The organism is Huaxiibacter chinensis, from assembly GCF_022171985.1.
GTDB classification, from domain to species: domain Bacteria; phylum Pseudomonadota; class Gammaproteobacteria; order Enterobacterales; family Enterobacteriaceae; genus Enterobacter; species Enterobacter chinensis_A.
The window spans coordinates 519044-576714 of sequence record NZ_JAJVHF010000002.1 but is presented as its reverse complement, the minus strand read 5'-3'; the positions used below and the strand labels follow the sequence as shown (position 1 = coordinate 576714).

The window sequence follows — 57671 nt, the reverse complement described above, 5'->3', positions numbered from 1 at the left end:
GAAGTTACGCTTCTGCGTGACAAAATTGAGAACCGTCAGACCCTTTCTCTGGGTGGTTGTGAGATCTACACCGGCCAGCTGAACGGCACTGAGGTCGCTCTGCTGAAATCTGGCATCGGTAAAGTCGCTGCCGCGCTGGGCGCCACGCTGCTGCTTGAGCGCTGCAAGCCCGACGTGATCGTTAACACCGGTTCAGCGGGCGGTCTGGCGTCGACGCTGAAAGTGGGCGATATCGTCGTCTCCGACGAAGCACGCTATCACGATGCAGACGTCACCGCCTTTGGCTACGAGTATGGTCAGCTTCCGGGCTGCCCGGCAGGCTTTAAAGCTGACGACAAGCTGATTGCCGCTGCAGAAAGCTGCATTGCTGAACTGAATCTGAATGCGGTACGCGGCCTGATTGTCAGCGGTGACGCCTTCATTAACGGCTCCGTCGGCCTGGCAAAAATCCGTCATAACTTCCCGAACGCGGTGGCCGTGGAGATGGAAGCGACGGCCATTGCGCACGTTTGCCATAACTTCAGCGTGCCTTTTGTGGTGGTTCGCGCGATCTCTGACGTTGCCGATCAGCAATCACACCTCAGCTTTGATGAGTTCCTGGCCGTTGCGGCTAAGCAGTCCACCATCATGGTCGAAACCCTGGTGCAGAAACTGGCGCGTGGGTAAACACAGCATAAGGGCGCTTGCCGCCCTGTTTCTGCTTGCACCGGCGTGGCTTTTCGCCGCGCCGCGTGTCATTACACTCTCCCCTGCGAATACAGAGCTGGCCTTCGCCGCCGGGATTACGCCCGTGGCGGTCAGCAGCTATTCTGACTACCCGCCCGAAGCCAAACGGATTGAGCAGGTCTCCACCTGGCAGGGTATGAATCTGGAGCGCATCGTTGCGCTCAAACCCGATTTGGTCCTCGCCTGGCGCGGCGGTAACGCCGAACGACAGGTAAACCAGCTTGCCTCGCTCGGCATAAAAGTGATGTGGATCGATGCGCTCAGCATCGAGCAGGTTGCTGATGCGCTTAACGCGCTCGCCCCCTACAGCCCTGATCCAAAAAAAGCCGCGCAGGCGGCGCAGGCGCTACGTAACGAGTACGCAGCCCTGAAGGCAAAATATGACACCCCGACGAAAAAGCGTGTTTTCCTGCAGTTTGGCAGCCAGCCCCTGTTCACTACAGGGAAAAGCTCTATTCAGAATCAGGTGCTGGAACTGTGCGGTGGGGAAAATATCTTTGCCGCAAGCCGCGTTCCGTGGCCGCAGGTAAGCCGTGAACAGGTGCTGGCCCGCCATCCGCACGCGATTGTGTTTGCCGGCGCGACGGGCGAGATTCCTAAAATCGAACAATTCTGGCATCCCCAGCTCAAAATTCCGGTTATCGCCCTGCACAACGACTGGTTTGAACGCGCAAGCCCGCGTATTATCCTCGCCGCAAAACAACTCTGCTCTGCGCTCGCTGAGAGTCACTAATTATTCGGGGATGACACAATGCTCGTTTACTGGCTGGATATTCTTGGCACCGCCGTGTTTGCTATCTCGGGCGTGCTGCTGGCGGGCAAATTACGCATGGACCCGTTTGGCGTGCTGGTACTCGGCGTAGTGACGGCGGTGGGCGGCGGCACGATCCGCGACATGGCCCTCGATCATGGCCCCGTATTCTGGGTAAGAGATCCCACCGATCTGGTCGTGGCGATGGTCACCTGTCTGCTGACGATCGCGTTAGTTCGCCAGCCACGCCGTTTACCAAAATGGATCTTGCCGGTGCTGGATGCGGTGGGTCTGGCTGTCTTTGTCGGGATTGGCGTCAACAAAGCGTTTCTGGCGGGCACGGGTCCCCTGGTGGCCATCTGCATGGGCGTTTTAACCGGCGTGGGCGGCGGGATCATTCGCGATATCCTGGCACGTGAAGTCCCGATGATCCTGCGAACCGAAATCTACGCCACGGCCTGTATCATTGGCGGTATTGTTCACGCAACGGTGTTTTATACCTTCGGCGTGGAGCTGGAAACCGCCGCCATGGTGGGTATGGTCGTGACCTTGCTGATTCGCCTGGCGGCGATACGCTGGCATCTTAAGCTGCCGACGTTTGCGCTGGATGACAACCCCCGCGCATAAAAGCAAAACGGTAACCCTGGGGTTACCGTTTTGAGTCTCTGCACCCTCACCGTGTGGATGAAGGCGTCAGGCCGCTTCAGTATCAGATGCTGAAGGATGAACCACACCCGCAGGTGCTTTTCGCGTTCGGGTTCGTTACCACGAAACGGGAACCTTCCAGACCTTCGGTGTAATCCACCGCACCGCCGACCAGATATTGCAGGCTCATCGGGTCAACGACCAGCGCCACACCCTGCTTCTCGATAGTCATATCACCGTCGTTGATCTTGTCGTCGAAGGTAAAGCCATACTGGAAGCCACTGCAACCGCCGCCAGTAATATAGACACGCAGTTTCAGCTCCGCATTGTCTTCGTCGGCAATCAGGTCTTTCACTTTGTTGGCTGCTGCTTCGGTAAACTGCAACGGCAGCGCGACGTCATCACTCATTTTTTGCTCCCATGAATACTGCTATTGGGTAAAAATCACCCAATTCTTTTTTTCATTATCTAATACCCTGGTGATTCATTCAAGTATTCTGCTTCGCCAGGGTACGAGCAAGAATGGTGGAGTATAGCGGTTTTCCACCCAGGAACTGTGCTAATAGTGTCGCGCCGAGGCAGGTAATGATCATTGGCAAAATGAGCTGGTAATTGTCCGTCATTTCCAGAACCAGCACGATCCCCGTTAACGGCGCGCGCAGGGAAGCCGCCAGCAGCGCCCCCATTCCGGCGATCGCAAAGGTTCCCGCCTCAAGATGATAGGCCGGAAAGCCCGCCGCGGCAGCCATACCGAATGCGGTACCCAGCAGCGTGCCCAGCGCCAGCATCGGGGCAAATATGCCGCCAGGCGCGCCGGAGGAGAAACACAGCACGGTGGTGATCACACGCGAAATAAACATAAACAGCAGCAGGCCAATGCTGAAATTTCCCGCCGCCGCGATAGGGATCAGCGCAAATCCGCCGCCTGCGGCATTGGGTTCAATGAACCCCAGTACGCCGCACATTCCGCCGAGCACGCCGCCAACCAGCACCCAACGGGTGGTGTTCCCCCCGTGTATACGCTGAAACATATCCTGCATGCGCAGTATCAGCGCATTAAACAACGGGCCAACCACGCCAAAAATCATCCCCAGGATCAAATACAGCCACAGCGTATTCACCGGCGCATTGGTGAGCTTACCGACTTCGATCACCGCCCCTTCGCCGTTACACAGGCGGAAGACAATGCTCGACATGATCACCCCGGTAAACACCGCTTTAATCGAAATCAGGTTGTAGCGAAACTGGGCGCGCATCTCTTCAATGATAAATAAGATCCCCGCCAGCGGCGCATTGAACGCCGCCGATAAACCCGCTGCCGCCCCGGTCGCCAGCAGCGTATGACGAGCCTCCGCGCTGCGCATACGCAGAAGATCGCACACCATGCGCCCCACGTTACCGCCAAGCTGCACCGTTGGCCCTTCGCGTCCCAGCACCATTCCGGCCCCCAGCGTGCCCATTCCCCCGAAAAACTTCACCGGGATCACGCGCCACCAGCGCACAGGACGTAACTCTTCCAGCGCCCCTTCGATTTCGGGGATGCCGGAACCGCCCGCCTCTGGCGCAAATTTACGCACCAGAAAATAGCCCACCATGGCGAATATCGCCGACAGGCCAAACGCCATCACCCACACCAGCCATCCCCGATCGGCCACCGAGGCCACCGTACCAATACGCCAGTTCAGAATGGCGTTGACGGCCTTTTCGAAAGCGACGCCCGCAAGTCCCGCAAGCGTGCCCACCACCGCAGCGGCAAGCAGGATCGCCAGCGGCGTTTTATCCCGATTGAGTAATTGTCGAATGCTGATACGCTGCCGGGCGCGGGCAAGCTGCTGTTCCTGAAATGAAGAATTCTCTGCTTTCATCGCCTTTTCTTATTTAGTCATACAAATAGCGCGAGCATTTTAAAACGCCAGATTCTGCGCGTCGCCTGAAAAATGCTTAACAATAGTCATGTTTCATTCTGGCAAAAATTTTATAACCTACGGGGAATCCCTTAGAATAGCTGGCTTAACCCTTTTCTACGAACCAGGAACGACGTTATGAGTAAGTCTGAAAACCTCTACAGCGCTGCACGCGAGCTGATCCCAGGGGGTGTTAACTCGCCTGTTCGCGCCTTTACCGGCGTTGGCGGAACGCCGCTGTTTATTGAACGTGCGGACGGCGCGTATCTGTACGATGTCGATGGCAAAGCCTATATCGATTATGTCGGCTCCTGGGGACCGATGGTGCTGGGCCATAACCATCCTGCGATCCGCAATGCCGTGATCGAAGCCGCGCACCGTGGTTTGAGTTTCGGTGCGCCTACCGAGATGGAAGTTAAAATGGCGGAGCTGGTCACCGAACTGGTGCCGACCATGGACATGGTGCGTATGGTGAACTCCGGGACGGAAGCGACCATGAGCGCTATCCGTCTGGCGCGTGGTTTCACCGGACGCGATAAAATCATCAAATTCGAAGGCTGTTATCACGGCCATGCGGATTGCCTGCTGGTGAAAGCGGGCTCTGGCGCGCTCACGCTGGGCCAACCCAACTCACCGGGCGTGCCGGCCGATTTCGCCAAACATACCCTGACCTGTACCTATAACGATCTCGACACCGTGCGTGCCGCGTTCGAGCAGTATCCGCAGGAAATTGCCTGCATCATCGTTGAGCCGGTCGCAGGCAACATGAACTGCATTCTGCCTCAGCCTGATTTCCTGCCGGGCCTGCGCGCGTTGTGCGACGAGTTTGGCGCGCTGTTGATTATCGACGAAGTGATGACCGGCTTCCGCGTCGCGCTGGCGGGTGCCCAGTCTTACTACGACGTGGTGCCCGATCTGACCTGCCTGGGCAAAATCATCGGCGGCGGTATGCCGGTGGGCGCGTTCGGCGGTCGTAAAGACGTGATGGATGCACTGGCGCCAACCGGGCCGGTTTACCAGGCGGGGACGCTGTCCGGTAACCCTATCGCTATGGCAGCGGGCTTTGCCTGTCTGAATGAAGTGGCGCAACCGGGCATCCATGAGACGCTGACCGACCTGACTACTCAGCTGGCAGACGGTTTACTGACAGCCGCGCAAGAGAACGGCATTCCACTGGTGGTAAACCACGTCGGCGGTATGTTCGGGATTTTCTTCACCGACGCGAAGACGGTGACCTGTTATCAGGATGTGGTGAAGTGCGACGTGGAACGCTTTAAGCATTTCTTCCATCTGATGCTGGAAGAAGGGATCTACCTTGCGCCGTCGGCGTTTGAAGCGGGCTTTATGTCCGTGGCGCATAGCGAGGATGATATTAATAAGACGGTTGATGCGGCGCGCAGGGTATTTGCGAAGCTGTAAGTCGGTGCGGTCTGATGCCCTCACCCCGGCCCTCTCCCACGGGGAGAGGGAGAAAAACATCAAACCGTACCGGCTAGTACCCTCTCCCCGTGGGTAAGGGCATCAAACCGCAGCAGCCAGTTCCCTCTCCCCGTGGGAGAGGGTTAGGGTGAGGGCATCAAGCCGCACCCCTCCTACCGACTCTGCTTTCTCAGCAAATATATAAAGTACGGCGCCCCGATAAAGGTCGACAGCAGCCCGGCGGGTATCTGGTACGGGAAGAGCACCATTCGCCCCAGCCAGTCTGCCAACACCAGTATCACGCCCCCCGTCAGCGCCGACATCACGATGTGCGGCATCGTGCGACGAAAACCCATCATACGGGCAATATGGGGGGCCATTAAGCCGACAAAACTCAGCGGGCCAATGGTCATTGTCGCCGTGGCGGTAAGACAGGCAGCCAGCAGCAGTAACCCGATGCGGGACGGCGTCAGAGCCACCCCCACCGCGCGGGCGGTTTCGCCACCGAGCGGCAGTATGGTCATCCAGCGTCGGCAGAGCGGCACAATCGCCAGCAGCAAGACCATCGCGATCCCGGTATGGATCACCTGCTCCCCCGTCGCTTTATAGGTTGAGCCCGAAATCCACGTCAGGATCTGCGCCATGCGCGGATCGCCGCTGGCCTGTAACATCATCAGCAACATAGTGAATGCTGTGCTGAGCGCCATCCCCGCCAGCAGCATACGCTGAGGGGAAAAGCCCCCGCGTCCGGCCGCAATCATGATAATCAGCAGGGTGGCCGCAGCGCCCGCGCTTCCCGCAGGCATCAACCAGCCAAACGCATCTCCCGGCACAAAGAAGAGCATCAGCACCACGCCAAATGCGGCGCCTGAGCTTATCCCCAACACTTCCGGGCTGGCCATCGGGTTTCCCGTGAGGCGCTGAATAATACATCCCGCGACCGCCAGCATGACACCGGCGATCAGCGCCGAGAAGATACGCGGCCAGCGCCATTGCAGCAGCTCATCCAGCAGGGAGCCCGTGGCCCAGTGCCACCCCTGGGCATCGCGTCCCAGCGAGAGCGCCACCAGCGAGACAGCGATCAATACCCCGACGCCCACCAGCGCATAGCCCAAAAGATGTTGACGCTCGGCATAGACCTTATCTCCTGCATCCATCGCCGGGGCGCTCATGCTACGCAGACGCGGCAGCAACCACAGCAGCAGAGGCGCGCCAATCAGCGCGGTCACGGACCCTGTCGAAACCTCCATCCACACGCGGGCAAGCCACAAAATAATCTGGTCGGAAAGCCAAAGGATAAGCGCCCCGATTAACGGCGACAGCATCAGACGCGCCAGCAGACGACGCGCGCCCAGCATCTTCGCGAGCAGCGGCGCAAAAAGGCCGATAAAGCCAATGATCCCGACGGCGTTAACCAACAGCGCACTGAGCACAATCGCCAGGGTCAGCGATGCCAGACGGGCCAGGGAAAGCGCCAGACCAAGATTGCGCGCCACGCCATCGTCCAGCCCCATTAAGGTTAGAGGACGCAGCAACAGCAGCGTCAGTAACACGCCGCCCATCAGCTGCGGCCACAGCCGCTGCACAATGCTCCAGTCGGTTTGCGTCAGCGTGCCCGTACTCCATAAAAACATACTTTGCAGCTGGTCGTGGTGGAACAGCACCAGCAGCTGGTTGATCGCCCCGCAGTAGAGGCTCACCACCAGGCCTGCCAGGATAAGCGTCACCGGCGAGAGACGTTTTCCCCAGGCGACGCCAAACACCAGCGCCCCCACGATGCAGGCCCCGGCAAGGGCCGCAAACTGGCTGGTTAACGCACCGGGCAGCGCCCACAGGGTGGTAATGGTGATCCCCAGCTGCGCCCCCGTCGCCACGCCCAGCGTGGTCGGTTCGGCAAGGGGATTTCGTAACACTTGCTGGAAAAGTACGCCAACCAGACCCAGCCCGGCTCCCACCAGCAGCGATATCGCCAGGCGAGGCAGAAGGCTGTAATGAAACAGCATCTGCTGAATATTATTGATATCAGGTGACGTCAGCGCTGCGCCCCACTGCGTGCGGGGGAGCGCTATCGACAAATTCGAGACGGTCAGAAGCAGCGCGGCGATGAACGCGATCGCTAACAACAGGGCCGGGAAAAGCGCGATACGGGATCTCATGCTTTGCCTCCCAGCGCATCGTCCAGCACGCGGGCGAAGTGCATCGCCGACAGCGTTGCCCCATAGAACCATACGGCGGGCACGCGCTGGAATCGCTGCTCCCGCACAAAGGGCATTGCCTGCCAGAGCGGGGTCGCCATCAGGGCGCGCATTTCGCGATCGTTACCATGGTCAAAACAGAGCACATCCACATCTTTAAACGGCGCAAGCCTGTCGATACCGATAGCCGTACTGCCCCAGAAGGTCATCTCCCCCTCCCAGGCATTGGCGATCCCGAAACGATCGAGCACCTCCTGGAACAGACAGTTCTTGCCGAAGACCAGCACGTGCCGGGCATCCAGCAGCGTCACCATCAGCAGTGGCCGCCCTCCACGGGAGGCAAAACGCGGTTTGAGGGAGTCGATTAACGCATCAAAGCGATCGAGATGCGTTTTGGCCGCCTGCTCCTTGTTCAGAAGCTGCGCCATCTCGTTAAGCGAGTTTCGCGCCATCGTCAGGGGCTTTTTACCGTCGCTAAAGGTAAACCCGCGGCCCGGCGCAATTTTCGACATGATATCCGACGAAGGACCGTAGCCCGCAGACCAGACCAAAAAGGACGGTTTCATCTGGGTCAGTAATTCGAGGTTTGGCTCGGTGCGCAGCCCGATATCAATCACCGATTCAGGCAGACGCGGCTCCCGCACCCAGAGATTATAATTCGGGATATCCGCCACGCCGTAAGGGGTGACGCCAAGCGCCAGCAGAAACTCAACGGGCAGCCATTCGAGGGCCACAATGCGATGCGGATCGATCGCCGCCGCCTGAGCGGTATTCATTTTTGCCAGAAGTGGGGACAGCGCCATCGCCATTAACAGGCGACGACGGCTTAGCGAAATGGAATCATGCATTAATAGACAAAGCTCACCGGTGCAGCCCCCGCCGGATGCGGCAGGATACCCATAGGAATACCGTAAATATGCTCCAGCGTTTCGCCGCGCATCAGTTCGGCCGGCGTGCCCTGAGCAATCATCTCGCCGCCCCGCAGGGCAACCAGGTAATCGCAGTAGCGGGCCGCCATGTTGATATCATGCAGCACGGCAATGACCGTCAGACCGCGTTGCTGGCTCAAGCGGTGGATTAAGGCCAGAACATCCACCTGGTGGGCAATATCCAGCGCGGAGGTTGGCTCATCGAGCAGCAGACATTCACTGTCCTGCGCGACCAGCATCGCAATCCACGCCCGTTGCCGTTCGCCGCCGGACAGGCTGTCTACCAGACGGTGCGCCAGGGGCTTCAGGCCCACCAGCGCAATCGCCTCTTCCACTTTCTCTCTGTCGGCCACGCCAAAACGCCCGAGGGCGCCATGCCAGGGATAACGCCCAATCGCCACTAATTCACGCACCGTCATCCCTTCTGCCTGCGGCAATTGCTGTGGCAGATAAGCCACCTTGCGCGCAAAGGCTTTACTGTTCCAGCTCTCCAGCGGCTGCCCGGCCAGCAGGATGTCACCGTCTGAGGGCGGCTGATGACGTCCCAACATTTTCAGTAAGGTGGATTTACCCGAGCCATTATGGCCAATCAGACCGGTCACTTTACCAACAGGAAACGTCAAAGAGAGCGGATGCAGCAGCGTGCGTCCGGGGACACGAAAGGAGGTGTTATCAAGCGTGAAAGTGGTTTCAGACTGCGTTTTGTTATCCTGCATAAGGCCAACTTAATAAAAAGGGCACGGAAAACCGTGCCCAAAGAGAGATTAGAAGCGGAAGGTCGCAGTCGCGACAACCTGACGTTCAGCACCCCAGAAGCACCCGTAGGTATTGAAGCAGCTGGCAACATATTCACGATCGAACAGGTTGTTAACGTGCAGCGCGACGTTGGAACCCGCCAGGCCCACGCGTGCCAGATCGTAGCGAACCAGTGCATCGACCAGGGTGTAGCTGCCGACGGTGAAGGTATTCGCCGGGTCGCCTTTGCTGGAGCCCGTGTAACGGACGCCGGTCCCCAGGGTCAGGCCTGACAGCGGACCATCAAAGAGGGTGTAATCGCCCCACACGGACGCCATATGTTTTGGCACCTGCGCCGGGGTGTTGCCTTTGTAGTTGGTGTCTGTGGTGTATTCCGCATCGGTGTAGGTGTATGAACCGACCACGTTAACGCTGGCAGACAACGCAGCTTTCGCTTCAAGCTCAACGCCACGGGCACGAATTTCGCCCCCCTCAACCGAGAAGAATGATCCCGCAGGATCGGCCATCAGGTTGTTTGTTTTGGTCAGCTGGTAGAGCGCACCGGTAATGACAATCGGACGATCGTTCGGCACGTATTTCACGCCCGCTTCGTACTGCTTGCCTTTTGACGGGGAAAAGAGTTCACCCTTCGCGTCGGTGAGGGAAGCCGGTTCGAACGATTCGCTGTAGCTGAAGTAAGGGGTGACGCCATTGTCGAACAGATAGTTTACGCCGCCACGCCAGGTAAACTGTTTGTCATCGCGTTTGGACGTGGTATTGGTGACGCGGTTAAAGGAGTCCTGGTCAGCCCAGTCATAACGCCCACCGAGGGTCACCAGCACTTTATCCCACTGCGCCTGGTCCTGAATATACAGGCCGGTTTGTTTCTGGCGATTCAGGATCTGGTACGGACCGGAGGTGTTCGGATCTTTTGAACCGAAATCAAAATCGCTGTCCACCGGATTATAGAGATCCAGCAGCGGCACCGAGTCGTCGTAACCAAACCAGGAGTTGATGTCATTACGCATGCGCATAAAGTCAACGCCGGTCAGCAGGGTATGATCCACTGAACCGGTGGCAAACTTACTTTGCAGCTGGGTATCCACGGTGAAGTTTTGCAGTTTTTCGTTATCGACAACGTATTTACGTGCCAGATAATGACCTTTGTCCGCTGGCGCTAACGCCGCGCATTGCTTGTTTCCGGCATTGGCAGGATCGGTACAGACACCGTAACCGTAGACGTGGTTTTGCGAGGTTTTATTCTCGGCGAAACGCAGGTTCTGACGCACGGTAAAGGTATCGTTGAATTCGTGGTCGAAGCTATATCCCACCATCTTCTGGTTACGGGAATAGGTGTTGTTCTTCGCACCTTCGTTGAAATCGGTCGGCAGACGATTGCCATTTGGCAGCGGATCAACCGTCCCCTCTTTTGGCAGCCAGCCGTAGTAGCCAGTTTCTGGCTCGTTCTGGAAATAAGAGAGGAAGGTGAAGGTCGTCTTCTCATCCGGACGCCAGGAGAACGATGGCGCGATAGCATAACGCTGCTCACCTTTATTCTCCTGCTGCGCATTGTTGGAACGCGCCACCCCGGTCAGACGGTAAGAGTAGACGCCGTCATCATCGATCGCATCGCTGAAGTCAAAGCCGGTCTGGAACAGGCTATCGGTGCCCATCTTAAACTGAACTTCTTTCAGCGGCTCCGTTGTCGGACGCTTACTGACCATGTTCAGCAAGCCGCCAGGACTGCTTTTTCCGTACAGAACGGAAACCGGACCACGCATGATTTCAGCGCGTTCCAGCATGTAAGGGTCGATCACCGCGTCGTTATAGAAGTTGCCCTGCATCTTCATACCGTCGAGGTAGTTGTTCTGGGTCTGGCCATCGGCGGCAAAACCACGAATGATCAGATAGTCATAGGTGTTTGACGCTCCACGCGTTCCCACCGCGACGCCCGGGGTATAACTCAGGGCCTCTTTCACCGAGCGCGGCTGGTGCAGCGCCATCTCTTCAGCAGTCACGACGGAAATGGACTGCGGAACCTTTTGAATAGGGGTATCCGTTTTGGTCCCGGTCGCAGATTGCCTTGCTGCAATTGTCGCAGCCGGGCCCCAGGCACTTTCCTGTGCAGCAGGTGCAGCGGTAACGGTGATGGTTTCTTCTTTTTTAGGGGTGTCGGCTGCGTGTGCATAAGCGGACATGCCGGCAACCGCTGTGGCGACAACCACTGCGATTTTACGCAGCGTTGTTGGCATTGGCTGAGCAGTTTTGGAAAGCGCCATTGGTCTATCTCTGATGAAAGAGTGAATGATAACGTAAACGAGAATTATTATTATGACCGCAGAATAATATGCGAAACGCTGGCGGCATAGCAAGCAATATGCGGCCCTACGAGAATTGAGGGTTTAAGAAATAACCAGATGAAAAGAGAGGGTTAATAAGGTTAGATATTTGATCACTATTACGCTTGCGGGTTAACGATAAAACACATCGAAAGTCGCCACCGCATCGACCTTGCCAGCTTTTAATTCACCCGTTTTGATATAGCGCGCCTTCAGCGGGATCTCTATCAGCTGTTTGTCCGCCGTCGTGGTGAATGCCGTATAGGGTTGATCAAAGGTCAGGACCCGGTCGCTGGCATCAAGGATCTGAATCCCTACCCCGCTCGCGGCGGTATCTCCGCCCGCAATCCCGAGAATAGTGCCGTTAGTCACGCCGGTTGAACCACTGCTTTTGAACTGATAATCGACGGTTGTGCCGGCTGCGCAATCGCTGACAGCAATCCTGAAGCTATCGTCGGTGAGGATCGCTGAATACTGGCCGGTAAAATCCTGGGCATTGACCGTTTTCAAAGGCACATACAGGTTCCTGTCGACCAGATTGCAGGTATTAGAGGTGATGCGCACGCTGGTGGGGGAAAAACGCATCTCCCCCACGATGTGGGTATCCAGCGCCTCCATGGAGGTGAAACGTGAGGTATCCAGCATCCCTTCTTCCACTCTGCCAATGACGATCAGCTGCGCAGCGGCGCGGAAATGGGCCATATTGCTAAAATAGCCATGATACATACCCACATATTTCCATGGTCGAACCAGGTCCTCTTCGGTAAACGTGGGCATTTGCTCAGTCGAGGCGGCGGCCCTGATGCCAATACCGGGAATATTAGTTTTGTACACGCCCGGCAGTATATCGTCACGCGCATCAGCCTCCGTTAAGGTGAGATAGCCTCGGTAGATCTGCACGTCGTTACCGCCGCAGTCTACCTCCACTTCAGGGCTCTCCTCGACACGATCATAGATAACCGTGCCCACCGGCGTGTCTGGCTCCAGTACAAAGACGCTGGGCAACTGGAAGGTCACTTTCCCCCCCTCGCCGCCCGAAAAGGTGCAGTTTGCCAACGCGGCGGGGGCCACTGTTCCCAGCAGCAAAAGGAGGAGAAGGGGTAAGGCTTGTCGGTAAAAACTGAGTATGTTCATTGGATAACCCGCTATTAATGGCACTCTACCGTTGCGTTGAAGATCGTTGAGGCCTCACCGTCGGGTATGTCCAGCGTCCCCGCACAGCGCCGGTCGGCGTCATCGCCCCATTGCGCGCTGAACGTCGTGGTGCCCCGCAGGCCCGAGAGAAAGACTTCCCCCGCATCGCCCACTATCGCCGTAGCGTTATCGAGGGCAACCACCGCACCAAACGGCACGGCCTTGCCACGGTATTTAAGCGTTATGAGCGCACGCCGCCCTACCCGCGCATCAAACACGGCTGAGACCGCCGCACCTTTGCTGGGCACAACATCCAGCGTAGCGGCTTCGATATCAATATCGTCCCTGTCCTGGGTGTTCACGGTAATCAGGTTATGCCGATATGCGGTTAAGGTCGGGACAATGGCGTTACCCCACCTGTCGGTGTCGATCCCACGGCCGTTCTGGATATGAACGTTTTCTCCTTCGGGAATATGGACGATCGCAAAGGCATCGCGTATGGGCTGACCGGGAGTGACGCCATGCTTATGCGCCACAACCGATCCCTGCGCGTTGTAGTTCCATTGACGGTTATCCCCGCTGTAGTTATATCCCAGCCCCACCTCCCCCACGGAACTGCGATATCGCCCGGACAGGCTGGCCCCGTAGGCGGAATCTTGATGGGTGTAGCTCTGTTGCAGGTTGTAGCTCAGGTTATTGTTTGTCAGGGCCGTGCCGCCGATCCCCACCTGCTGCGAGGTGTTCCCCCCGCTGGCGGTGTTGACGCTGTAGTTTGCCCAGGCGTCCGGCAACCACCGGGAGAGAGGAATGTTGACCGAGAACGCCAGTTGCCGCTCGGTATCCGCCTGCGGAGTTCGCGTCAGGTTTAGGTTGAGCGACCAGGTGATCTGGCCCCAGCTGGAGCTGAACCCTGCATTCACGCTGCGTTCGTGTCCCGTCATGTCCCAATAATCTTGCTGATAGGTATTCAGGTACAGAGACCCCCACTGACTCAGACGCTGAGAGAGATTCACCTGCAGGCGGGTGCGGCGATTATTAACCCGTCTGTAGGTGTAGATCCCGTCGTCTATATGGCTATCCCGCTGATCGATAGCTTCCTGAAAGGTATAAAACCCGGCGGTAGAATAACGGTAACTCGCCAGCGTCAGGGTGGTATTGGTGTCGGGAACATCTTTGGAATATTGCGCACGCCACGACAGCCCGGTGGCATCCTCACGCCCGTCATCAAAGGCGGTTCGGGCAGCTGTCGCATCGACAGACGCGGATCCAAAACGCCCCAGATCGGCGCCCGTACCCGCCAGGATGGCGTGATACATCGAGGCACCCAGCGCCCCGCCATAGACCGTTACCCCCTGCGGCAGCCCATAAATCAGCGTACCCATGGCAAAGGCTGGCTCCTCTTCGCCTTCGTTGCCGCGAAAGGTTCCTGCCGCCATGCTGTATTTATAAGCGCCTTCTCGCTGCAGGACGGGCACCGATGCGCTGGCCTGAATAAAGCTGTGCTCCGATCCGTCGGCCTCTTCAACGGTCACTTCCAGGTCAGCCCCCGCCGTGACCTGGCTCAGGTCACGGATTTCAAAGGGGCCGGGGGGAACATAGGTCTGATAAAGGGTGTAGCTGTTTTGCGTGATCGTGACCTTTGCATCGCTGTTTGCCATCCCGCGGATGACAGGCGCGAACCCCTGCTGGCTAACAGGCAGCATGGTGCTATCTGTCCCGAGCTTAATGCCCGTCATCTGCACGCTGTCAAAAAGCTCGCCGTCAGTCGCGGTTTGCCCGAGCTCAAGCTGGCTTTTCAGCGCTTTTACGTCACGTTGCAGGCTTGTTCCCATGGACTCCCAGCCGGAGGTATCGCTCCAGGTACCGTTATTGCGCAGACGCCACGGGCCTAAGTTGATGCCCGAGTCCAGCCCCAACCACTGCGAAGTGGTTTCCCCCGACGGGGTATGCTGTCGTGATCCGCTCAGTTGATAGCTGGCCCAGGCGGCCGGCACGCCATCGTCCCACAGGGTGGATTCGATATTGTCCGTGATACGTTGATCGCGGTAAATCTGCGGGATAACAAGGGTAAGCGTCTGATTATCGGGCTGGAAATCATAGCGAGCCCGATCGATATACTGCGCAATATCCTTAATGCTCGCCGTCTCCGCCAGCGCCTTCATCTGCGCCACGCTATCAACCTTGACCCCCAGATGACGCAGGTCGGCTTTTGTCAGCACAGGCAACAGCTGCTGCCTGTCATCGGAGAGCACAAAGGCGATCGTACGCTTATCGAGAACATCTTTACCCCAGACGATCGTCGTAAGATAGCTGCCGGGTAGCAGGCCGTTATCGCTGACAAATTTTTTTAAGGTCGCGGTATTTTCCAGCGGCGTGTCCAGCTCGAGAATACGCAAATTAAACTCATCCTCCGCACACGCCGGCTGGAGCAGAGTGAGCCATGCCAGCGCAAGCCCGGTGAGGGCCGACGAGTAACGCGAGGGAGTGGACATGCCGCTGCAGAAGAATTTATAACGTCTGATGACGCTGACGCGTTTGCGAACCGAAATCGCTGATTGCCGTCCATGTCACTGACCCCTTTGCCCCTTTAGGCAGGGTGAAACGTTGTTCGCTAAAAGGCGCCACCATCATGGCGATCGCCCCAGGCGTCGACGATGTTTCTACCACGGGCACGGCTTTCCCTCCCACCGCCAGGTCTCCAAAAGAGACGTAAAACGGGGTGGGATTTTTAGCCACCAGCACCGAGCCTTCGCGACGGAAAACGATCTTTTCCCAGGCCTTCAGCGCTTCGGATTCATGAAGCTGCGTGGGCCGCCAGAAAAGCTTAAGCCGCGTCTTCATCGCAAATTGCAGCGTGTTCTTCTCTTTCATGTCAGGTGAAATGGCCGAGACCGATTTCACGTTGGCAATGAATAGCGATTCACGATCGTCCGGTAAGGTTTTTTTATCGCCGGTATAAATAATATGCAGCAGTGTCTGGCGTTTTTCCTGCAGCTTATAAACGGGAGGCGTAATGACAAAAGGCGCTTTAGTATCGTCTGGATAGCTGACCCAGCTTTGCACTAAATAACGCGTATGCGGGTCTTTATTTTTAAGCGCAATCTGAACTTCAGATTTATTTGCGGGATAAATAATACGTGTCCCACCTAAAACGATACTGGCCTGTGCGGAACAACAGCTCACTATTAAGCATCCGCACAGCATCTTGATTAGCGCATTCATAACTCGTGGTTCCAGAAATAAAGCCGCCTTATGGCTGCCTGAAAGGTTTAGCGATAGATAACCTCAAACGTCGCTGAGGAGGAATAATGGCCCGCGGTTGGCGCGCTCGCCCCCACCTGAATCACTTTCGCGGTGTAATTGAATACCGAAGCCGTTGCGCCGGTGGTATCGTTTGTGACGTCGGTTCCGGCGCTGGGGAGAGAACCATTAAACAGAACATCCCCTTTGGTGCCGTTTTCATTGCTCACGATAATGCCGACGTTTGTCGCGTTCCCTTCACCCGTGAGATCGTTCTGCAGGCGCTTAAACGCTGCATCGGTGGTGGTCCCGGTAAATTTGATATTGAGCTTAGCCACTAAGGGATCGCACTTTTTAACTTCAATTTTAAACGGCTTAGACGCGCCGACAGATCCATCGCCGGAATAGTCAGACGGATAGGTATCCGGAAACGTCACCGTCGTGGTCGTGGTTCCGGTGTCGTCCACGTTTATTTCACAGGTGTCGGCCAGAATTCTGCCGGAAAAATTAACGGTACCCGTATCCCCGGATGCCAGTACGGGCGCGCTCAATGTTGTCAAAACAGTCCCGGTTAACACCACTGCGAGTAGATATTTATTCATCGTAAAATCCTTTTTTGACGGCTAATAATGCGTCCATTCCTCAGTCATAAACTGTTATTGCTAATAACGTTTCAAAGTCTGCGCATCGACATTCAAAAAATAGAGTCTCAGGAAATTCTTTTCCGGCTGCGCATTAAGATCTCAATTTAATCAGATTATTCTTCATAGTGTCTATAAGGCATCGGCGGCGGCGGTGCTGGCTTTTAGGGCAAGATTCTGTTTTATCGACAGTAAATGGAGTTGTTATTTATTCTTAATGATACTTTTAAAAAAAATAACCAAATAAATGGATAAAAACGCAGGCATAAAAAAACCGCTTCACCAGGAAGCGGTTTTTGACGTTCAGCGTGTTAGTTACCGCCAAACATATCTTTGATCCAACCCGCGACACCGTCGCTGTCTTTTTTCTCATTCTGCGGCTGTTGCTGTTGCTGCGGCTGCTGAGGCTGAGAAGACTGATCGAACGGATTACCGGTCGGCTGCTCTGGCTGACTTTGCTGGCAGAGGGAGTCAGGATTCGACGTCCAGACCGGCAGGGAACGCATCCCGCCGCCGCAAACGAAGTTACCGGCTTCATCCACGCCCATGTCCACAATGTCTTCCGGTGGCGTCAGGTTCAGCGGTACAGGCGACTGGTTCGCCAGATATCGCTGATAGATCGACATCGCACCGCTTGCGCCATACAGTTTGGTCGGCTGGTTGTTATCGCGTCCAACCCAGGTAATGACCACTTCACGCCCGTCGATACCGGCAAACCAGGTATCAACGTTGTTGTTTGTGGTGCCTGTTTTACCGGCCAGATGCAGACCCGGGTATTTCGCGCCAAGCTGTCGACCGGTGCCGCGCTGCACAACCTGCTGCATGGTCCAGAGCGTCATATAGGCCGCCTGTGCCGGAACGACGCGCTCCGCCTGCGGATAGCTCTGGTAGAGCACGCTGCCGTCTTCGGCAATCACGGAACGCAGTGCAGAAAGCTGTGCACGGTTACCGCCGCTGGCGATCGTCTGGAAGGCCTGCGCCACTTCGATTGGCGTCAGGTTCAGTGCCCCCAGGATCATCGCTGGCACCGGGTGCAGCTGATCTTTTGGCACACCGAGCTTCTGCCAGGTATCGGTAATCGCAGGCAGACCCAGCGCCATCCCAAGGTTTACCGTCGGCACGTTCATGGAGCGGGTTAACGCATCCACCAGCATAACCTGTCCGCTGAACTGTTTATCGTCGTTCTGCGGAGACCAGACCTGGCCATTAGGCTGGCGCAGGGAGATTGGCGCATCGGCAATCCAGGTATTCAGGCGATACTGATTAGGCTGGCTGAGCGCGGTTAGATAGGTCGCGGGTTTTGCCAGGGAACCAATCGAACGCCGCGCCTGCATCGCACGGTTATAGCCGGCGTACTGCGGTTCAGCCCCGCCCACCATCGCGCGCACTTCGCCGCTATTTCTGTCAACCACCACCATTGCGGTTTCCAGATCGCTCAACTTACGTTGTTTCTTAAGGACAGGTATACCGTCCACGGCCGCTTTCTCAGCAGCGTCCTGCGCCACCGAATCAAAGGTGGTAAAGATCTTCACGCCGGAGAGATCTTTCACCTTGTCGCCCAGCTTGCTTTGCAGCTCCTGACGGACCATCTGCATAAAGGCAGGCTGCGGCGAGATCACGCCACCACGCGGCTGAACGCCCAGCGGGCGCGCGCTTAACATGTCGTACAGCTCCTGATCGATAACCTGCTGTTGTTGCAGCAGACGCAGGACCAGGTTACGACGCTCGAGCGCCAGTTTCGGGTTACGCCACGGGTTGTAAATCGAAGCGCCTTTTACCATACCCACTAACAGCGCCTGCTGATCGAGGCTCAGCTCTTCCACCGGGCGACCAAAATAGTACAGGCTCGCCAGCGGGAAACCGCGGATCTCGTTATCGCCGCTTTGACCGAGATACACCTCGTTCATGTACAGTTCAAGAATGCGATCTTTGCTGTAGCGAGCATCCATCAACAGCGCCATGTACGCTTCATTGGCTTTACGCCAGTAAGAGCGCTCGCTGGAGAGGAACAGGTTCTTCACCAGCTGCTGGGTCAGCGTACTCGCCCCCTGTACCGTGCGACCGGCGGTCAAGTTTGCCAGCACCGCGCGGCCAATGGAATACAGGCTAATCCCGTCGTGCTCGTAGAAGTGACGGTCTTCGGTTGCCAGCAGCGTATCCACCAGCAGATCCGGGAAGCCGTTACGCGCCACGAACAGACGCTGTTCGCCATTCGCCGAGGAGAGCATGGTAATCAGGCGAGGATCAAGACGGAAGAAACCGAACTGGCGGTTATTGTCCAGGTTCTCTATCGTCTCCAGATGATCGCCATCAAAGACCAGACGCGCACGCACCTGCCCCTCTTTGCTGTCAGGGAAATCAAACGGACGGCGAATCATCTCGATGCTTTTCGCCTGCACGGTAAACTCGCCCGGGCGCGTCATTTTCGTCACCTGACGATACTGAGTGGCTTCGAGCAGTTTCACCATCTCGTTTTTACTGATGGACATATCCGGCTCAAGGTTGACCATGCGACCATAAACCGCCGCAGGCAACTGCCAGACTTTACCATCAATACGGCTGCGGATTTTCTGATCCAGATAGACGCCGTAAATGGCCATCAGCACAACAAATACAATGAACAGCTTCAGCAGCAGCCAGAACCAGCCGCGCTTGCCCCGAGGCTTACGCCCTTTGCCTTTCCCTTTACGCGGCATCGGTTCTTCATCCTCATAATCATCTTCATAGTCATCGTCATAATCCTCATCTCTGAGGCGACGACGGCTCACTTTTTCTTTGGCCGGACGCGCAGGTTTCCCCTTACGTCCTATTGGCTCGCGGTCATTCCCCGCCATGCTTTCTCTCCGCAACATTCAGGCGCAAGGGCCTGATTCTCTTTTCTTCCACCCAGTGGCGAAAGAAGAAATCTCTCAAATTTATGTCTTTTCTCCCTCTCCCGTGGGAGAGGGCCGGGGTGAGGGCATCAGCCCGCACTTACTCTACGAATACTTCTTCGTCCGCCGCGTCGGTGCGGTGTTCGCCGGGTCGTCCGGCCAGACGTGTTTCGGGTAACGCCCTTTCATCTCTTTTTGCACCTCACGGTAGCTCCCCGCCCAGAATGCACCTAAATCACGGGTGATCTGTAACGGGCGATGCGCAGGCGAAAGCAGCTCCAGCACCAGCGGAATGCGGCCTTCTGCAATGGCCGGCGTTATCGCCTCGCCGAACATTTCCTGCATGCGGACCGCCAGCGCCGGTGGGTTATCTTCATGATAACGAATCGCTATCCGGCTTCCGGTCGGCACAGTGTAATGCGTGGGCAGTTCACTATCCAGACGTTGACGTAATGACCACTCCAGTAAATTTTGTAACGCAGCCTTCACATCGAGCGCTTTCAGGGCACGAAGCGAGTGTACACCGGCCATTTGTGGTAACAACCATGCTTCAAGTGAGGCCAGAAGCGCTTCGTCACTGACTGACGGCCAGGCAAACTGGGGCAACCAACGCGCGGCACACTGTAGCCGCAGGCGATACTGCTCTGCCTCTGGGGTCCAGTTTAGCGCGCCCAGCCCTTTATCGCGGAGGCCATTTAAGATGGCCTGATGCAGCTCTTCCTCAGAGGGCTTCGCCAGAGTCCTCACGCTGAGCGTAAGGCGTCCAATCTGACTGCGCCGAAACGCCTTCAGTGTGCCTTGCGCCTCATCCCATTCAACCGTGTCAGATTGTTCAACCAGCGACGGGCAGGCACGCGTGAGGGCATCAATATCCACCGCAATCGCCTGCAAAATACGCGCATCCGGTGACTGATTCCCCTGCAACAGCAGCGGCGCAATCAGCCACTCATGCCGCGTCAGGGCATCTTCCCGATCGAGCATGGCGCCCATTCCGTTTGCCAGCTGGTAACGTCCGTCCAGACCCCGTCTGCGGGCGATGCGATCGGGGAACGCCTGCGCTAATAAGCGCGGTATCTCAGCGCTGTCCGCCGAGCCGCCGTGGCTTTTAAGCCGCTGACAAAGTTGTTTTGCCCGCTGCTGCCAGTTGGGCTGAGGGCGAGAAAACGCGTTCGCCAGATCGCTTGCCCCCCCGCGCGGCGGTTCTTCGAGAATAGCGGCGAGTTTTGCTGCCGTCGCTATTTCGTCCGCATTGCGGGCCGCTACCAGCATCGCTGCCAGGCGAGGATCGTTGCCCACCGCCGCCATTTTTTGGCCTTTTGACGATAAACGGCCTGCCTCCAGGGCGCCAAGCTGGGTCAATAACTGACGGGCGGCCGCCAGGTTGACGGCCGGAGGCGTATCAAGCCAGGTCAGCTGCGCCGGCTCCGGGCAGCCCCACTGCAGCAACTCCATCACCAGGCCTGAAAGATCGCTTTGTAAGATCTCCGGCGGCGTCTGTGCCGTGGCGCGTTCGGCCTGCTCAGCGCTGATTAAGTGCAGACATATTCCAGGCTCCAGTCGACCCGCACGGCCCGCGCGCTGCGTCATCGACGCCTGGCTGGTACGCTGAGTCAGTAATTTGGTTAAGCCGGTGCGCGGATCGTAATTCGCCACCCGCTCCTGCGCCGTATCCACCACCAGCCGGATGCCTTCAATGGTCAGGCTGGTTTCAGCAATGTTGGTCGCCAGCACCACTTTTCGCTGCCCCGCAGGCGCAGGCAGGATCGCCTTTCGCTGTTCGATCAACGGCAGCGCGCCGTACAGCGGGCAGAGGATCACATCGGTCCCCGTTCGTCCCGAAAGGTGTTCCTGAACGCGCTGAATCTCACCGACACCCGGTAAAAAAAGGAGCATGGAACCGGATTCGTGGCGCAGCAATTCAGCCGCGGCAATGGCGACAGCTTCATCGAAGCGGTGCTGGGTGGAGAGCGGCTGATAGCGACGCTCAACCGGATAAGCCCGGCCTTCGGAGGTGATGACTGGCGCATCGGGCAGGCGTTGCTTAAGGCGGGCATTGTCCAGGGTGGCGGACATGATGAGTACCGTCAGATCGTCACGCAATCCCTGCTGCACGTCCAGCAGCAGCGCCAGCGCTAAATCGGCCTGCAGGCTGCGCTCATGGAATTCATCCAGAATCACCAGACCGACGCCGCTCAGCTCAGGATCGTTTTGCAGCATTCGGGTGAGGATCCCTTCGGTCACCACCTCCAGACGCGTGCCGGGGCCGACGCAGGTTTCGGCGCGCATGCGGTAGCCTACGGTCTCACCCGGTTTTTCGTTCAGTAATTCAGCCAGCCGCTGGGCCACGTTACGGGCTGCCAGCCTGCGCGGTTCAAGCAGGATGATTTTTCCCTGAATGTCGCCCGCATTGAGGATCTGCAACGGCAGCCAGGTCGATTTCCCCGCGCCCGTGGGAGCGTTAAGCAAAACCTGGGGGGCGTGTTGTAAGGCGGCGAGTAGCTCAGGCAGTACGGCGGCGACCGGCAAAGAGGACACTAACAACTCCAGAGGGTTAACATTCGTCGGCGTACATTGTAGCATCGCGCCATATCATTACCGAGTCCCCCTTATGTCTGAGTCGAAACGGCTGTTTTTTGCCATTGAAATCCCCGCCCCTCTCCCGCGACAGATCGTTCGCTGGCGCGCCGGGCATTTCCCTCCCGAAGCGGGACGACCGGTTGCGGCGGCAAGCCTGCATATGACCCTGGCCTTTTTGGGCGACGTCAGCGCCGATAAACAGCGCGCGCTGGCAGCGATGGCGGGTCGTATTCGCCAGCCGGGCTTTACGCTGCATCTTGACGACGCCGGCCAGTGGCTGCGTTCACGTGTAGTCTGGCTGGGGACGCGTCAGCCGCCCCGGGGCTTGCTGCAGCTGGCGAACCTGTTGCGTGCCCAGGCGGCGCGTAGCGGCTGTTATCAAAGTCCACAGCCCTTTCATCCGCATATCACCCTGCTGCGCCATGCCAGCCACGCCGTCGCCATTCCGCCGCCCGGTTTTAGCTGGTCGTTTCCGGTGACGGAGTTCGTGCTGTATGAATCCGTCTCAGGACAGGGACGCACACGCTATCGCCCGCTACAGCGCTGGACGCTTAACGAATAAACAAGGAATCACCATGAAGTTTATCCCCGCGCTACAGCCCGCGACGCTGATTCAGCGGTATAAACGTTTTCTTGCTGACGTGGTCACCCCTGCCGGAGAAACGCTAACGCTGCACTGTCCTAATACAGGCGCGATGACCGGATGCGCGACGCCGGGTGATACCGTCTGGTACTCCACCTCCAGCAATCCGAAACGAAAATACGCCCATACCTGGGAGATCACCGAGACCCGGCAAGGGGCGTTTATCTGCGTGAACACCCTGCGCGCTAACATGCTGGTGAAAGAAGCGCTCACCGACAATCGCCTGCCTGAGCTTGTGGGATACACCGCGATGAAAGGCGAAGTGAAATACGGCGACGAAGGAAGCAGAATTGATTTCATGCTACAGGCGGAGGACCGTCCTGAGTGCTATATTGAAGTCAAATCAGTGACGTTGGCGGAACAGGAAAAGGGCTACTTTCCAGATGCGGTAACGCTACGCGGCCAAAAGCATTTGCGAGAGTTAATCAGCGTTGCAGCGGCGGGTAAACGCGCCGTGCTGTTGTTTGCCGTGCTGCATTCAGCCATTGAACGTTTTTCGCCCGCTCGCCACATTGACCCGAAATACGCACAATTGTTGCATGAGGCACAAAAGCAGGGGGTAGAGGTTTTCGCCTGGAAAGCGGAACTTTCTGCCGAAAGTATGACTCTGAGATCGGCTCTTCCCGTTGTGTTATAAGAGGGTAGACGATTGATTAATTGGTGTTCTGGCCGCGTGCGCAAATACGCTTTTCCTCACAGGCTTGTCAAGTGTTACGTTTAGATAATTGCCTTACGGAAAAGCATCTGCTATTTATAGCGACCTGATTTTTCCCCCAACACGGGGATCGATAGTGCGTGTTAAGGAGAAGCAACATGCAAGAAGGGCAAAACCGTAAAACATCGTCCCTGAGTATTCTCGCCATCGCTGGGGTGGAGCCGTACCAAGAGAAGCCGGGCGAAGAGTATATGAACGAAGCCCAGCTGTCTCACTTCAAGCGTATTCTTGAAGCATGGCGTAATCAACTTAGGGATGAAGTGGATCGCACCGTTACTCATATGCAGGACGAAGCTGCAAACTTCCCGGATCCGGTCGACCGTGCCGCTCAGGAAGAAGAGTTCAGCCTCGAGCTGCGTAACCGTGACCGCGAACGCAAGCTGATTAAAAAGATCGAGAAAACGCTGAAAAAAGTTGAAGACGAAGATTTCGGTTTCTGCGAATCATGCGGTGTAGAAATTGGTATTCGTCGCCTCGAAGCGCGTCCGACTGCCGATCTGTGCATCGACTGTAAAACGCTGGCTGAAATCCGCGAAAAACAGATGGCTGGTTAATTCCAGTTCTGTCATGACGCTTATTTAAAAAGGCGGGAGTTGCTCCCGCCTTATTACTGTTGATATGTCTGACTCACACTATATTGGGCGCTTTGCGCCATCCCCTTCCGGCGAATTGCACTTCGGCTCATTAATTGCCGCGCTGGGCAGCTACCTGCAAGCCCGTGCCCGACAAGGCATCTGGCGTGTCCGTATTGAAGATATCGATCCCCCCCGTGAAGTTCCCGGTGCGGCAAATACCATTTTGCGTCAGCTGGAACATTACGGCCTGCAATGGGACGGTGAGGTGCTTTGGCAATCTCAGCGTCACGATGCCTACCGTGAAAGGCTGGCCTGGCTTTATCAGCAGAAGCTGTCCTATTACTGCACCTGCACCCGGGCGCGCATTCAACGCGTGGGCGGCGTTTACGACGGTCATTGTCGTACGCTGAATAACGGCCCTGATAATGCCGCGATCCGTCTGAAGCAACACAATCCGGTGACGCACTTTCGCGATCTGCTGCTGGGTGATATCCATGCGGATGAACGTCTGGCGCGGGAAGACTTTATTATTCATCGTCGCGACGGTTTATTTGCCTATAACCTGGCGGTTGTGGTCGACGATCGTTTTCAGGGCGTCACGGAAATTGTTCGCGGCGCTGATTTGATTGAACCGACCGTTCGCCAGATCTCCCTTTACCAGCAGTTTGGCTGGGATGTCCCGGATTATATCCATCTGCCGCTGGCGGTGAACGCGCAGGGGAATAAGCTTTCGAAACAAAACCACGCGCCGGCGTTGCCCCACGGCGATCCGCGCCCGGTTTTAATCGACGCTTTGCGATTTCTCAACCAAAATGTAACGAACGAATGGCAGGATTTGCGCACGGAAGAATTGCTGAAAATGGCCGTCGCCAACTGGACGCTCCAGAAGGTGCCTAAAATCCAGCATTCTCAAACGCGTTGCGCTGAGCTATGATTAGCCGCTATTTTTTTGTCCTGATAAATAAAACACACTACGAGGTGTACCATTTTTACCCGAGTCGCTAATTTTTGCCGTAAGGTGCTAAGCCGCGAAGAGAGCATGGCGAATGACGCTATTGCGCAATCCCGTATGTCGGTGATCCCGCGTGAGCAGCACACTATTTCCCGCAAAGATATCAGTGAAAATGCGCTCAAGGTGCTCTATCGTCTGAATAAAGCAGGCTACGAGGCCTATCTCGTGGGCGGCGGCGTTCGCGATTTACTGCTCGGCAAAAAACCGAAAGATTTTGACGTGACGACCAGCGCAACGCCTGAGCAGGTGCGTAAATTATTCCGCAACTGCCGTCTGGTTGGCCGTCGATTCCGTCTCGCCCACGTCATGTTTGGGCCGGAAATTATTGAAGTCGCCACCTTCCGTGGTCATCACGAAGGCAGCCCGACGGATCGCACGACCTCTCAGCGCGGCCAGAACGGCATGCTGCTGCGCGATAACATTTTTGGATCCATCGAAGAAGATGCCCAGCGTCGCGACTTCACCATTAACAGCCTCTATTACAGCGTGGCTGATTTTGCCGTACGCGATTACGTTGGCGGCGTTCAGGATTTAAAAGACGGCGTGATTCGCCTGATTGGTAATCCGGAAACGCGCTACCGTGAAGATCCCGTTCGCATGCTGCGTGCCGTGCGTTTTGCCGCCAAGCTGAACATGAAAATCAGCCCGGAAACGGCTGAGCCGATTCCGCGCCTGGCGACGCTGATCAACGATGTGCCACCGGCACGTCTGTTTGAAGAGGCGCTGAAGCTGCTGCAGGCCGGCTACGCTTATGAAACCTACAAACTGCTGCGTGAATACAGCCTGTTCCAGCCACTGTTCCCGACTATCGTGCGCTATTTCACCGAAAGCGGTGATAGCCCGATGGAGCGCATGATTGCCCAGGTGTTCAAAAACACCGATAACCGCATTCATAACGACATGCGCGTTAATCCGGCATTCCTCTTTGCCGCGATGTTCTGGTATCCATTACTGGAAACCGCAGAAAAGATCGCTCAGGAGAGCGGGCTGGCCTACTACGACGCATTTGCGCTGGCCGCGAATGACGTGCTGGATGAAGCCTGCCGTACGCTGGCGATTCCAAAACGCATTACCTCGCTGGTGCGCGACATCTGGCAGCTTCAGCTGCGTATGTCGCGTCGTCAGGGTAAACGCGCCTGGAAGCTGATGGAGCATCCTAAATTCCGTGCCGCCTACGATCTGCTGGCCCTGCGCGCCGAGGTTGAAAACAACCAGGAGCTGCAAAAACTGGTGACGTGGTGGAGTGAATTCCAGGTCTCTGCGCCGCCGGAACAAAAAGGCATGCTCACCAGCCTGGATGACGAGCCTGAACAACGTCGTCGCCATCGCCGTCCGCGCAAACGCGCGCCGCGTCGCGAAGGTTCTGCGTGACCCTGGCGTATATCGCCATAGGCAGCAATTTATCTGCTCCGCTGGAGCAGGTGAATGCTGCCATTCAGGCTCTCGCGGACATTCCGCAAAGCCGCATTGTGGCGGTGTCGTCGTTCTACCGCACGCCGCCGCTTGGCCCTCAGGATCAGCCTGATTACCTGAATGCTGCCGTAGCGCTTGAAACCGCGCTTGATGCAGAATCGCTGCTGGATAACACTCAGCGTATTGAGCTGCAGCAAGGGCGGGAACGTAAAGCCGAGCGCTGGGGCCCCCGTACGCTCGATCTCGATATTATGCTGTTTGGCGACGCGATTATCCGCACCGGGCGCCTGACGGTTCCTCACTACGACATGAAAAATCGCGGTTTTATGCTCTGGCCGTTGATTGAAATTGCCCCTCAGCTGACCTTCCCGACCGGCGAATCTCTCCAGGCGGTCTTAGAGCACCTCAACGCCGAAAAACCGACCCTCTGGTGATCCTCTGACGCACCGAAACATCATTCATAGTTTGTGATTAAACGGCTGCCTAAAATCATTGTTCCCCCGAATGTTACTGTTAGAATGCGCAAAGATTCGTTTTGGGCCATCAGGAAACATTATGAAACCAACCACTGTCTCCTTGCTGCAGAAATGCAAACAGGAAAAGAAACGCTTTGCCACCATCACGGCATATGACTACAGCTTCGCCAAATTGTTTGCCGACGAAGGCATCAACGTCATGCTGGTGGGTGATTCGTTAGGGATGACGGTACAGGGACATGATTCTACGCTGCCGGTGACGGTCGAAGATATTGCCTACCACACGCGCGCAGTCCGCCGCGGCGCTCCCCAGTGTCTGTTGCTTTCCGACCTGCCTTTCATGGCCTATGCGACCCCAGAACAGGCTTTTGAAAACGCAGCCACCGTGATGCGTGCGGGCGCAAATATGGTCAAAATCGAGGGCGGTGCCTGGCTTGTGGACACGGTAAAAATGCTGACTGAGCGTGCCGTCCCCGTGTGCGGTCACCTGGGCCTGACCCCGCAGTCGGTGAATATCTTCGGTGGTTATAAGGTACAGGGCCGTGGCGATGCCGGGCAGACGCTGCTGGACGATGCGCTGGCGCTGGAAGCCGCAGGGGCGCAACTGCTGGTTCTGGAATGCGTTCCGGTGGCGCTGGCAGAACGCGTAACCGAAGCACTCTCCATTCCGGTGATTGGCATTGGGGCAGGCAATGTCACCGACGGTCAAATCCTGGTGATGCACGACGCGTTCGGTATTACCGGCGGGCATATTCCCAAGTTCGCAAAGAATTTCCTGACAACGGCGGGCGACATGCGCGCGGCGGTCAGGCAGTATATTGCCGAGGTTGAATCCGGTGTCTACCCGGGTGAAGAACACAGTTTCCATTAAGGAGTTCAGGTGTGCTAATCATTGAAACCCTCCCGCTGCTACGTCAGCATATCCGTCGCCTGCGACTGGAAGGTAAACGTATTGCCCTTGTTCCCACCATGGGCAATCTGCATGACGGCCATATGAAGCTGGTCGACGAAGCCAGGGCCCGCGCTGATGTGGTCGTGGTAACGATTTTCGTCAACCCTATGCAGTTTGACCGGGCAGACGATCTGGCGCGCTACCCGCGCACCTTGCAGGAAGACTGCGAGAAGCTGAACAAACGCCACGTGGACTTTGTATTCTCTCCGGCCCCCGAGGATATTTATCCGCAGGGCACAGAAGAGGCCACCTACGTCGACGTTCCAGGCATTTCGACCATGCTGGAGGGGGCAAGCCGTCCGGGTCACTTCCGTGGCGTCTCTACCATCGTCAGTAAACTGTTTAATCTGGTGCAGCCCGACATCGCCTGCTTTGGCGAAAAGGATTACCAGCAGCTGGCGCTGATTCGCAAAATGGTTGCCGACATGGGTTACGACATCGAAATTGTTGGCGTGCCGATCGTGCGCGCAAAAGACGGCCTGGCGTTAAGCTCCCGTAATGGCTATCTCACCGCAGAACAGCGCAAAATTGCCCCGGGCTTAAGCAAAGTCATGAACGCCATGGCAGAACAGCTTATCGCGAAGGCGTTAACGCCTGAAGAGATCGTTGCCCTTGCTGAGCAGGCGATGAACGATAAAGGACTTCGTTCCGATGACGTGCAAATTCGCGATGCCGATACGCTTCTGCCCTTAACCGGAGCCAGCAAACGTGCGGTCATCCTGGTGGCGGCAAGGCTGGGTCAGGCCCGTCTGATCGACAACAAAGTGGTTGAGCTGGCGGAGTAGACATCGACGTAACGTCGGGCAATACTGCGCTGTTATTTTGCCAGGGGAACCTCTCCCCTCCCCCTTCCCTCTCACCGGAGAGGGTGCGTATGAAGAGTAAAGGTAACGTTATGATTCGCAAGATGCTGCAAGGCAAGCTTCACCGTGTCAAAGTGACGCAGGCAGACCTGCATTACGAAGGTTCCTGTGCGATTGATCAGGATTTCCTTGATGCGGCCGGGATTCTTGAAAACGAAGCCATTGATATCTGGAACGTGACGAACGGTAAACGCTTCGCCACGTACGCCATTGCGGCTGAACGCGGCTCTAAAATCATCTCCGTCAACGGTGCGGCAGCGCATTGTGCCGACGTGGGCGATATCGTGATTATCGCGAGTTTCGTCATGATGTCCGACGAAGAAGCACGCCGCTGGCAGCCTAAAGTGGCCTATTTTGACGGCGACAATGACATGAAACGGACGGCAAAAGCCATTCCGGTTCAGGTTGCCTGAGTCCTACCCCTGCGGCTGATTGCTGATCAGCCGCGACATGGTCTCCAGCGAATCCGTTCTTAAGATGTACAGACGTTTCAACAAGAACGGATTGTCCCCCGGCTTTACCTTCCCTTTGACCGTGGTCACCGCCAGGTGGAAACCGGCATCGTTCGCCGCTTTCACCGCTTTATCGTCGTAACCGCCAAACGGATAAGAGAGATAGAGAACATGCGGGTTAAATTGCGCCAGCGCCCGGCGTGAACGTTCAAAATCAAACAGCGTCACATGGTAGCTGCGGCTGAGTAAGATGGGATGTTTAGCCCCGTCGACGCGATGCAAAAAATGCGTATGTGACTGGATATCAAACACATCCTGAATGCCTTTGATCTCTGCCACGCTCATAAATTGCAGCGATTTAGGGTCCCACTTTTGCGCATGGCCTTTAATGCGCGACGAGATGATAAACGCCGTCGCCTGAAAACCGTACTCTTTTAATATGGGGTAGGCATAGCGGCTGACCGACTTCAGACCATCGTCAAAGGTGATCACTACCGCTTTGGCGGGCAGATTCATTTTATTGCGGACATACCCTTCCAGCTGGTACATCGTCAGCGTGGTGTAACCCTGATCGCGCAGCCAGGCCATCTGGTTATTAAAGGCCCGCACGCTGGTCGTGGTGGAGGTATGACGAAAACGGGTGTTCTCTTCATCACGCAGGATATGGTGATAGGTCAATATCGGCAGACCGTTGTCTTCCTGGGCATCGAGGCTGCTGATCCAGGCCAGGCGGTGACCAATACGAATTTGATACCAGGTCTGATTAAGCCGGTCTTTTAATTTACTCAGAATGGGATAACGCAGATTCGCGCTGAGCGTCCCGAACGGCGCGCTGCCGCTGCTCGGGGCGTTATAGACCGGGGTGTCTTTCCAGGTGATCAGGTTTTGGTTGCTCAGAGGTTTGTTCAGATCGCCCAGATTATCCTGGACCCGCTGCTTACCCTGCACCATTTCCAGATGATCTTTATCGATAAATCCGGTGCCAAAGCCAAAGCGGAATTCATAATAATCCGCCGCCGTAGGGGCCACGGCAATAATTTGTCCTGCAAGAACATTGCCCACATTGATGACGTTATTTCCCACCTGCGCCCAGATGGCCGCATCTTCAGTGGTTTGCATATATTGAGCCGGAAGCCCTTCATGGCTCACCAGGCTTGCAGAAACACTGCCGGAAAAGCACAGCAGAACGAGGAAAACAACACGAGTGAACATGGGATATTAATCGATGCGAAAAATCAGCGCTTATTGTAGCAAAAGCGGCATCAATACCCACGTTTAATTCTTATACAGATCATGCAACAAGACAAAAGGCGGGTTTTTCTGTTGCTGATGCCACAGGCTGCTGACGCCCGGGATTTCCTGCCCGACTAACGCATCGCGAAATTCGGCGCTGTTAAGCGTTTCCCGAAGCGGATACATCATTTCCAGTAAACCATACTGAATGCCGGAGATGACTTCACAGTTGTCATGTTTATGGCTCAACAGTGCCGCCGCGCGATAAGGGGCTGCACCCGACTTATCGGTCAAAAAGATCACCCCGTCGCCCGTGTCCGTCTGATGCAGGGCATCGCACATCATACGGCTGAGCATATTTGTACTCAGGCCGCGCCAGTAGTTAACCGCCTGGCATTGCGCCAGCGGGCCGAATTTTGTTTCCAGACGATCCAGAATTTTTTGCGCTTCGTCATCATGACAGGTGATTACCCAGCCGAGCATAGTCTCTCTCCTTTGCAGGCGAGTAGTGTAGCGAGGGTAAGCCTGGGTGTCGGTGATTGCAGTCAAAGAAAAGCACCCGGCGGAGACAATCCCGCCGGGTGAGAAGATTAGCTGCGCAGCCCGCGTCCGCGCTGGATCAGATACCAGCACAGAATGTAGAACGCAATGATGAAGACGGCCAGCACCGCGACCGTCGTAAACAGCGGAACGTCGGTAATGCCCAGGAAGCCAAAGCGGAAACCACTGATCATGTACACAATCGGGTTCAGGTGTGACAACGCCTGCCAGAACGGCGGCAGCAGCGTCAGGGAGTAGAATACCCCGCCAAGATAGGTCAACGGCGTCAGGACAAAGGTCGGGATCAGGCTGATATCATCAAAGGTGGTGGCAAAGACCGCGTTCAGAAGCCCTGCCAGCGAGAACAGTATCGCGGTCATCAGGAGCGTCAGACCGACAAACAGCCATGAGTGCACATGGAACGGCACAAAGAACAGCGATATCGCGGTGACCAGAACCCCCACGCACAGTGCCCTTGCCACGCCACCACCGACATAGCCGGCAATGATGACATGCGTTGGCACAGGCGCTACCAGCAGCTCTTCAATATTGCGCTGGAACTTCGCGCTGAAAAACGAGGATGCCACGTTGGCGTAGGCGTTGGTGATCACCGCCATCATGATCAGGCCCGGCACGATAAACTGCATGTAGCTGAAACCATGCATCTCGCCAATGCGTGAGCCTATGAGGTTGCCGAAAATGATAAAGTAGAGCGTCATGGTGATGACCGGCGGTACCAGGGTCTGGATCCAGATACGCATAAACCGGTTGATCTCTTTAGCCCAGATACTCTTCAGGGCCACCCAATACAGATGCGTCATGCCTGCTCTCCTTGTTTATCATTCACCAGAGAGACAAACAGCTCTTCCAGTCGGTTGGCTTTATTGCGCATACTCAGAACCTGAATACCCTGCGCGCTCAGCTGCGAGAACACGCTGTTAATGCCTTGTTCGCGCAGCACTTCCACTTCCAGCGTGGAGGTGTCCACCAGACGATATTGATACCCTTCAAGCTTTGGCAGCGCGCTTTTGGCCGCCAAATCGAGGATAAAGGTTTCCGACTTCAGTTTTGAAAGCAGGTTCTTCATCGAGGTGTTTTCCACCAGCTCGCCGCGCTGAATAATCCCGATATTACGGCAGAGCATTTCGGCCTCTTCGAGATAGTGCGTGGTCAGGATGATGGTGGTGCCTTTGTCGTTCAAATCCTTTAAAAATCCCCACATTGAGCGACGAAGTTCAATATCGACGCCCGCCGTTGGTTCATCCAGAATCAGCAGTTTCGGCTCGTGCATCAGCGCACGGGCAATCATTAAACGGCGCTTCATCCCACCGGATAACATCCGCGCACGTTCGTCACGCTTTTCCCACAGATCGAGCTGCTTAAGGTACTTTTCGCTGCGCTCCTGCGCCTCTTTGCGCTCTACCCCGTAGTAACCGGCCTGGTTGACGACGATCTGCTGCACGGTTTCAAACGGGTTAAAGTTAAACTCCTGCGGCACCAGCCCGAGCTGTCGCTTGGCGTTCACGACATCTTTTTCCAGATCGTAACCAAATACCGACACCTTGCCGGAGGATTTATTCACCAGAGAACTAATAATGCCGATTGTGGTGGATTTCCCGGCACCGTTTGGCCCCAGGAGTGCGTAGAAGTCCCCCGCTTCGACTTTCAGGTCGATACCACGCAGCGCCTGAACGCCGCCCGGATAGACTTTTTTGAGCTGTTCAAGCTCCAGTGCGATAGTCATGAATTCAACTTACCTATAGTTCTGACACACGTTGTGTGGTTTCAATAAAAGCCCAGTTACCCTATATTAGCGCAACGCAATTACTCGGTTACAGGTCGTTAACCTCTATGAATGACATAGATACACTCATCAGCAACAATGCACTATGGTCAAAAATGCTGATAGAAGAGGATCCGGGATTTTTTGAAAAACTGGCACAAGCGCAAAATCCACGCTTTTTATGGATTGGTTGCTCTGACAGCCGCGTCCCGGCCGAACGTTTAACCGGCCTTGAACCTGGCGAACTGTTCGTCCATCGTAACGTTGCAAACCTGGTCATTCATACCGACCTTAACTGCCTCTCCGTCGTCCAGTATGCGGTCGACGTCCTCGAAGTCGAACATATTATCATTTGTGGCCACTACGGCTGCGGCGGCGTACAGTCAGCCATTGATAATCTGGAGCTGGGTTTAATCGACAACTGGCTGCTGCACATTCGGGATATCTGGTTCAAACATAGCTCACTGCTGGGCGAAATGCCCCAGGAGCGCCGCCTTGATACCCTGTGCGAACTTAACGTCATGGAGCAGGTTTATAACCTGGGCCATTCAACCATTATGCAGTCGGCCTGGAAACGCGGGCAAAAAGTGTCGATTCACGGCTGGGCCTATGGCATTCATGACGGATTGCTGCGCAATCTGGAAGTCACCGCCACCAACCGGGAAACCCTGGAACAGCGCTACCGTTCCGGGATTGCCAACCTCAAGCTCAAGCACGTTAATCATAAATAAGAGCAAAAAGGCAACGAGGTGAAAGCAAAAAGGCAACGCACGTTGCCTTTTTTGATGTTTTCCCCCTCTCCCTGTGGGAGAGGGACGGGGTGAGGGCATCAGCGCGCACATACTTAGGCCACTGAGGCCACTGAGCCCACTGAGACCACTGAAGCCAGCAGCCCGCACCCAACCTACCTTACTCGTCCAGCAACACCACTTTGCCGACATACGGCAGATGGCGATAGCGCTGGGCGTAATCAATGCCGTAACCCACCACGAATTCGTCCGGAATCGAGAAACCAATAAACTCGACCGGTACGTCAACTTCTCGACGCGAGGGTTTATCCAGCAGAGTACAAATCGCCAGTGATTTTGGCGCACGCAGGCTCAGGATTTCGCGTACTTTAGAGAGCGTATTGCCGGAGTCGATAATATCCTCAACGATCAACACATCTTTACCACGAATATCTTCGTCCAGGTCTTTCAGGATTTTCACATCACGGGTGGTCGACATACCGCTGCCGTAGCTGGAGGCGGTCATAAAATCGACTTCATGGGATACCTGAACCTCACGGCACAGGTCAGCCATGAACATAAATGAGCCGCGCAACAGTCCAACCAGCACCATATCGCTGCCGCTTTCTTTGTAACGTTCGGTGATTTCACGACCTAATTCGGCGATACGCGCTTTGATCTCCGCTTCCGGGATCATCACTTCAACAGTATGTTTCATTTTACTAACCGTATGATTTTAAAACACTCTTTCAATACCGGCAGATCTGCGTCCGGCACTGAATCACAAGCAAAGCATTATACCAGCAAATCCCCCCGCCTGGCGCATGCGTTAATAAAAGCTCATTTTGTGATTCCGATCACACTTGTTAATACCTATAATTAATTGCTATCAAAATTTTAACAAAACTTAAGAGTAACTTTCTATGGCGGAAACACATCCTCAACGGTCGCGTTTACTCGTGACCCTGACAGCGTTGTTTGCAGCTCTCTGCGGACTTTACCTGTTAACGGGCGGAGCCTGGTTAGTCGCAATCGGCGGCTCCTGGTATTATCCTATCGCTGGCCTGGTCATGCTTGGCGTGGCCTTTATGCTGTGGCGCGGTAAGCGTGCGGCCCTGTGGCTATATGCAGCATTTCTGCTCGCCACTATGGTGTGGGGCGTCTGGGAGGTCGGCTTCGACTTCTGGGCGTTAACGCCACGCAGCGACATCATCGTCTTCTTCGGCGTCTGGCTGATTCTGCCGTTCGTCTGGCGTCGACTGCTTGTGCCGTCCAACGGTGCCGTAGCGGCGCTGGTTGTCGCACTGTTGATCAGTGGCGGCATGCTCACCTGGGCAGGCTTCAACGACCCGCAGGAAGTGAACGGTACCCTGAGTGCTGAGTCCACGCCAGCAGCAGCCATTTCTGACATTCCTGACGCCGACTGGCCTGCCTATGGGCGTAACCAGGAAGGTCAGCGTTTCTCTCCGTTGAAGCAGATCAATGCTGACAACGTGAAGAACCTGAAGGAAGCCTGGGTATTCCGCACGGGTGACCTGCCAACGGCAAACGATCCGGGTGAACTGACCAACGAAGTGACCCCAATCAAAGTGGGCGACATGCTTTATCTGTGTACGGCGCACCAGCGTCTGTTCGCGCTTGACGCGGCCACCGGTAAAGAGAAATGGCACTTCGATCCGCAGCTGAACTCCAACCCGACGTTCCAGCACGTGACCTGCCGTGGTGTCTCTTACCACGAAGCGCGCGCTGATAATGCCAGCCCGGAAGTGGTGGCTGACTGTCCTCGCCGTATTATCCTGCCCGTCAACGACGGTCGTCTGTTTGCCGTCAACGCAGAAACCGGCAAGCTGTGCGAAACCTTCGGGAATAAAGGCATCCTCAACCTGCAGACCAATATGCCGGACACGACGCCAGGTCTGTATGAGCCAACCTCACCGCCAATCATCACCGATAAAACGATCGTGATTGCCGGCTCGGTCACCGATAACTTCTCCACCCGCGAAACCTCGGGCGTCATCCGTGGTTTTGACGTGAACACCGGTAAACTGCTGTGGGCCTTCGACCCGGGCGCGAAAGATCCTAACGCGATCCCATCGGATGAACACACCTTTACCTTCAACTCGCCTAACTCCTGGGCACCGGCGGCGTATGACGCGAAGCTGGACCTGGTTTACCTGCCGATGGGCGTGACTACGCCAGATATCTGGGGCGGTAACCGTACGCCTGAGCAGGAGCGTTATGCCAGCTCTATCGTGGCGCTGAATGCGACCACCGGTAAACTGGCGTGGAGCTACCAGACCGTTCACCACGATCTGTGGGATATGGACATGCCATCCCAGCCAACGCTGGCTGACATCACCGTTAACGGTAAAACCGTTCCGGTCATTTATGCACCCGCAAAAACCGGTAACATCTTCGTACTGGATCGCAGCAACGGGAAGCTGGTTGTCCCTGCGCCAGAAAAACCGGTGCCACAGGGCGCAGCGAAAGGCGATTATGTCACCAAAACCCAGCCCTTCTCTGACCTGAGCTTCCGTCCGAAGAAAGACCTGACCGGTGCAGACATGTGGGGCGCCACGATGTTTGACCAGCTGGTTTGCCGCGTGATGTTCCATCAGCTGCGCTATGAAGGCATCTTTACCCCGCCGTCTGAGCAAGGCACGCTGGTCTTCCCGGGGAACCTGGGGATGTTCGAATGGGGCGGTATCTCGGTTGATCCAAACCGTCAGGTGGCTATTGCCAACCCGATGGCGCTGCCGTTTGTCTCTAAGCTGATCCCACGTGGCCCGGGCAACCCGATGGAACCACCGAAGGATGCGAAAGGTTCAGGTACCGAAGCGGGTATTCAGCCGCAGTATGGCGTACCGTTTGGCGTTACGCTGAATCCGTTCCTTTCACCGTTTGGCCTGCCGTGTAAACAGCCTGCCTGGGGTTATATCGCAGCAACGGATCTGAAAACCAATGAAGTGGTCTGGAAGAAACGTATTGGTACCCCACAGGATAGCATGCCGTTCCCGATGCCTGTTCCCGTGCCGTTCAACATGGGTATGCCAATGCTGGGTGGCCCAATTTCTACCGCGGGTAACGTGCTGTTCATCGCAGCAACCGCAGATAACTATCTGCGCGCGTACAACATGTCCAACGGTGAGAAACTGTGGCAAGGCCGTCTGCCAGCAGGTGGACAAGCGACGCCAATGACCTATGAAGTGAATGGCAAGCAGTACGTTGTCATCTCTGCGGGCGGTCACGGTTCGTTTGGCACGAAGATGGGCGACTATATTGTCGCGTATGCTTTACCTGACGAAGCAAAATAAAAGCAAAACGGCAACTTCGGTTGCCGTTTTTGTCTTCCCCCTCTCCCGTGGGAGAGGGCCCGGGTGAGGACAACAGACCACACTGGTCAATGTAAAACGGCAACCTCAGTTGCCGTTTTTGTCTTTCCCCCTCTCCCGTGGGAGAGGGCCCGGGTGAGGACAACAGACCGCACTGGTCAATGCAAAACGGCAACCTCGGTTGCCGTTTTTGTCTTTCCCCCCTCTCCCTGTGGGAGAGGGCCGGGGTGAGGGCAACAGACCGCACAGGGTCTACGCAAAACGGCAACCTCGGTTGCCATTTTTGTCTTTTCCCCCTCTCCCGTGGGAGAGGGCCGGGGTGAGGGCATCAGACCGCAGGGGTCTAAACCGTGAACCCCAGCATCATCCCCGTATCTTCATGTTCCAGCAGGTGACAGTGCGCCATGTAGGCAAACGCCTTCGGTGCGTCATGGTCAAACTTCACCAGCACCTCACTGATGCCGCCTTCCACGCGTACCGTATCTTTCCAGCCCGAACGATGAGCCGCAGGCGCGTTGCCGTTTTCAGTTAAAATACGGAACTGCGTCCCGTGGATGTGGAACGGATGCAGCATCATGTCGCCTTCGCCTGAAATCACCCAGCGTTCAAATTGCCCTTTCGTCGCGGCAAACATCGGCGTGTTCATATCAAACGCCTTGCCGTTGATCCGGTTAGCATTGTGGAAATCAAATCCATGCCCGCCGTGATCCATGCCGCCCATTTTCCCGTGGTCCATATTCATATGGCCCATCATGTTTCCATGGTGCATTCCCGCCATCGCCTGGTCGCCGTATTTTTTCATCAGCGCCTGCATGCCCATCATGTCGAGCATTGGGTCCATGGAAAGCTGAAGATTCCGCTGCGTTAATCCTTCAAGCGTGGGCAGCGCCGGAAGTGTTGCCAGCGTATCCGGCATCTCACCCGAGGCAGTGACCAGCAGCGGCTGAATGCGCAGCACCGGATGCGGTTTATCGAACGGTGCGACGGCCATTCCCATCTGGCTGACCGGGAGCGTGACCAGATCAAAGGCTTTACCGTCACTGATATCCACCAGCACTTCAAAGCGCTCGCCCATCAGCATCGGTAATTCATTCACCTTAACGGGTTCAGCCAGCAGACCACCGTCGCTCGCAATCACGTACATCGGACGCCGATCGCTGGTGGCAAAATTGAGCGAGCGCGCATTACAGCCGTTGAGCAGGCGCAGGCGCAACCAGCCCTTCGGGGCGGCGTGCTGCGGGTAAAGGGCACCATTGGTCAGCAGCGTATCGCCAAACCAGCCTACCGCCGCGCTCATGACGTCCAGCTGATAATCGATCTGCCCGTCCGCGGTGAATTTCTTGTCCTGAACGATGACCGGGACATCGTCAATCCCCCACTGCTTTGGCAGGCGAAGCAGACGACTTTCATCATCTTCAATCAGCACCAGGCCTGCCAGTCCCATCGCCACCTGATGACCGGTTTTACCGTGCTGATGCGGATGGAACCAGCAGGTTGCTGCACGTTGATCCGGCGTAAAGGTTACCGAGCGTTTACCGCCTGCGTGGATGACCCCTTGCGGCCCGCCATCCACCTCGCCGGGCACTTCAAGGCCGTGCCAGTGCAGCGTGGTTTCATCCTGAAGGGTATTGTGAATATCCACCGTCACCGCCTTACCACGGGAAAGCTTCAACGCCGGTCCCAGCAGGTTACCGTTGTAACCCCAGGTCGTGGCGCGGTGAGGGCCAAACGTGCTGGTGCCCGATTGAACCACCAACTGGATGCGGCTTTGCGCGTCAGCGGTCAACAGGTCCGGGATCGGCAGCGCGGGTCTGTCGGCGGCAAAAACGGTACGGCTCCAGAGCGGTAATGTGCTGGCGGCACTCAGTACGGCTGAATATTTCAAAAAATCACGGCGTTGCATGTCCATTCCTTTTTTCGTGCAGGCGATATTTTGAGCTTAAACCCTCCCCTAACCGGAAGGTCAAGTGAAGCCGTAATAATAAATATCGTCGCCCTGGCATCAAGTATGCTAACGTTAATTTTCCGTGATGCAGTGGTAGAAGCAATGAAGACGTTTTTCAGGACAATTTTGTTCGGCAGCCTGATGGCTATGAGTGCGAACAGTTATGCGCTGAGTGAAAATGAAGCCGAAGATATGGCCGATTTAACGGCGGTTTTTGTATTCCTGAAGAATGATTGCGGTTACCAGAATTTACCCAATGGGCAGATTCGTCGCGCACTGGTCTTTTTTGCCCAGCAGAACCAATGGGATCTCAGCAACTACGATAGCTTTGACATGAAGGCGCTCGGTGAAGACAGTTACCGCGACTTAAGCGGCATTGGCATTCCTGTCGCGAAAAAATGCAAAGCGCTGGCCCGCGATTCGCTGAGCCTGCTCGCCTACGTTAAGTAACCTTCCCGACGCCCCTTTGTTGAAATGATGACCGTGCATGCGCGGTCGTTGTTGGCTATGATGTTGCGCCTGTTTTGCATGGGTGTAACGGATGTTAACGAAGGAGGAGTCAACCGATGACCGATAACACAGTGTGGCATGAAACGCTGCATGACCAGTTTGGTCAGTACTTTGCCGTTGATAACGTGCTTTATCACGAAAAAACCGACCACCAGGATCTGATCATTTTTGAAAATGCCGCTTTTGGCCGCGTCATGGCATTGGATGGCGTGGTGCAAACCACCGAGCGGGATGAGTTTATCTATCACGAAATGATGACCCACGTGCCGCTGCTGGCGCATGGACATGCAAAACACGTGTTGATTATCGGGGGTGGCGATGGCGCCATGCTTCGTGAAGTCTCTCGTCACAAATCTATCGAAACCATCACCATGGTTGAGATCGATGCGGGCGTCGTCTCCTTTTGCCGCCAGTATCTGCCCAACCACAACGCGGGAAGCTACGACGATCCGCGCTTTAAGCTGGTGATCGACGATGGCGTTAACTTTGTTAACCAGACCGAACAAACCTTTGATGTGATCATCTCCGACTGCACCGACCCTGTCGGCCCGGGCGCTTCGCTGTTTACCTCGTCCTTCTACGAAGGCTGTAAGCGCTGCCTGAATCCCGGCGGCATTTTCGTTGCGCAGAACGGTGTCTGCTTCCTGCAGCAGGATGAAGCCATCGACAGCCATCGCAAACTCAGCCACTATTTTGGTGATGCCAGCTTCTATCAGGCGGCGATTCCAACCTATTACGGCGGCATCATGACCTTTGCCTGGGCGACGGATAACAAAGCGCTGCGCCATCTCTCGAGTGAAATTATCGCCGCGCGCTTCCACCAGCTCGGCCTGAAGTGCCGTTACTACAATCCCGCCGTGCATACGGCAGCCTTCGCCTTGCCGCAGTATCTGCAAGATGCCCTGTCCTCTAAGGAGGTGAGCTAAATTGAAAAAGCTGAAACTGCATGGCTTTAATAATCTGACCAAAAGCCTGAGTTTTTGTATCTACGATATCTGCTACGTTAAAACAGCAGAAGAGCGCGATGGTTATATCGCCTATATCGATGAACTCTACAATGCCAATCGCCTGACCGAGATTTTGTCGGAGACCTGCTCCATTATCGGGGCCAATATTCTCAACATTGCCCGTCAGGACTATGAGCCGCAGGGCGCAAGCGTCACGATCCTGGTCAGTGAGGAGCCGGTAGAGCCTCACCTGATTGACCCCTCAGAACATCCGGGCCCGCTGCCTGAAGCGGTGGTTGCCCATCTGGATAAGAGCCATATCTGCGTACACACCTATCCCGAGAGCCATCCGGAAGGCGGCCTGTGTACCTTCCGTGCGGATATTGAAGTCTCTACCTGCGGCGTTATTTCTCCCCTCAATGCCCTGAACTATCTCATTCATCAACTTGAGTCGGACATTGTGACCGTAGACTATCGCGTGCGCGGCTTCACCCGTGATATCAACGGCATGAAACACTTTATCGATCATGAGATTAACTCTATTCAGAACTTTATGTCACAGGACATGAAAGCGCTGTATGACATGATGGATGTGAACGTCTATCAGGAAAATATCTTCCATACCAAGATGATGCTGAAGGAGTTCGACCTGAAGCACTACATGTTCCACACCCGGCCGGAAGATTTGAGCGAAGATGAGCGTAAGGTCATTACCGACCTGCTCTGGAAAGAGATGCGCGAAATTTACTACGGCCGAAACATTCCAGCCGTGTAAACCGCGCCCGGGGCACGGAGGCTCCGGCATTTACTTCTGCTGCATGAATTCGCGGTAAGCGGCCACCACCTGTAAAAAGTCTTCTACGCCACACAACGAGAAGCTCTCTTCGTCGTAATAGCTCATCCCCTCTTCCATCTCATCGCCTGAGATTTCAAGCTGGTTGGCGCGCACCATGACCTCTTCGCCATCCATCCACAGGGTATATTCATGCCCGATACGTTGCCAGGAGCGCTCGCTTCCTTTCACCGTACGCGCCACCTGCTCCACTTCATCCAGTAAGGCGGTGTTCTCTTTCACCTCTTCGTTAAACCAGTGTCCCACCACTTCGTGGCCCATCGACATACGCACCTTCACCACACCGGTGATGTCGCGCAGAAATTCGTAATCCATTGTATTTTCCTCTGCAAAGCCATTAGCGTAATTATCGCAGCAGCGAGGAAGAAAAAAAGCGTGGGAGGCGGGAGGAATGAAAATAAAAAGGTGAGAGCAAGACCCTGCGGCCTGATGCCCTCACCCTGTTCCTCTCCCGTGGGAGAGGATGAACACACTAAAAACCGTCTCCACGGAGACGGTTTTGCAGTTTAGACTGCCGTCTGGAAGATAACGCCGTCCGCTTTCTCAGTGTACTGATCCAGCTTATCGAAGTTCAGGTAACGATAGGTATCTACCGCCGTCTTATCAACCTGCGCAACGAAGGTCTGATACTCTTCCGCTGTAGGCAGTTTACCGATCAGCGCCGCGACCGCCGCCAGCTCCGCAGAGGCCAGGAAGACGTTCGCCCCGGTCCCTAAACGGTTCGGGAAGTTACGCGTTGAGGTCGACACTACCGTCGAGCCATCCGCCACGCGTGCCTGGTTACCCATACACAGTGAACAGCCCGGGATTTCGATACGCGCGCCGCTCTTACCAAAGATGCTGTAGTAGCCTTCTTCGGTCAGTTGGGCTGCATCCATACGCGTTGGAGGCGCTACCCACAGACGGGTCGGCAGTTGGCCTTTGTGGCTGTCGAGCAGTTTACCTGCCGCACGGAAGTGACCGATGTTGGTCATGCAGGAGCCGATGAAGACTTCATCGATTTTCTCCCCCGCCACGTCAGACAGCAGACGCGCATCATCCGGATCGTTTGGTGCACACAGGATTGGCTCTTTGATATCCGCCAGATCGATGTCGATCACCGCCGCGTATTCCGCGTCAGCATCGGCTTCCATCAGCTGCGGATCCGCCAGCCATTTTTCCATGCCCTGGATACGGCGCTCCAGCGTACGGCGATCGCCGTAGCCTTCGGCAATCATCCACTTCAGCAGCACGATGTTAGAGCTCAGATACTCCACGATCGGCGCTTCATTCAGCTTGATGGTACAGCCTGCCGCAGAACGTTCAGCAGAGGCATCGGTCAGCTCAAACGCCTGCTCGACTTTCAGATCCGGCAGACCTTCAATTTCCAGGATACGGCCAGAGAAGATGTTTTTCTTGCCTTTCTTCTCAACGGTCAGCAGCCCTTGTTTGATGGCATACAGCGGGATCGCATGCACCAGGTCACGCAGGGTGATCCCCGGCTGCATTTTCCCTTTGAAGCGCACCAGCACCGACTCAGGCATATCCAGCGGCATCACACCGGTCGCAGCGGCAAAGGCCACCAGACCTGAGCCTGCCGGGAAGGAGATCCCAATCGGGAAACGGGTATGAGAGTCACCGCCGGTACCCACGGTATCAGGCAGCAGCATGCGGTTCAGCCACGAGTGGATAACGCCGTCGCCCGGACGCAGAGAGACACCGCCACGGTTCATGATGAAATCAGGCAGCGTGTGGTGGGTGGTCACATCAACCGGCTTTGGATACGCCGCGGTGTGGCAGAACGACTGCATCACCAGATCGGATGAGAAGCCCAGGCACGCCAGGTCTTTCAGTTCATCACGGGTCATAGGACCGGTGGTATCCTGAGAACCCACGGAGGTCATCTTCGGCTCGCAGTATGCGCCAGGACGCACGCCCGCTACGCCGCACGCACGGCCGACCATTTTCTGTGCCAGTGAGAAACCGCGGCTGCTTTCCGCCACGTCTTTCGCCTGACGGAACACATCTGAGTGTGGCAGACCGAGCGCCTCGCGTGCGCGGGTGGTGAGGCCACGACCGATGATCAGCGGAATACGGCCACCGGCACGCACTTCGTCGATCAGCACGTCGGTTTTCAGCTCGAAACTTGCCAGCAGTTCATTGGTTTCGTGGTTACGCACTTCGCCTTTGAACGGGTACACGTCAATCACGTCGCCCATGTTCAGGTTGTTCACGTCCACTTCAATGGGCAGGGCACCCGCATCTTCCATGGTATTGAAGAAGATTGGCGCGATTTTGCCGCCGAGTACCAGACCACCGCCACGCTTGTTTGGCACATGAGGGATATCATCGCCCATAAACCACAGCACGGAGTTGGTCGCGGACTTACGTGAAGAACCGGTACCCACTACGTCACCGACGTAGGCCAGCGGGAAGCCTTTCTGCTGCAGGGCCTCGATCTGTTTAATCGGGCCCACGCTGCCAGGCTGATCCGGCTCGATACCATCACGGGCATTTTTCAGCATCGCCAGCGCGTGCAGAGGAATATCGGGACGAGACCATGCATCCGGTGCCGGAGACAGGTCGTCGGTGTTGGTTTCACCCGTCACTTTGAAGACGGTCACGGTGATTTTTTCGGCCATAGCTGGACGATTCAGGAACCATTCGGCATTGGCCCAGGACTGCATCACCTGCTTCGCGTAGACGTTGCCGGCTTTGGCCTTTTCTTCCACATCGTAGAAGTTATCAAACATCAGCAGCGTCGATGAGAGCGCTTTCGCGGCAATGGGTGCCAGCGTATCGTTATCCAGTGCGTCAATCAGCGGGTGAATATTGTAACCACCCTGCATGGTACCGAGCAGTTCTATCGCTTTTTCAGGAGTAACCAGTGGAGAGGTCGCTTCGCCTTTGGCAATGGCAGCAAGGAATCCAGCTTTTACGTAGGCAGCTTCATCTACGCCAGGCGGTACACGGTTGATCAACAGATCTAACAGGAATTCTTCTTCGCCCTTAGGCGGGTTCTTCAGCAGCTCGACGAGCGCGGCCATTTGGGTTGCATCTAAAGGTTTGGGTACAATTCCCTCGGCGGCACGTTCTGCTACGTGCTTACGGTATTCTTCTAGCACGACGGTTCTCCTCGCTCTCATTGTCATATTGCGGCATACACATTGTGTATTGGGCGGTTCTCTTCACGCTCCTGTGAGACAGCAGTTTAGTAGGGTACATGCCCGATACCGCGTCGGGCAGCATAGCAGGATTTCTGCACAGTGTTAATCCGTTTACAAAAAAGCAACATTAAATAATTTGCTGAATCGTTAAGCATGGTGTAGCGGGGAGCGAAATGAAATTCAGGCACAAAAAAACCGCCTCACGGCGGTTAATTTGTTGCCTTGCGGTGGTAGCACACCGGGCGGGCAGATTTGCGGCAAAACCCCAACGGGTTAAATTTTGCTACTCGGCCCTCTCCGTTGCAAGCCCTATCTTCTCTTTTGCGTAGCGCCTTCCGCTTTCAGAAGTAACTCCATGTAATCGCATTTCTTCTCTTCTGAAGGACTGTTCGATCCATTAGGCTTTTCTTCGGCCTGCTTCGCTGGTGTAGCAACCAGTCACCGGGCCCGGGAGCAGTTCCGTAACCTACGTGGCAAAACCTCAACTTGCCTGGTTCGGCCTTTCCCGGTGAAGAAAGAATCCGCGTAGCCTGCAAGAGAACGCACGCAATGGAGATGCGAATTTATGCGCTGATCGTTGTGACAGGTTTAGTGCTGACTGCACTGCACGGTGGCTGGAACATATCCGACATCACGGTGCTGTTTGTATTAAACCTCGGCAACTAGCTGCTGGCCGCTCGCAAGAGCGGCCTTCTGAAATTTCAGGCGTCTTTCCCACCAGCAATTATAATTTGTGTCATAAATGCTCACACTCTTTATCCGGACATACAGGACGATTCCCAAGAAAAGTCAAAACTGCGAAAAACCTCAGAATATACTCGCAACCCTGTAAAGCGCCATCAGGCACTGCTTTCGTTGGAGTTACATTATGACGTTGCCTTTTAAGCCACATCTGCTGGTCCTTCTGTGCAGTGCCGGGCTGCTCGCCGCCTCTGGCGTGCTGTATGTCAAAAGTCGTGCACCGGAAACCATTACGACGCCTCCAGCGGCCCCCACAACCGTTGTCGCCCCGTCTCCCGTCGCGCCGCTTGCCCCGGTTGCCAATGCCTACACCGCTGAACAAATCGATCAGTGGACCGCGCCCGTGGCTCTCTATCCCGACGCGCTGCTCTCGCAAATACTGATGGCTTCTACCTACCCCTCAAACGTCATTCAGGCGGCGCAGTGGTCAAAAGACAACCCGAAGATGCAGGGTGACGAGGCGCTGAAGGCCGTTGCCGATCAGCCATGGGATCCCAGCGTCAAATCGCTGGTCGCATTCCCTCAGCTGATGTCGTTGATGGGGGGAAATCCCGCGTGGATCCAGAATCTGGGCGATGCCTTCCTCGCGCAACCGAAAGACGTGATGGATTCCGTTCAGCGCTTACGCCTGCTGGCGCAGAAAACGGGCGCGTTACAATCGACGCCGCAACAAACGGTAACCACCGAGACAAAACCGGCCCCTGCTCCCACCGCTTCCCGGACCAGCACAGATACCGCTGCCGCTCCGGCAAGCCCGACGGTCATTAAAATCGAATCCGCCGATCCCCAGGTCGTTTATGTCCCGACCTATAATCCGAATACCGTGTATGGCACCTGGCCCAGTACCGGCTATCCGCCCGTCTATTTACCACCCTCGCCGGGAGAGCAGTTTACGGACAGCCTCGTCAAAGGCTTGGGGTTCAGCCTGGGCGTGGCGACTACCTACGCGATCTTCAGCAACATCGACTGGGATGATGACGATGACTGGGATCACCACCATGATGACGACTGGGATCACCACGGCGGCTACAATCGCAACGGTGATAACAACATCAATATAAACGTCGATAACTTCAATAAAATCAGTGGGCAGCGGCTAACTGATACGAACCGTCACTGGCAGCACAACCCCGCTTACCGTGAAGGGGTACCCTACCCAACGAATCAGTTAAATACCCGCTTCCACGCCACAAACACGGCGACCGGGCTGAGTGCAACCCAGCAAAGGCCGGTGAATCGCGATAATCAACGCCAGGCTGCGTTAACGCAGATGGAAAAATCCACCGGAAAAAACCTGTCGCAAACGGCGCGCCCCGGCTCCAAAGATGCGCAGCGTCAGATGTCGCAGCAACAGTTAAAGCAGATTTCTCAGCGCAATAACTTTCGGGGATACGATAGCGCACCCAAAACGGCGAAACGCACGGCTATGCAGCCGCAAGAACATCGTCAGGTCAGCACGGCAAAACAAGAGAAACGGGTATCCCAGCCAGCACAGCACCGGGACGTTCAGCCGCGCCCTCGTCAGCCCCGCGCCAATGCATTAAGCGGGAATGACAGCCGCTCTGCCAACTGGCAAGCCCAGCAGCAGCGAGGCTTGCAGAGTCGTCAGATGGCCACGCGCCACCAAAATCAACCGCAGCGACAAATGCCTGCGGGTCGAACTGAACACCGCGAGTTCCGCCATCGCTAAGGGAATCGATATGAAGAGTAACGTAGTCAGTGGAATAGTGTTGTTTATGGCCTCGAGTTTTGCCTTTGCTCAACAGCACTTCACCACGCCAGAACGGGCAACCGAAGCGCTAGCCACCGCAATCGGAGAGCAAAACGAGGGGGCGATGGCAGACCTGCTTGGCGAAAACTGGCGTGAATTCCTGCCGCCGGAAGGTGTCGATCCTGAGGCAGTTGCTCGGTTTTTACGCGACTGGAAAGTGAGCCACCGTACGGTGACCGAGGGTGACGTCGCCCATCTGCTGGTGGGCGATAACCAATGGCAATTACCCATTCCCGTGGTGAAAACCGCCGCCGGCTGGCAGTTTAATATGCAGAAAGCCGCCGATGAGATCCTGACCCGTGAAATTGGCCGCAATGAACTTGCCGCCATTGCCGCGCTGCATGCCTACGTGGATGCGCAGGCAAGCTACTACGCCCTGAACCAGCATTATGCGCAGAAGATTGTCAGCTCAGAAGGTAAAAAAGATGGCCTTTACTGGCCCGTTGCGCCCGGCGAAGCGCCAAGCCCACTTGGCCCTGCCTTCAGCCCCGCGGTGCCAGGGACAGGCTATCACGGCTACCGTTTCCGCATTCTGCCAGACAATGACAAGGGGTTTGCGATGATCGCCTGGCCCGTCAGTTACGGGCAAACGGGCGTGATGAGTTTTATCATCAATCAGGACGATAACGTGTATCAAATGGACATGGGGAAGGATTCTGAGCAGGCCGCTCAGGCGGTGACCCGCTTTCATCCGGATCAACACTGGCAGGCCGTGAAACAATAAAAAAAGCCGCTCAGTGAGCGGCTTTTTCTTAAGCAGAAGAATTACTTCTTCTTCGCTTTCGCGTTCGGCAGATCGGTGATGCTACCTTCGAACACTTCAGCGGCCAGACCCACAGACTCATGCAGAGTCGGGTGAGCGTGGATGGTCAGCGCGATGTCTTCAGCGTCACAACCCATCTCGATAGCCAGACCGATTTCACCCAACAGCTCGCCGCCGTTAGTGCCGACAATCGCACCACCGATGACACGGTGAGTCTCTTTGTCGAAGATCAGTTTGGTCACGCCATCAGCGCAATCAGAGGCGATAGCACGGCCAGAAGCAGCCCACGGGAAGGTGGCGGTTTCGTAGCTGATGCCTTTTTCTTTCGCTTCTTTCTCGGTCAGACCCACCCAGGCAACTTCTGGTTCGGTGTACGCGATAGACGGGATCACTTTCGGATCGAAGTAGTGCTTCATGCCCGCGATAACTTCAGCGGCAACGTGACCTTCATGAACACCTTTGTGTGCCAGCATTGGCTGACCGACGATATCGCCGATAGCAAAGATGTGCGGCACGTTGGTGCGCAGCTGCTTGTCCACACGGATAAAGCCGCGATCGTCAACTTCAACGCCCGCTGCACCTGCTTCCAGGTTTTTACCGTTAGGTACACGGCCAATGGCCACCAGCACGGCGTCGTAACGCTGCGCTTCGCCAGGGGCTTTTTTGCCTTCCATGGAAACGTAAATACCGTCTTCTTTCGCTTCAACGGCAGTTACTTTGGTTTCCAGCATCAGGTTGAACTTCTTGCTGATGCGTTTGGTGAAGACTTTAACGATGTCTTTATCGGCAGCCGGGATCACCTGGTCGAACATCTCAACCACGTCAATCTCTGAACCCAGCGCATGATAAACGGTCGCCATTTCCAGACCGATAATACCCCCGCCCATAACCAGCAGACGTTTTGGTACTTCTTTCAGCTCCAGCGCATCGGTGGAATCCCATACGCGCGGATCTTCATGTGGAATGAATGGCAGTTCGATCGGACGGGAACCCGCCGCGATAATCGCATTGTCGAAGTTGATCACGGTTTTGCCGTTTTCGCCTTCCACTTCCAGGGTGTTCGCCCCGGTGAATTTACCCAGACCGTTAACCACTTTCACTTTACGGCCTTTGGCCATACCCGCCAGACCACCGGTCAGCTGAGTGATAACTTTCTCTTTCCAGGTACGAATCTTGTCGATATCGGTTTTCGGCTCGCCGAAGACGATACCGTGATCGGCCAGTGCTTTGGCTTCTTCGATAACTTTAGCAACGTGCAGCAGTGCTTTAGAAGGGATACAACCGACGTTCAGACAAACACCACCAAGGGTGTTGTAACGTTCTACGATGACGGTTTCCAGACCTAAATCAGCGCAACGGAAGGCTGCAGAGTAACCTGCGGGACCTGCCCCAAGTACCACGACCTGAGTTTTGATTTCAGTACTCATCATGACCTCTTATTGATTTCCGGCGGTCCAGGTACTTGTCGCCCTTCATCCACCGGGACGTTCTATCCGCCCGTATTTTACAAAATTGTTAACAATTTTGAAACAACAAACGGCTCATGAATTCTTGCTTTCACCCATAACCTCACAGAAAGCATGAGATTACCAGAAAAAAAGCCGGCCGACTGGCCGGCTTTTCGATTACATCACCAGGCGGCGAATGTCGCTCAGGGTGTTGTTGATGATGGTGATAAAGCGCGCACCATCAGCACCGTCGATCACGCGGTGGTCGAAGGAGAGAGAGATTGGCATCATCAGACGCGGCACAAACTCTTTACCATTCCAGACCGGTTCCATCGCCGACTTAGACACACCGAGGATAGCCACCTCTGGCGCGTTAACAATCGGTGCGAAGTGGGTAGTCCCCAGGCCGCCGATGCTGGAGATGGTGAAGCAACCGCCCTGCATTTCGCCGGCCGTCAGCTTACCATCACGCGCTTTTTTGGAGATGGTGGTCAGTTCGCGAGACAGCTCGGTAATGCTCTTCTTGTTCACGTCTTTGAAGACAGGCACAACCAGACCATTTGGCGTATCAACCGCAACACCGATGTTGATGTATTTCTTCAGCGTCAGACGCTGTGCATCTTCAGACAGGGAGCTGTTGAAACGTGGCATCTGCTCAAGCGCAGCCGCAACGGCTTTCATGATGAAGACCACTGGGGTGAATTTCACGTCCAGTTTACGCTTCTCAGCTTCGGCGTTCTGCTGCTTACGGAACGCTTCCAGGTCAGTGATGTCGGTTTTGTCGAAGTGCGTAACGTGCGGGATCATCACCCAGTTACGGCTCAGGTTCGCACCAGAGATTTTCTGGATACGGCCCAGTTCTACTTCTTCAACTTCACCAAACTTGCTGAAGTCCACTTTCGGCCATGGCAGCATGCCCGGGATACCGCCGCCAGCAGCTGCAGCTGGTGCAGCTTCGGCGCGTTTCACCGCGTCTTTCACGTAGGTCTGAACGTCTTCGCGCAGGATACGACCTTTACGGCCGGTGCCTTTCACTTTCGCCAGGTTCACACCGAATTCGCGCGCCAGGCGACGAATCAGCGGCGTTGCGTGGACGTAAGCGTCGTTTTCAGCGAACTCAGATTTGCCTTCTGCTTTTGCCGCAGGGGCCGCAGCAGGTTTAGCTTTCTCTGCCGGTGCAGCAGCAGGTGCTGGCGCAGCAGCCACGGCAGGCGCAGCGCCTTCCACTTCGAAGACCATGATCAGAGAGCCGGTAGAGACTTTATCACCGGTGTTGATCTTGATCTCTTTCACGGTACCCGCGAACGGCGCCGGGACTTCCATAGAGGCTTTGTCGCCTTCTACGGTGATCAGTGACTGCTCAGCCGCCACTTTGTCGCCGACTTTCACCATCACTTCGGTCACTTCAACTTCGTCACCGCCGATATCAGGCACGTTCACGTCTTTAGCGCCACCCGCAGCAGCCGGAGCAGCGGCTGCTGCCGGAGCCGCAGCCTGTGCAGGCGCGGCAGCAGGTGCAGCACCCGCCACTTCGAAGACCATGATCGGTGAGCCGGTAGACACTTTATCACCGGTGTTGATCTTGATTTCTTTCACGGTACCCGCGAACGGAGCCGGAACTTCCATAGAGGCTTTGTCGCCTTCTACGGTGATCAGAGACTGCTCAGCTTCGACTGTGTCGCCCACTTTGACCATGATCTCGGTGACTTCAACTTCGTCGCCGCCGATGTCTGGCACGTTAACGTCTTTTGCCGCAGCGGCTGCTGGTGCAGCGGCAGCCGGAGCCGCTTCTTTCTTCTCTTCTGCCTGAGCAGGTGCAGCATCAGCTGCACCGTCGGCGGAATCGAAAATCATAATCAGTTTACCGGTCTCAGTTTTGTCGCCGACAGAGACTTTGATCTCTTTAACAACGCCAGCCTGAGGAGACGGAACTTCCATAGAGGCTTTGTCGCCTTCCACGGTGATCAGCGACTGTTCTGCTTCAACTTTGTCGCCCACTTTGACCAGGATCTCGGTGATTTCAACTTCATCAGCCCCGATGTCCGGTACATTGATTTCGATAGCCATTATTCTTTTACCTCTTACGCCAGACGCGGGTTAACTTTATCTGCATCGATATTGAATTTGGTGATTGCATCCGCAACCACTTTCTTATCGATTTCGCCACGTTTAGCCAGTTCGCCCAGTGCTGCAACAACCACGTAAGACGCATCCACTTCGAAGTGGTGACGCAGGTTTTCGCGGCTGTCAGAACGACCGAAGCCGTCAGTACCCAGTACGCGGTAATCATCAGCCGGTACGTAAGTACGAACCTGCTCAGCGAACAGTTTCATATAGTCAGTAGAAGCAACCGCTGGAGCGTCGTTCATCACCTGAGCGATGTACGGAACGCGCGGCGTTTCCATTGGGTGCAGCATGTTCCAGCGCTCACAATCCTGGCCATCACGCGCCAGTTCAGTGAAGGAGGTCACGCTGTATACGTCGGAACCGACGCCGTAGTCTTTCGCCAGAATCTGTGCTGCTTCACGTACGTGACGCAGGATAGAGCCGGAGCCCAACAGCTGAACTTTACCTTTGCTACCTTCAACGGTTTCGAGTTTATAGATACCTTTACGGATACCTTCCTCGGCACCTGCTGGCATTGCCGGCATGTGGTAGTTTTCGTTCAGCGTGGTGATGTAGTAGTAAATGTTCTCTTGCGCTTCACCGTACATGCGGGTCAGACCGTCATGCATGATGACTGCCACTTCGTACGCGTAAGACGGGTCGTAAGAGATACAGTTCGGGATAGTCAGAGACTGAATGTGGCTGTGGCCATCTTCGTGCTGCAGACCTTCACCGTTCAGGGTCGTACGACCGGAAGTACCGCCTACCAGGAAGCCGCGAGCTTGTTGGTCGCCAGCCTGCCAGCACAGGTCACCGATACGCTGGAAACCGAACATGGAGTAGTAGATGTAGAACGGAATCATCGGCAGGTTGTTGGTGCTGTAAGAGGTCGCAGCAGCCAGCCAGGATGCGCCTGCGCCCAGCTCGTTGATCCCTTCCTGCAGAATCTGGCCTTTCTCGTCTTCTTTGTAGTAAGCAACCTGCTCACGGTCCTGCGGGGTGTACTGCTGGCCGTTAGGGCTGTAAATACCGATCTGACGGAACAGACCTTCCATACCAAAGGTACGCGCTTCGTCGGCGATGATAGGTACCAGACGATCTTTGATCGACTTGTTCTTCAGCATCACGTTCAGGGCACGCACGAAAGCGATAGTGGTCGAGATCTCTTTATTCTGCTCTTCCAGCAGCTGAGAGAAATCTTCCAGCGCAGGCAGTTCCAGCTTCTCGGTGAAGTTAGGCTGACGAGCAGGCAGGTAGCCTTTCAGCGCCTGACGACGTTCGTGCAGGTACTTGTGCTCTTCTGAGCCTTCCGGGAAGGTGATGTAAGAGAGTTTCTCAACCTGCTCATCGGTGACTGGCACATTGAAACGGTCGCGGATATAACGCACGCCGTCCATGTTCATTTTCTTCACCTGGTGAGCGATGTTTTTACCTTCGGCGGTATCACCCATGCCATAACCTTTGATGGTATGTGCAAGGATAACAGTTGCTTTGCCTTTGGTTTCCTGCGCTTTTTTCAGTGCAGCGTAAACTTTCTTCGGATCGTGACCACCACGGTTCAGGGCCCAGATCTGCTCATCGGTCCAGTCTGCCACCAGTGCTGCGGTTTCTGGGTATTTACCGAAGAAGTGCTCGCGAACGTAGGCACCGTCTTTAGATTTGAAGGTCTGGTAGTCGCCATCAACGGTTTCGTTCATCAGCTGGATCAGTTTACCGCTGGTGTCTTTACGCAGCAGCTCATCCCAACGACCGCCCCACATGACCTTAATCACGTTCCAGCCAGCACCGCTGAAGATACCTTCCAGTTCGTTGATGATCTTGCCGTTGCCGGTTACCGGACCATCCAGACGCTGCAGGTTACAGTTGATGATGAAGCACAGGTTGTCCAGTTTCTCACGGGTCGCGATAGTGATAGCGCCCTTAGATTCTGGCTCATCCATTTCACCGTCGCCCAGGAAGGCGTAAACGGTTTGTTCAGAGGTATCTTTCAGACCACGGTGTTCCAGGTACTTCAGGAACTTAGCCTGATAAATCGCACCGATTGGACCCAGACCCATAGAAACGGTCGGGAACTGCCAGAACTCAGGCATCAGTTTAGGGTGCGGATAAGAAGACAGACCTTTACCGTGAACTTCCTGACGGAAGTTGTTCATCTGCTCTTCAGTCAGACGACCTTCCAGGAAAGCACGCGCGTAGATGCCAGGAGAGATGTGGCCCTGGAAGTACACCAGATCGCCGCCATCTTTTTCGTTGGCTGCACGGAAGAAGTGGTTGAAGCACACTTCGTAAACCGTTGCGGAAGACTGGAAGGACGCCATGTGGCCACCCAGTTCCAGATCTTTCTTGGAAGCGCGCAGAACGGTCATGATGGCGTTCCAGCGAATAGCAGAACGAATACGACGTTCCAGATCCAGATTGCCCGGGTATTCCGGTTCGTCTTCGACGGCAATCGTGTTTACGTAGTTGTTAGCCCCTGCACCTGCTGCGACTTTCACGCCGCCTTTGCGAGCCTCTGAAAGGAGCTGATCAATCAGATACTGAGCGCGCTCAACACCTTCTTCACGGATGACCGATTCGATCGCCTGTAGCCAGTCGCGAGTTTCAATCGGATCCACGTCATTTTGGAGACGTTCTGACATGGGGGTATTCCTTATCTATCTAATACGTTGATTTGTCTGGAACCTGTCCCATTGCACTTTTTTTTCAAACACGAAAAGCACAATAAGACAGGTTCTGCGTTTAGTTGCCGCGCTCTAAAAAAGGCGCTTAATCCTTTCGTTGCTGTATGCGACGCAGTGAACGTTCACGGCGTGATTGTTCACGGCTGCGGTCCAGCAAGATTTCCTCAATGAAAGCCAGATGGCGGTGCGACGCTTCACGCGCTTGCTCCGGTTCCCCGGCCATTATCGCCTCGAATACTCGGGTGCGATGGTTGCTGACCAGCGGGAGCATGTCCCGGCGGGCATACAACAATTCAAAATTTTGACGAACGTTTTGGGCCAGCATCGGCTCCATGCAGCGTAGCAGATGGAGGAGCACCACGTTGTGTGCCGCTTCGGTGACGGCAATTTGATACTGGACGACGGCACTGGACTCTGCGTCGAGGTCGCCTGACTCCTGGGCCCGTTCAATGGCCTGATGCAGCTCACGGATGCGCACGCGATCTTCATCATTGCTGCGCAGTGCGGCGTAATAGGCCGCAATACCTTCAAGCGCGTGACGGGTTTCAAGCAGGTCAAACTGGGATTCTGGGTGGTCAGAAAGAAGCTCTACCAGCGGATCGCTGAAGCTCTGCCACAGGCTGTTTTGTACAAAGGTTCCGCCCCCCTGACGACGAAGCAGCAAGCCCTTCGCTTCGAGACGTTGAATCGCCTCACGCAGAGAGGGACGGGAAACGTCGAACTGTTTCGCCAGTTCGCGTTCAGGCGGGAGTTTTTCACCGGGGCGCAGTGTCCCCTCGAGAATCAAAAACTCCAGCTGCTGTTCAATCACATCGGAAAGTTTTGGTTGGCGAATTTTGCTGTAGGCCATATTCCCTGTCTTACGCCTTTTTGCCCGGAGTCAATTGGTCTTACCAATTTCATGTTCGTATCGCTAAAGTAACAAAGTATTCACCTTCTGTCCATATTGGTTTTGATTGAAATCAGTAAACGCTGCACATTTTAACAACCTTACAGAAATAACGTTTCAGAAATGTAACTTTGCACAAATGAACTGATTACTCCTAAAGAGGTGGATTTAACCTTAATGAAACGAAGGTTTTTGCAATCTGAAGCGATTCAACAAGGCAAATAGTGAAAATTCGCCCACTTAAGGGGCATTTCTATTCTATAGGTTGGGGGAGAGGGGGGCCGCGCTGGAATTTACAAATGCTTTCTTTTTATTCAACTCGTCATCACCCCTTCATAAAGCAGGTGCATTCACAGGCACTTATCACTATTCTGACGTCAACGGAAGTCATCTCCGTTTTTTTTCGGTTAACTTAACCGTAAAGAAATCAATACAGAAATGGACTTTGATAATTACACACGCCCGAGCGTGAACATAACAACCACACACGAGGTTTCATAATGGAAGGTCAACAGCACGGCGATCAGCTAAAGCGCGGCCTTAAGAATCGCCATATTCAGCTTATCGCTCTGGGTGGCGCTATCGGCACCGGCCTGTTTTTAGGCAGCGCATCGGTTATACAGTCTGCAGGTCCTGGTATTATTCTGGGTTATGCCATTGCAGGGTTCATTGCCTTCCTGATCATGCGTCAGCTGGGCGAAATGGTTGTGGAAGAGCCCGTCGCCGGCTCGTTCAGCCATTTTGCTTATAAATACTGGGGAAGTTTCGCGGGTTTCGCTTCCGGCTGGAACTACTGGGTGCTGTACGTTCTGGTTGCCATGGCTGAGCTAACGGCCGTCGGCAAGTATATTCAGTTCTGGTATCCCGAGGTGCCGACATGGGCTTCCGCGGCGGTCTTCTTCGTTCTGATTAACGCCATTAACCTGACAAACGTAAAAGTGTTCGGGGAGATGGAGTTTTGGTTTGCCATTATCAAAGTGGTTGCGGTTGTCGCCATGATTATTTTTGGCGGCTGGCTGCTGTTCAGCGGCAACGGCGGTCCACAGGCCACCGTACGCAATCTCTGGGAGCAAGGTGGATTCCTGCCGCATGGCATGACCGGGCTGGTCATGATGATGGCCATCATTATGTTCTCGTTTGGCGGCCTGGAGCTGGTGGGGATTACCGCGGCAGAAGCGGACAATCCACAGGAAAGTATCCCGAAGGCGACCAATCAGGTTATCTACCGCATTCTCATCTTCTATGTGGGCTCGCTGGCCGTGCTGCTTTCTCTGCTACCGTGGACGCGCGTGACCGCAGACACCAGCCCGTTTGTGCTGATCTTCCATGAGCTGGGCGACACGTTCGTGGCGAACGCGCTGAATATCGTCGTGTTGACCGCCGCGCTGTCGGTCTATAACAGCTGCGTCTATTGCAACAGCCGCATGCTCTTCGGCCTGGCGCAGCAGGGTAACGCCCCGAAGGTTCTGCTTAACGTGGATAAACGTGGCGTGCCGGTCAATACCATTATCGTCTCAGCCGTTGTGACGGCGCTGTGCGTCCTGATTAACTACCTGGCACCGGAATCCGCCTTTGGTCTGCTGATGGCGCTGGTAGTCTCCGCTCTGGTCATCAACTGGGCGATGATCAGCCTCGCACACATCAAATTCCGTCGTGCAAAACAGAAACAGGGCGTGTCCACTCGCTTCCCTGCCCTGTTCTATCCTGTCGGTAACTGGATTTGCCTGGCGTTTATGGTCGCAGTTCTGGTCATCATGCTGATGACACCGGGCATGGCGATTTCCGTGTACCTTATCCCGGTGTGGATTGTCATACTCGGTGTGGGCTATCTGGTTAAGCAGAAGAACGCAAAAACGCGTAAAGCGCACTAAACCTCTCCTCTCTGTGCCCGGCCACGGGCACAGAGCGTGTTACCTGCCTCACAAATTCTCACCAATAGCCATTTCATCCATATCACCGCCTTTATCCTGCAACGCATATATTGCTTTGCTAACAAATAATTCTCTCCATACCGCAACCCGGAGATTTGTCGATGGATAACAATAAACTTTCAGTGAAAGAAAAGATCGGCTATGGCATGGGCGACGCAGGATGCAATATCATCTTCGGCGCTATCATGTTGTTTGTTAACTATTTCTATACGGATATTTTTGGTCTTGCACCTGCGCTGGTGGGGGTACTGCTGTTATCTGTTCGCGTTATTGATGCCGTTACTGACCCAATCATGGGCGCGATCGCTGACCGCACGCGCAGCAAGTATGGTCGTTTTCGTCCATGGCTATTGTGGATTGCTTTCCCCTACGCCCTGTTCAGTATTCTGATGTTTACCACGCCGGAGTGGACTTACAACAGCAAAGTTATCTATGCGTTTGTGACCTACTTCCTGCTTTCACTGACCTACACCGCGATCAACATTCCCTATTGTTCTTTAGGCAGTGTCATCACCAACGATCCCAAAGAGCGTGTTGCGTGTCAGTCCTACCGCTTCGTGATGGTCGGCATTGCGACGCTGCTGCTCTCCTTAACCTTGCTGCCGATGGTCGAGTGGTTCGGTGGGGATAACAAAGCCAAAGGTTATCAGTTAGCCATGACCGTGCTGGCGCTGATCGGGACCTGTATGTTCCTGTTCAGCTTTGCCACGGTGCGGGAACGTATTCGCCCTGCGGTTCAAACCAATGACGAACTCAAAAACGATCTCAAGGATGCCTGGAAGAACGACCAGTGGGTGCGGATCCTGCTCCTGACGCTATGCAATGTTTGCCCCGGCTTTATCCGTATGGCGGCCACGATGTACTACGTGACCTGGGTTATGGGCCAGAGTACCCACTTCGCGACACTGTTTATCAGCCTGGGCGTGGTCGGCATGATGCTCGGCAGTATGCTGGCGAAGGTTCTCACCGATCGCTGGTGTAAGCTGAAAGTGTTCTTCTGGACCAACATCGCACTGGCCATTTTCTCCTGTGCGTTCTACTTCTTCGATCCGTCAGCCACCCTAACCATCGTGGTGCTCTATTTCCTGCTTAACATCCTGCATCAAATCCCTTCC

General features: G+C 55.3%; 46 protein-coding genes (2 of these 46 running past the window's edge). 22 read left to right on the top strand and 24 right to left on the bottom strand.

Annotated features, from left to right (window positions below; genetic code table 11):
* The 3 genes in view from mtnN to LZP96_RS08485 are tightly spaced (at most 18 nt apart) and all read left to right on the top strand, a layout consistent with a single transcriptional unit that may run on beyond the window.
* On the top strand, nt 1-666 hold the 3' portion of the coding sequence (mtnN, locus tag LZP96_RS08495; RefSeq protein WP_064324892.1) for a 5'-methylthioadenosine/S-adenosylhomocysteine nucleosidase. 33 nt of this gene lie to the left of the window's left edge; the window shows 666 of its 699 coding nt (coding positions 34-699); the start codon falls outside the window, past its left edge; the stop codon is at nt 664-666.
* On the top strand, nt 659-1459 hold the full coding sequence (gene btuF / locus LZP96_RS08490) for a vitamin B12 ABC transporter substrate-binding protein BtuF (RefSeq protein WP_064324891.1): 801 nt from the start codon (nt 659-661) through the stop codon (nt 1457-1459). The genes mtnN and btuF overlap by 8 nt, the downstream gene beginning before the upstream one ends.
* An 18-nt stretch (nt 1460-1477) precedes the next feature.
* Entirely contained in the window at nt 1478-2104 is a 627-nt protein-coding gene (locus LZP96_RS08485; protein ID WP_064324890.1) for a TRIC cation channel family protein, read from the top strand.
* 82 nt (nt 2105-2186) lie between these two features.
* Here LZP96_RS08485 and erpA read toward each other — a convergent pair whose 3' ends face one another.
* Together erpA and clcA are read right to left on the bottom strand one after the other, a co-directional pair.
* Nucleotides 2187-2531: an iron-sulfur cluster insertion protein ErpA gene (gene erpA, locus LZP96_RS08480; protein ID WP_064324889.1), complete on the bottom strand. Its 345-nt coding sequence runs from the start codon at nt 2529-2531 to the stop codon at nt 2187-2189.
* A 79-nt stretch (nt 2532-2610) separates the two neighbouring features.
* Nucleotides 2611-3987 (bottom strand): H(+)/Cl(-) exchange transporter ClcA, encoded by a 1377-nt coding sequence (clcA, locus tag LZP96_RS08475; RefSeq protein WP_064324888.1) that lies wholly within the window; start codon nt 3985-3987, stop codon nt 2611-2613.
* 177 nt (nt 3988-4164) lie between these two features.
* On the opposite strand from clcA, the gene hemL reads away from it, so the two are divergent.
* A complete protein-coding gene (gene hemL / locus LZP96_RS08470; RefSeq protein WP_064324887.1) occupies nt 4165-5445 on the top strand; it encodes a glutamate-1-semialdehyde 2,1-aminomutase in 1281 nt (426 codons plus the stop codon).
* Between the two features lie 173 nt (nt 5446-5618).
* On the opposite strand, the gene fhuB is transcribed toward hemL, so the two are convergent.
* The 10 genes from fhuB to hrpB form a co-directional block, all read right to left on the bottom strand.
* Nucleotides 5619-7601 (bottom strand): Fe(3+)-hydroxamate ABC transporter permease FhuB, encoded by a 1983-nt coding sequence (gene fhuB, locus LZP96_RS08465; RefSeq protein ID WP_064324886.1) that lies wholly within the window; start codon nt 7599-7601, stop codon nt 5619-5621.
* A complete protein-coding gene (fhuD, locus tag LZP96_RS08460; protein ID WP_064324885.1) occupies nt 7598-8488 on the bottom strand; it encodes a Fe(3+)-hydroxamate ABC transporter substrate-binding protein FhuD in 891 nt (296 codons plus the stop codon). The genes fhuB and fhuD overlap by 4 nt, the downstream gene beginning before the upstream one ends.
* Nucleotides 8488-9285 carry a Fe3+-hydroxamate ABC transporter ATP-binding protein FhuC gene (fhuC, locus tag LZP96_RS08455; protein WP_064324884.1) on the bottom strand — a complete coding sequence of 266 codons (798 nt, stop codon included), beginning with the start codon at nt 9283-9285 and terminating at the stop codon, nt 8488-8490. The genes fhuD and fhuC overlap by 1 nt, the downstream gene beginning before the upstream one ends.
* A gap of 48 nt (nt 9286-9333) precedes the next feature.
* Nucleotides 9334-11583 (bottom strand): ferrichrome porin FhuA, encoded by a 2250-nt coding sequence (fhuA, locus tag LZP96_RS08450; RefSeq protein WP_064324883.1) that lies wholly within the window; start codon nt 11581-11583, stop codon nt 9334-9336.
* A 192-nt stretch (nt 11584-11775) separates the two neighbouring features.
* Complete coding sequence (locus LZP96_RS08445; RefSeq protein WP_082904910.1) at nt 11776-12777, bottom strand: fimbrial protein; 1002 nt, start codon at nt 12775-12777, stop codon at nt 11776-11778.
* 14 nt (nt 12778-12791) lie between these two features.
* Nucleotides 12792-15269: a fimbria/pilus outer membrane usher protein gene (locus tag LZP96_RS08440; RefSeq protein WP_064324882.1), complete on the bottom strand. Its 2478-nt coding sequence runs from the start codon at nt 15267-15269 to the stop codon at nt 12792-12794.
* A 16-nt stretch (nt 15270-15285) separates the two neighbouring features.
* Complete coding sequence (locus LZP96_RS08435) at nt 15286-15999, bottom strand: fimbrial biogenesis chaperone (RefSeq protein ID WP_064324881.1); 714 nt, start codon at nt 15997-15999, stop codon at nt 15286-15288.
* 47 nt (nt 16000-16046) lie between these two features.
* A complete protein-coding gene (locus tag LZP96_RS08430; RefSeq protein ID WP_064324880.1) occupies nt 16047-16619 on the bottom strand; it encodes a fimbrial protein in 573 nt (190 codons plus the stop codon).
* A gap of 350 nt (nt 16620-16969) precedes the next feature.
* The gene (gene mrcB, locus LZP96_RS08425) at nt 16970-19492 is read right to left on the bottom strand and encodes a bifunctional glycosyl transferase/transpeptidase (protein ID WP_064324879.1); all 2523 of its coding nucleotides are present in this window, start codon (nt 19490-19492) and stop codon (nt 16970-16972) included.
* Between the two features lie 144 nt (nt 19493-19636).
* Nucleotides 19637-22066, bottom strand: a complete 2430-nt coding sequence (gene hrpB / locus LZP96_RS08420; protein WP_064324878.1) for an ATP-dependent helicase HrpB — start codon at nt 22064-22066, stop codon at nt 19637-19639.
* A 73-nt stretch (nt 22067-22139) separates the two neighbouring features.
* On the opposite strand from hrpB, the gene thpR reads away from it, so the two are divergent.
* The 9 genes from thpR (at nt 22140) to panD (ending at nt 29170) form a co-directional block, all read left to right on the top strand.
* Entirely contained in the window at nt 22140-22670 is a 531-nt protein-coding gene (gene thpR / locus LZP96_RS08415; protein ID WP_064324877.1) for an RNA 2',3'-cyclic phosphodiesterase, read from the top strand.
* Between the two features lie 13 nt (nt 22671-22683).
* Nucleotides 22684-23388 (top strand): DNA/RNA nuclease SfsA, encoded by a 705-nt coding sequence (gene sfsA, locus LZP96_RS08410; protein ID WP_258925821.1) that lies wholly within the window; start codon nt 22684-22686, stop codon nt 23386-23388.
* A gap of 176 nt (nt 23389-23564) precedes the next feature.
* Nucleotides 23565-24020, top strand: coding sequence for an RNA polymerase-binding protein DksA (dksA, locus tag LZP96_RS08405; protein ID WP_012016093.1), 456 nt, complete (start codon nt 23565-23567; stop codon nt 24018-24020).
* 64 nt (nt 24021-24084) lie between these two features.
* Nucleotides 24085-24975, top strand: a complete 891-nt coding sequence (gluQRS, locus tag LZP96_RS08400; RefSeq protein ID WP_064324875.1) for a tRNA glutamyl-Q(34) synthetase GluQRS — start codon at nt 24085-24087, stop codon at nt 24973-24975.
* Between the two features lie 51 nt (nt 24976-25026).
* Nucleotides 25027-26424, top strand: coding sequence for a polynucleotide adenylyltransferase PcnB (gene pcnB, locus LZP96_RS08395; protein WP_071892334.1), 1398 nt, complete (start codon nt 25027-25029; stop codon nt 26422-26424).
* Nucleotides 26421-26900, top strand: coding sequence for a 2-amino-4-hydroxy-6-hydroxymethyldihydropteridine diphosphokinase (gene folK, locus LZP96_RS08390; protein ID WP_064324873.1), 480 nt, complete (start codon nt 26421-26423; stop codon nt 26898-26900). The genes pcnB and folK overlap by 4 nt, the downstream gene beginning before the upstream one ends.
* 121 nt (nt 26901-27021) lie before the next feature.
* A complete protein-coding gene (gene panB, locus LZP96_RS08385; RefSeq protein WP_064324872.1) occupies nt 27022-27813 on the top strand; it encodes a 3-methyl-2-oxobutanoate hydroxymethyltransferase in 792 nt (263 codons plus the stop codon).
* 11 nt (nt 27814-27824) lie between these two features.
* Nucleotides 27825-28679, top strand: a complete 855-nt coding sequence (gene panC / locus LZP96_RS08380; protein ID WP_064324871.1) for a pantoate--beta-alanine ligase — start codon at nt 27825-27827, stop codon at nt 28677-28679.
* A gap of 110 nt (nt 28680-28789) precedes the next feature.
* Nucleotides 28790-29170, top strand: coding sequence for an aspartate 1-decarboxylase (gene panD / locus LZP96_RS08375; RefSeq protein ID WP_064328067.1), 381 nt, complete (start codon nt 28790-28792; stop codon nt 29168-29170).
* A gap of 3 nt (nt 29171-29173) precedes the next feature.
* On the opposite strand, the gene LZP96_RS08370 is transcribed toward panD, so the two are convergent.
* The 4 genes from LZP96_RS08370 to LZP96_RS08355 form a co-directional block, all read right to left on the bottom strand.
* Complete coding sequence (locus LZP96_RS08370; protein WP_064324870.1) at nt 29174-30421, bottom strand: polysaccharide deacetylase family protein; 1248 nt, start codon at nt 30419-30421, stop codon at nt 29174-29176.
* Nucleotides 30422-30484: 63 nt separating this feature from the next.
* Nucleotides 30485-30925 (bottom strand): PTS sugar transporter subunit IIA, encoded by a 441-nt coding sequence (locus LZP96_RS08365; protein WP_064324869.1) that lies wholly within the window; start codon nt 30923-30925, stop codon nt 30485-30487.
* Between the two features lie 107 nt (nt 30926-31032).
* Nucleotides 31033-31803 (bottom strand): ABC transporter permease, encoded by a 771-nt coding sequence (locus LZP96_RS08360; RefSeq protein ID WP_064324868.1) that lies wholly within the window; start codon nt 31801-31803, stop codon nt 31033-31035.
* A complete protein-coding gene (locus tag LZP96_RS08355; protein ID WP_064324867.1) occupies nt 31800-32726 on the bottom strand; it encodes an ABC transporter ATP-binding protein in 927 nt (308 codons plus the stop codon). Before LZP96_RS08355 ends, LZP96_RS08360 begins: the two co-directional genes overlap by 4 nt.
* Nucleotides 32727-32833: 107 nt before the next feature.
* On the opposite strand from LZP96_RS08355, the gene can reads away from it, so the two are divergent.
* Complete coding sequence (gene can / locus LZP96_RS08350) at nt 32834-33496, top strand: carbonate dehydratase (protein ID WP_064324866.1); 663 nt, start codon at nt 32834-32836, stop codon at nt 33494-33496.
* A 178-nt stretch (nt 33497-33674) separates the two neighbouring features.
* Here the strand turns inward: can and hpt are convergent, their stop codons facing one another.
* Nucleotides 33675-34211 carry a hypoxanthine phosphoribosyltransferase gene (gene hpt, locus LZP96_RS08345; protein WP_064324865.1) on the bottom strand — a complete coding sequence of 179 codons (537 nt, stop codon included), beginning with the start codon at nt 34209-34211 and terminating at the stop codon, nt 33675-33677.
* Between the two features lie 205 nt (nt 34212-34416).
* On the opposite strand from hpt, the gene LZP96_RS08340 reads away from it, so the two are divergent.
* Nucleotides 34417-36807 (top strand): glucose/quinate/shikimate family membrane-bound PQQ-dependent dehydrogenase, encoded by a 2391-nt coding sequence (locus tag LZP96_RS08340; RefSeq protein ID WP_064324864.1) that lies wholly within the window; start codon nt 34417-34419, stop codon nt 36805-36807.
* Between the two features lie 361 nt (nt 36808-37168).
* Here LZP96_RS08340 and cueO read toward each other — a convergent pair whose 3' ends face one another.
* Nucleotides 37169-38728: a multicopper oxidase CueO gene (gene cueO / locus LZP96_RS08335; protein ID WP_064324863.1), complete on the bottom strand. Its 1560-nt coding sequence runs from the start codon at nt 38726-38728 to the stop codon at nt 37169-37171.
* A gap of 144 nt (nt 38729-38872) precedes the next feature.
* Between cueO and LZP96_RS08330 the strand changes: the two genes are divergently transcribed.
* The 3 genes from LZP96_RS08330 to speD all read left to right on the top strand — a co-directional run bounded on the left by LZP96_RS08330 (nt 38873) and on the right by speD (nt 41002).
* Nucleotides 38873-39220, top strand: coding sequence for a YacC family pilotin-like protein (locus tag LZP96_RS08330; protein WP_064328066.1), 348 nt, complete (start codon nt 38873-38875; stop codon nt 39218-39220).
* A gap of 116 nt (nt 39221-39336) precedes the next feature.
* Nucleotides 39337-40206: a polyamine aminopropyltransferase gene (speE, locus tag LZP96_RS08325; RefSeq protein ID WP_064324862.1), complete on the top strand. Its 870-nt coding sequence runs from the start codon at nt 39337-39339 to the stop codon at nt 40204-40206.
* A 1-nt stretch (nt 40207) separates the two neighbouring features.
* Complete coding sequence (speD, locus tag LZP96_RS08320) at nt 40208-41002, top strand: adenosylmethionine decarboxylase (protein WP_064324861.1); 795 nt, start codon at nt 40208-40210, stop codon at nt 41000-41002.
* Nucleotides 41003-41032: 30 nt separating this feature from the next.
* Here the strand turns inward: speD and yacL are convergent, their stop codons facing one another.
* Nucleotides 41033-41395, bottom strand: a complete 363-nt coding sequence (gene yacL, locus LZP96_RS08315) for a protein YacL (RefSeq protein ID WP_064324860.1) — start codon at nt 41393-41395, stop codon at nt 41033-41035.
* 191 nt (nt 41396-41586) lie between these two features.
* Nucleotides 41587-44184 (bottom strand): bifunctional aconitate hydratase 2/2-methylisocitrate dehydratase, encoded by a 2598-nt coding sequence (gene acnB / locus LZP96_RS08310; protein WP_064324859.1) that lies wholly within the window; start codon nt 44182-44184, stop codon nt 41587-41589.
* 910 nt (nt 44185-45094) lie between these two features.
* Here acnB and LZP96_RS08305 point away from each other — a divergent pair.
* On the top strand, nt 45095-46657 hold the full coding sequence (locus LZP96_RS08305) for a DUF3300 domain-containing protein (RefSeq protein WP_064324858.1): 1563 nt from the start codon (nt 45095-45097) through the stop codon (nt 46655-46657).
* Nucleotides 46658-46667: 10 nt separating this feature from the next.
* Nucleotides 46668-47462, top strand: coding sequence for a DUF2950 family protein (locus tag LZP96_RS08300; protein ID WP_064324857.1), 795 nt, complete (start codon nt 46668-46670; stop codon nt 47460-47462).
* A gap of 41 nt (nt 47463-47503) precedes the next feature.
* Here LZP96_RS08300 and lpdA read toward each other — a convergent pair whose 3' ends face one another.
* The 4 genes from lpdA to pdhR form a co-directional block, all read right to left on the bottom strand.
* Nucleotides 47504-48928 carry a dihydrolipoyl dehydrogenase gene (lpdA, locus tag LZP96_RS08295; RefSeq protein WP_064324856.1) on the bottom strand — a complete coding sequence of 475 codons (1425 nt, stop codon included), beginning with the start codon at nt 48926-48928 and terminating at the stop codon, nt 47504-47506.
* Between the two features lie 198 nt (nt 48929-49126).
* A complete protein-coding gene (aceF, locus tag LZP96_RS08290; RefSeq protein ID WP_064324855.1) occupies nt 49127-51016 on the bottom strand; it encodes a pyruvate dehydrogenase complex dihydrolipoyllysine-residue acetyltransferase in 1890 nt (629 codons plus the stop codon).
* A 14-nt stretch (nt 51017-51030) separates the two neighbouring features.
* On the bottom strand, nt 51031-53694 hold the full coding sequence (gene aceE / locus LZP96_RS08285) for a pyruvate dehydrogenase (acetyl-transferring), homodimeric type (RefSeq protein WP_064324854.1): 2664 nt from the start codon (nt 53692-53694) through the stop codon (nt 51031-51033).
* Between the two features lie 127 nt (nt 53695-53821).
* Entirely contained in the window at nt 53822-54586 is a 765-nt protein-coding gene (gene pdhR, locus LZP96_RS08280; protein WP_064324853.1) for a pyruvate dehydrogenase complex transcriptional repressor PdhR, read from the bottom strand.
* A 536-nt stretch (nt 54587-55122) separates the two neighbouring features.
* Between pdhR and aroP the strand changes: the two genes are divergently transcribed.
* Nucleotides 55123-56496, top strand: coding sequence for an aromatic amino acid transporter AroP (aroP, locus tag LZP96_RS08275; RefSeq protein ID WP_087892558.1), 1374 nt, complete (start codon nt 55123-55125; stop codon nt 56494-56496).
* Between the two features lie 161 nt (nt 56497-56657).
* Nucleotides 56658-57671 carry the 5' portion of a glycoside-pentoside-hexuronide (GPH):cation symporter gene (locus tag LZP96_RS08270; protein ID WP_064324850.1) on the top strand. The gene runs 384 nt beyond the window's last position, so the window shows 1014 of its 1398 coding nt (coding positions 1-1014); its start codon is at nt 56658-56660; its stop codon lies beyond the right edge, outside the window.

Bases quoted from the DNA above. Each gene is read 5' to 3' on its own strand.
- speE (WP_064324862.1), top strand. From the start codon at position 39,337: ATGACCGATAACACAGTGTGGCATGAAACGCTGCATGACCAGTTTGGT.
- cueO (WP_064324863.1), bottom strand. From the start codon at position 38,728: ATGCAACGCCGTGATTTTTTGAAATATTCAGCCGTACTGAGTGCCGCC.
- LZP96_RS08430 (WP_064324880.1), bottom strand. From the start codon at position 16,619: ATGAATAAATATCTACTCGCAGTGGTGTTAACCGGGACTGTTTTGACA.
- erpA (WP_064324889.1), bottom strand. From the start codon at position 2,531: ATGAGTGATGACGTCGCGCTGCCGTTGCAGTTTACCGAAGCAGCAGCC.
- LZP96_RS08440 (WP_064324882.1), bottom strand. From the start codon at position 15,269: ATGTCCACTCCCTCGCGTTACTCGTCGGCCCTCACCGGGCTTGCGCTG.
- LZP96_RS08445 (WP_082904910.1), bottom strand. From the start codon at position 12,777: ATGAACATACTCAGTTTTTACCGACAAGCCTTACCCCTTCTCCTCCTT.
- LZP96_RS08485 (WP_064324890.1), top strand. From the start codon at position 1,478: ATGCTCGTTTACTGGCTGGATATTCTTGGCACCGCCGTGTTTGCTATC.
- lpdA (WP_064324856.1), bottom strand. From the start codon at position 48,928: ATGAGTACTGAAATCAAAACTCAGGTCGTGGTACTTGGGGCAGGTCCC.
- fhuD (WP_064324885.1), bottom strand. From the start codon at position 8,488: ATGCATGATTCCATTTCGCTAAGCCGTCGTCGCCTGTTAATGGCGATG.
- aceF (WP_064324855.1), bottom strand. From the start codon at position 51,016: ATGGCTATCGAAATCAATGTACCGGACATCGGGGCTGATGAAGTTGAA.
- panB (WP_064324872.1), top strand. From the start codon at position 27,022: ATGAAACCAACCACTGTCTCCTTGCTGCAGAAATGCAAACAGGAAAAG.
- LZP96_RS08330 (WP_064328066.1), top strand. From the start codon at position 38,873: ATGAAGACGTTTTTCAGGACAATTTTGTTCGGCAGCCTGATGGCTATG.
- hemL (WP_064324887.1), top strand. From the start codon at position 4,165: ATGAGTAAGTCTGAAAACCTCTACAGCGCTGCACGCGAGCTGATCCCA.
- mrcB (WP_064324879.1), bottom strand. From the start codon at position 19,492: ATGGCGGGGAATGACCGCGAGCCAATAGGACGTAAGGGGAAACCTGCG.
- clcA (WP_064324888.1), bottom strand. From the start codon at position 3,987: ATGAAAGCAGAGAATTCTTCATTTCAGGAACAGCAGCTTGCCCGCGCC.
- LZP96_RS08365 (WP_064324869.1), bottom strand. From the start codon at position 30,925: ATGCTCGGCTGGGTAATCACCTGTCATGATGACGAAGCGCAAAAAATT.
- fhuC (WP_064324884.1), bottom strand. From the start codon at position 9,285: ATGCAGGATAACAAAACGCAGTCTGAAACCACTTTCACGCTTGATAAC.
- LZP96_RS08355 (WP_064324867.1), bottom strand. From the start codon at position 32,726: ATGACTATCGCACTGGAGCTTGAACAGCTCAAAAAAGTCTATCCGGGC.
- aceE (WP_064324854.1), bottom strand. From the start codon at position 53,694: ATGTCAGAACGTCTCCAAAATGACGTGGATCCGATTGAAACTCGCGAC.
- gluQRS (WP_064324875.1), top strand. From the start codon at position 24,085: ATGTCTGACTCACACTATATTGGGCGCTTTGCGCCATCCCCTTCCGGC.
- fhuA (WP_064324883.1), bottom strand. From the start codon at position 11,583: ATGGCGCTTTCCAAAACTGCTCAGCCAATGCCAACAACGCTGCGTAAA.
- LZP96_RS08370 (WP_064324870.1), bottom strand. From the start codon at position 30,421: ATGTTCACTCGTGTTGTTTTCCTCGTTCTGCTGTGCTTTTCCGGCAGT.
- LZP96_RS08435 (WP_064324881.1), bottom strand. From the start codon at position 15,999: ATGAATGCGCTAATCAAGATGCTGTGCGGATGCTTAATAGTGAGCTGT.
- LZP96_RS08305 (WP_064324858.1), top strand. From the start codon at position 45,095: ATGACGTTGCCTTTTAAGCCACATCTGCTGGTCCTTCTGTGCAGTGCC.
- dksA (WP_012016093.1), top strand. From the start codon at position 23,565: ATGCAAGAAGGGCAAAACCGTAAAACATCGTCCCTGAGTATTCTCGCC.
- LZP96_RS08340 (WP_064324864.1), top strand. From the start codon at position 34,417: ATGGCGGAAACACATCCTCAACGGTCGCGTTTACTCGTGACCCTGACA.
- panD (WP_064328067.1), top strand. From the start codon at position 28,790: ATGATTCGCAAGATGCTGCAAGGCAAGCTTCACCGTGTCAAAGTGACG.
- LZP96_RS08300 (WP_064324857.1), top strand. From the start codon at position 46,668: ATGAAGAGTAACGTAGTCAGTGGAATAGTGTTGTTTATGGCCTCGAGT.
- thpR (WP_064324877.1), top strand. From the start codon at position 22,140: ATGTCTGAGTCGAAACGGCTGTTTTTTGCCATTGAAATCCCCGCCCCT.
- can (WP_064324866.1), top strand. From the start codon at position 32,834: ATGAATGACATAGATACACTCATCAGCAACAATGCACTATGGTCAAAA.
- yacL (WP_064324860.1), bottom strand. From the start codon at position 41,395: ATGGATTACGAATTTCTGCGCGACATCACCGGTGTGGTGAAGGTGCGT.
- sfsA (WP_258925821.1), top strand. From the start codon at position 22,684: ATGAAGTTTATCCCCGCGCTACAGCCCGCGACGCTGATTCAGCGGTAT.
- pdhR (WP_064324853.1), bottom strand. From the start codon at position 54,586: ATGGCCTACAGCAAAATTCGCCAACCAAAACTTTCCGATGTGATTGAA.
- hpt (WP_064324865.1), bottom strand. From the start codon at position 34,211: ATGAAACATACTGTTGAAGTGATGATCCCGGAAGCGGAGATCAAAGCG.
- fhuB (WP_064324886.1), bottom strand. From the start codon at position 7,601: ATGAGATCCCGTATCGCGCTTTTCCCGGCCCTGTTGTTAGCGATCGCG.
- LZP96_RS08360 (WP_064324868.1), bottom strand. From the start codon at position 31,803: ATGACGCATCTGTATTGGGTGGCCCTGAAGAGTATCTGGGCTAAAGAG.